The following is a 57671-nucleotide window of genomic DNA, read 5'->3' on the forward strand; positions in this document are numbered from 1 at the left end:
CACGTAGGCCACGAGCCAGGCCTGGTCGTCGGCCGAGAGTAGGCGCGCAGGCCCCCCGCTAGCGGGTTTAGGAGCCAGCGAGCCGGTTTCCCGCTCACGTCGTAACAGGTCGCGCACGAACGAGCGGCTCACGCCGAAGCGTTGGGCGACCTGCGTCTGGCGAGCTTTCGGTTCGCGGCAGGCGGCGGCCACCCGGGTGCGTAAATCAAGCGAGTAAGGTTGCATAATAGGGCATACGGCTAGATACCCAGAAAGGCCTAACCGTTCACGAATCCGCTATATATAACCAATATTCTACAAAAGACTAACGCAAACACTGTTTGATCAAAGTTTATTTCCCTGGAATCTTCACCCCGCGCTCCTGAGCTACTTGCTGGGCCAGTTCGTAGCCGGCGTCGGCGTGGCGAAAGATACCCATACCGGGGTCGGTGGTGAGCACCCGTTTCAATCTTTCGGCTTTTTCTGGGGTGCCGGTGGCTACGATGACCATGCCCGAGTGGGTGGAGTTGCCAATGCCCACGCCGCCGCCGTTGTGCAGGCTCACCCAGTCGGCGCCCGAGGCGCAGTTGGCCAGCGCGTTGAGCAGGGGCCAGTCGGCCACGGCGTCGGAGCCGTCCTTCATGCCTTCGGTTTCGCGGTTGGGCGAGGCCACGGAGCCGCAGTCGAGGTGGTCGCGGCCGATAACGATGGGCGCCGACACTTCGCCCCGGGCCACGAGGTCGTTGATGACCAGGCCGAACTTTTCCCGCTCGCCGTAGCCCAGCCAGCACACGCGGGCCGGCAGCCCGATAAACGGCACCTTGGCCTGGGCTTTCGCTATCCAGCGGGCCAGCAGCTTGTCATCGGGGAAGGTTTCGAGCAGGGCGCGGTCGATGCGCAGAATGTCCTGGGGGTCGCCCGAAAGGGCCGCCCAGCGAAAGGGGCCTTTGCCCTCGCAGAACAGCGGCCGGATGTAGGCGGGCACGAACCCAGGGTACAGGAACTGGCCCTGCTCGTCGCGCACCTTCAGGCCGCCTTTTTCGGCCTGGCCGCGCAGGTTGTTGCCGTAGTCGAGGGCCACGGCGCCGGCCGTTTGCAGATCAATAATGGCCTGGCAGTGCTTCATGATGGAGGCCAGCGCCTGCCGCCGGAACTCCGCGGGGTCGTCTTTGCGCAGCTGCAGCACCACCTCAATGTCGCCTTCGGGAATGTAGTCGAGCAGGTCGTGGGCCGAGGTCTGGTCGGTGACGATATCGGCTTTGTAGCCGCGCTCCAGCAACTCGGGCAGCACCGTGGCGGCGTTGCCGGTCAGGCCGATGCTCCAGCCCTGGCGCTGCTGGCGGTACTGCTCGCACAGCTCCAGGGCGTGGTCGAGGTTGCGGGCCTGCTCGTCGAGGTAGCCTTCGCGCACCTTCTGCTTCACCCGCTCGTCAATGGGCTCGATTACCAGGCACACGCCGTCGTTCATGGTTACGGCCAGCGGCTGCGCGCCGCTCATGCCGCCCAGGCCGGCCGTTACGGTGACGGTGCCGGCCAGCGTGCCGCCGAAGTGGCGGTCGGCTACGGCGGCGAAGGTTTCGTAGGTGCCCTGCAGAATCCCCTGGGTGGCAATGTAAATCCAGGAGCCGGCCGTCATCTGCCCGTACATCATCAGGCCCAGCTTATCCAGCTCATCAAAGTACTCCTGGGTGCTCCAGGCGGGCACGAGGTTGGAGTTGGCGATGAGCACGCGCGGGGCGTGGGCCCAGGTTTTGAGCACGCCCACGGCCTTGCCGCTCTGCACCAGCATGGTTTCATCGGGCGCCAGGTTTTTGAGCGTGCGCACGATGGTCTGGTACTCCTTCCAGTTGCGGGCGGCGCGGCCGGCCCCGCCGTACACAATCAACTCGTCGTACACCAGGCTCACGGCCGGGTCAAGGTTGTTTTCCAGCATCCGCAGCGCGGCCTCGGCCTCCCAGGTTTTACAGCGCAGCTCGGAGCCGTGCCGGGCCCGCACCGTTTCCTCGGGCTGGTATTCGTAGTACATGGGCCGGCCCGGCTGGCTGCCGGTTTCGGCCGATTTAGAGGTGGCTTCGAGGTTGAGTTCGGGAGTCTGGAGGGCCGAATGGGGCATAGCGGAAGGGCGGCCGGGGAAAGGCAAGCCGCACCGGCAAGATATTATTTTTACCCCGGCTCTGCCCCTATCCGGCCCGGCACCACCCTGGAGGCCGCCGGCCCGCTACAGGCCGGCGGGCGGCGGGGTGCCATCCAGACGGCTTTGCAGCTGCGCCAGCTGCTGTTCGAGCGAGGCCACGCGCTCTTCGAGCAGGGCCGGGCGGCGCAGGTAGGTGCTGAAGCTGCCGTGGACTTCCCAGATTTCGAGGGCGTCGGGCAAGTGGAAATCCTGGGACGGGTAGTCGGGGTTGTCGGCGCGCAGGCGCAGCAGCTGGCCGGGCAGCTGCTCGTGCAGGCGGCGCACCAGCAGCCGGCTCGGCGTGAGCAGGGCGTACACGCGGCCGCTGTGCAGGCGGGGCAGCGCCTTATCGACGCGGCAGCAGAGCAGCACATCCTGGTGGCGCAGGGTGGGCGCCATATCGGGGCCGTTGAGGTCGAAGGCGCGGGTGGCGGGGCCCAGCTGGTGCGGAAACGTGAGCGGCGGCAGCGCATCGACAAAGGCCGTGTCGTGGTGGCGCACGATGTATTCGAGCAGCCGGGCCTGGGGCACGTAGGGCGTCAGCTGGGGCCGCTGGTCGGCCAGCGCCGTGGGGGCGGGCGCTTCGGCCGGGCTCGGGGCTGCTTGCTGGGGCTTGAAAATATCGAAGCGGTAGAGCTCGTTTATGGTCAGCTCTTTCGTTAGTAGCAGGTCCACTGACAGGCCAAAATGCTGAGCAATCTGCAGCAGGGTTTCCATCTTGGGCTCCGACCGTCCTTCCTCGTAAGCGCCCACACTGGGCCGGGCGAGGCCAAAAAGCTCGGCAAAAGCGGCCTGACTGAGCTTTTTGACGGTTCTTATCTTGCGGATGTTCTTGCCAACGTACGACATACTGGAAAAATATTTTCAGCTCAAACTTTGAGCATTCAGAAAACTTTGTTTACAATTGCATCGTAAAGCTACCACAATCCCGCCAGCCATTCAACCCCGCTGCTACTATTTTGAGCCGCAACTTATGCTTAGGCCTGCCGGGCCGGTTATCCGCCCGATTTGCCTAAGTTGTCCTCTTCATCCTCTCAGCCCTCCGCCTCTGCTATGACCTCTCCTCACTTTACCCTGTTGCGCACCTATCTGCTGGAGCTGGGCTTCGACATCCATCATCAGGACGAGGCCGCCGACCTGCTGGTGGTCAGCCGGCCCGAGCTGGGCATCCACAACCTGGTGCTGGGCTGCGGCGAGCCGCTGCTGATTATGGAGCAGTACCTGCTGGAGCTGCCCGCCCCCAACTGCGCCGTTTACCAGCGCCTGCTCCAGAAAAACCGCGACATCATCCACGGCGCCTTCGTGCTCGACGAGTCGGGCCTGAGGGTGATTTACCGCGACACGCTCCAGCTCGATTTCCTCGACCGCGCCGCCCTCGAAGCCGTGCTCAACTCGCTGGCCCTGGTGCTCAGCGAGTTTGGCGATGAGCTGATTGAGTTCTCCAAAGCAGGCGCTTAGTAGCCCCCCCGTCATCCTGAGCGTAGCGAAGGACCTATACAGAGGCTACTATTAATTGCTACCTTCTATATAGGTCCTTCGCTGCGCTCAGGATGACAGCAGTGTAATTCCCATCATCCCCTCCAAACCCCAACCGCCATGAATATCTTCAACCGCATCTTCAAAATCGGGCAGGCCGAAGCCCATTCGGCCGTCAATCAGCTCGAAGACCCCATCAAAATGACCGAGCAGGGCCTGCGCGACCTGCGCGAGGATCTCGACAAGGCTCTGCACGCGCTGGCCGAAGTGAAGGCGCTGGCCATCCGCAGCCGCAACGACGCCGAAACGGCCCGCAGCAAAGCCCTCGACTACGAGAACAAAGCCGTGCTGCTGCTGCAAAAGGCCCACCGCCAGGAGCTGGAACCCGCCGAGGCCGACCGCCTGGCCACCGAGTCGCTGACCCGGAAAACCCAGCACGAAACCCAGGCCACCCGCGCCAGCCAGGATCAGGAAAAGTTCGAGGCCTCGGCCAACACGCTCAACCAGAACGTGCAGCAGCTCAAGCAAACCATTTCGCAGTGGGACAACGAGCTGCGGACGCTGAAAGCCCGCGTGACGGTGAGCACGGCCACCAAAACCATCAACCAGCAAATGGCCCAGCTCGATTCGTCGGGCACGGTGAGTTTGCTGGAGCGCATGAAAGAGAAGATTGCCACCGAGGAGGCGCTGGCCGAATCGTATGGCCAGATTGCCCAGGAAAGCAAGTCGGTGGACCAGGAAATCGACAAAGCCCTGGGCGCCGACGGCAGCAGCCAGGCCTCGGCCGATTTGCTGGCGCTCAAGGCCCGGCTGGGCATGCAGAAGCAGCTGGGCAGTTCCGAATCATAAAGCCCGTTTTCAACAGAGCCATGACGACCCTCGAAAAGTTCTTATTCTACTTTGGTGTTGCGCTCATTCTGGGCTCGGCGTTGGCGCGGGTTTCCCACGTCATCGAGCTGGAACAGGCCTATTTTCTGATGCTGATAGGTGCGGCGCTCGAATTCAACGGCCAGAGCCGCTACAACCGCCGGCTGCGGCAGCGCATCGAGGAGCTGGAGGCCCAGTCGGGCCGCTAGCTGCCGCTACTTCCGCTCCTTGCTTCATCTTTCTTTATGATACGCTCTCCCAATCTATTCTTCGCCTTGGCTACCCTGTTGCTGCTGGCCAGTGCCGGCCTGCGCTTTATGGAGGGAGCAAATATGCGCTGGGCTCCGGCGCTGATGATTTTTGGGTTCTGCTTTCTGGCGGCGGGCTTTGCGCGCTACCGTCGCAACCAGCAGGAAAACGAGCAGAACCAGCCGTAGCTGCCCCGCAAAAATTACCGGCCCCTTTGGCCAGCCTCCCGATTCCCGTACCTTCCCGCCGCTAATGCCCTCCCGATGAAAGAACTGCTCCACGCGGCCGTTGCGCCGGCTAATCTGCTGCCCACGGGCGTGCTGGTATTCGTGCTGCTGTACTGGCTGACGGTAATGCTGGGCTTGCTCGACTTCAAGTCGCTGGACCTGGACGTGCACACCGACGCCGATGTGCATGCTGATGTGCACGCCGACGCCCACGCCGGGGCGCACGGGCACGCGGGCGAATCGGGAACGTCGTTTGTGAACTCGGTGCTGGGCTTTTTCAACCTGGGCCGGGTGCCGCTGATGGTGTTCGTGAGCTTCGTGGTGTTGCCCTGGTGGGTGGGCAGCATTCTGGCCAATTACTACCTGGGCAACGAAAGCCTGCTGGTGGGCGCGGTGCTGCTCGTGCCGCTGCTGCTGGGCAGTCTGCTGGTGGCCAAAGTGCTTACCACGCCTTTCGTGAGCCTGTTTGCGGCCATGGAAGTCGAGTCGGAAGGGGCCAACTCGCCGGTGGGCAAGGTGTGCACGCTGCTGCTGCCCGCCACCCACGAGCAGCTGGGCCAGGCCAGCGTCCGGCTCCGCAAGGGCGCCCCGCTGATGCTCAACGTGCGCGCCGCCTCGGCCAGCGCCGAGCTGCGCAAGGGCGACACGGCCCTCATCATCGACTACGACCAGCTGCACCGCTGCTACCTGGTTGAGCCGTTTGAGATGAACGTCTGACGAAATCGATTATTACTTATTCCCTATAGACCAATTACTACCGCTATGAAACAGGTTTTCCCATCTAAGGTGAGTTGGTGGCTGTTCGGGCCGATCATTGCCCTGTTGATTGGCTCCGGCATCTACGCCGCCCTGGAGCAATCGTGGCTGGAAGTCCTGACGATGATGCTGGTGCTGGGACTGTTTTACTGGCTGCTGCGCCGCACTTATTATGAGATTCAGCCCCAGCAGCAGCAGTTACGCATCGTGTCGGGGCCTTTTCGGTGGCGCGTGCCGGTGCCGGCCATCGTTTCGGTGTTGCCCACGCACAATCCGCTTAGCTCCCCGGCCCTCTCGCTCGACCGGCTCAAGATTCGCTACGGCAAGTACAACTCCATTATGATTTCGCCGGCCGACCGCGCCGGTTTCCTGGCCGCGCTGCTGCAACTAAACCCCGCCATCCGCCATGACTGAGCTGCTTCACTGGTTGCAAAATGCCCTGCGCTGGCTCGGCGACGCCCTGCTCGATGGCCTGCTGGCCGACTTCTTCAACTGGCTGGCCGATTGGCTGCTGTCGTGAGGGGCTGAAGAAAGCCCTGTCATCCTAAGTCCCCAATAATCCCTCCTTCTCCGAAACACTCCTACTTCCTACTTTCATGTTAGACCAACTCTCTTTGGTGGTGCTCGTCATCATCGCCGTTTTCGTGCTGGGCTTTATTGCCATTATCGCCCGCATGTACAAAAAAGCCGTGCAGGGCGAGGCCCTGGTGCGCACCGGCATGGGCGACACCAAGGTGTCGTTCAGCGGCATCATCGTGGTGCCCGTGCTCCACAAGCTGGAGGTGATGGACATCAAGCTCAAAACCATCATCATTCAGCGCGCCGGCTCCGAGGGGCTGGTTTGCAAAGACAACCTGCGGGCCGATGTGAAGGTGAACTTCTTCGTGCGGGTGAATAAAACCCACGACGACGTGATCAACGTGGCCCAGAGCATCGGCGCCCACCGCGCCTCCGACCCGCTGGCCCTGGAAAACCTGTTCGACGCCAAGTTTTCGGAGGCGCTGAAAACCGTGGGCAAGCACTTCGATTTTATTGAGCTCTACAACTCGCGCGAGCAGTTCAAGCAGCAAATCCTGGCCATCATCGGCACCGACCTCAACGGCTACGTGCTCGACGACTGCGCCATCGACTACCTGGAACAGACGCCCCTCACGGCCCTCAACCAGGACAACATCCTCGACGCTGAAGGCATCAAGAAGATTATCGCCCTGACTTCGGAGCAGAAAATCCAGGCCAACTCGATTGAGCGCGAGAAGCAGAAAACCATCAAGAAGCAGGACGTAGAGGCCCAGGAAACCATCCTGGAGCTGGAAAAGCAGCTGGTCGAAAACCAGGAAAAGCAGAAGCGCGAGGTGGCCAACATCCGGGCCCGCGAGAATGCCGAGTCGGCCAAGGTGCAGCAGGAGGAACTGCTGAAATCGGAGAAGGCCCGCATTGCCACCGAGGAGGAAGTGGGCATTGCCCAGCAGAACCGCGACCGGCAGGTGCTGGTGGCCGAGCGCAACAAGGAGCGCACCGACGCCGTGGAAACCGAGCGCGTGGCCCAGGCCAAAGCCCTCGAAATAAACGAGCGGGAGCGGATTGTGGCCCTGGCCCAAATCGAGAAGGAGAAGGCGCTGGAAGAAGAGAAGAAGAACATCCAGACTATTATCCGCGAGCGGATTACGGTAGAAAAAGCCACGGTGGTCGAGGAGGAGAAAATCAAGGATACCCGCGCCCAAGCCCTCTCCGAGCGCGATAAGCTGGTAGCCGTGACGGCCGCCAAGCAGCAGGCCGAAGCCGCCACGGTAAGCATGGTGAGCAGCGCCGATATGGAGAAGCAGGCCGCCGAGTTCCGCGCCAAGCAGGCCCTCATCGACGCCGAGGCCGAGAAGGCCGCCGCCGAGTTCAAGGCCCAGGCCATCCGCACGCTGGCCGAAGCCGAAGCCAGCAAGGAAGCCGCCATCGGTCTGGCCGAGGCCCAGGTGATGCAGGCCAAGGCCACGGCCCGCCAGAAGGAGGGCGAAGCTGAAGCCCAGGTGATGCAGTCGAAAGCGGTGGCCCGCCAGAAGGAAGGCGAGATGGAAGCCCAGGTGATGCAGGCCAAGGCGCAGGCCGAGGCCCAGGGCATTCAGGTGAAAGCCGGCGCCCAGGCCGAAGCCGACGAGAAGTTGGGCTTGGTAGCCGCCCGGGTAAACCGCGAAAAAGGCTTGGCCGACGCCGACATCATCCAGGCCAAGGCTGATGCCGACCAGAAAAAGGGCCTGGCCGAAGCCGCCGTATCGGAGCAGAAATACGCCGTGGAGGCCAAGGGCATCGAGGCCAAGGCCGACGCCATGCGCAAGCTCGACGGCGTAGGCAAAGACCACGAGGAATTCAAGCTGCGCCTCGACAAGGAGAAGTCCATCGAGCTGGCCCAAATCAGCATTCAGAAAGACATTGCCGCCTCCCAGGCCGAGGTTATCGGCGAGGCCCTCAAAGCCGCCAAAATCGACATCGTGGGCGGCGAAACCATGTTCTTCGACCAGATTATCGGCTCGATTACGAAAGGCAAAATGGTCGACCGCGCCGTGCACAATTCCGAAGTGCTGAGCACCGTGCAAAACACCTTCTTCGGCGAGGACGGCGGCGGCGACTTCAAAACCAACCTGCGCCGCTTCATCGACCAGTTCGGCCTGAACTCCGACGACCTAAAGAACCTGAGCGTCTCGGCGCTGCTGCTCAAGCTCATGAGCCAGGCCAACGACGACGCTACGCGAAGCACCATCAAGCAGCTTACCAGCACCGCTAAAGCGTTGGGCATTGGGGAGGCGCCGGTGCGGGGGTTGATGTAGCACCTCACCCCCCGGCCCCCTCTCCTCAGGGAGAGGGGGAGCCTGACGTCAGCACGAAATCCACCCTACTTCTTGTCTTGATACTCATGACAGCCAACGAGAATCTGGAGGACGAAGAACTACCCAAAAAGTCGTTTAACGACAATCGTCAGGCTCCCCCTCTCCCTGAGGAGAGGGGGCCGGGGGGTGAGGTGTCGGAAGTGCACGAGCCCTACCGCATGTACACCACCGACGCTAACCGCTGGAATTTCGCGCTCAAGGAAAACGCCCGCACCAACCGCAAGCAGCCTACCGAAGCCGAAAACCACCTCTGGCAGCAACTACGCAGTAATAAACTGGGCGTCCGGTTTCGTCGCCAACACGCCATTCTCAAGTTCATCGTGGATTTTGTGTGCCTGGAAACCGGGCTGGTAGTCGAAGTAGATGGCAGCGTCCACGCCGAAGCCGGCCAGGCCGAATACGACCGGGGCCGCACCCACGAATTAGAGCAGGCCGGCTACAGGATACTGCGGTTTACCAACGATGAAGTGCTGCACCAGACGGCGCATGTTTTGCAAACTATTTCAGCGCACTTAGCGGCGCGGCCATCTACCTAATCCTCACCCCACCCCCCGGCCCCCTCCCCTCCGGGAGAGGGGGAGCCTGACGCGAGTTCAAAAGGATTCGTTGAACGCACCCCCTCTCCCGGAGGGGAGGGGGCCGGGGGGTGGGGTCCGCCACATGGAACAACTCGAAACCGGCACCTACGAAATCCTGCGCAACCGCCTGCACGCCAGCAGCGACGAGCTGCGCCAGCGCCTGAACGTCCTCAATGCCGAGCGCAAGGAGGTATTTGGGGCCGTCGATACGCGGCTGATTGGCACCGGGCGCATTACCACCGAGTACAACTGCGTGGCCTGGGACCTGGTGCCCATTGGCAAGCAGTTCATTTTCGGCTACAACGTGGTGCTGGGCCTGAAGGCGGAGCCCGATTTAGCCGACGTATTTGGCGTGTACGCGTACCAGGACCACGACTTCCGGCCGCTGGGGCTGGAGCTGCTGGGGCACCCCACGTTTCTGGAGGAGTTCCGCAACCTGTACCGCTACTACAAGAACACCCAGTTCGTGAAGTTCGCCGTGCTGGGGCCGCACCTGTTCATGGTGTTCCGCATCGGCAAGGGCGCCTCGGATGTGAAGACGTTTAAGTGGCTCATGCAGGGCGAGACGCTGACGTATATCGACAACCGCTCCGACCACGAGTACACGTTTCCGCCCCAGCACGAGTTTGCCTGGCAGCGCGCCACCCGCGACATGCAGCGCGGCGGCAAGCACCCGCACATCAGCATCGAGGACAAGGTGTTTGTGGAAACCGTGGGCGGCGACCTCACCATCAAGGTGGAGAACAACACCGCCTCCGGCAAAGGCATCCTCAGCGAGCCGGTGGATGACAAGGACCAGACCCTCGACGACTCGGAAATCTACTACGCGGTGGTGGGCAACCTGGTACTGCTCAAAATCCGGCCCTACCAGGAGCAACAGTACCGCTACTTCATCTTCAACTACAAGCTCAAAAAGGCCCAGCGGCTCGATGCGCTGGCCGATGCCTGCGTGCTGCTGCCCGACGGCCAGGGCCTGATTTTCCCGCACGGCTTCTATTTGCAGACCGGCGACAACAAGCTGTTCGACAACGGCCTGCGCGACATGCTGTTCGAGAAGCGCCTGGCCTCGCCCAACGGGGAGGATTTCCTGTACGTGTTCTATAACAAGGAAAGCGGCCTGTACCTGCTGCTGAGCTACAACCGCATCGCCCAGCGCGTGGATAACCCCATCGTGTGCCACGGCTACGCGGTGTTTGAGAACGGGGAGCTGTGCTACTTCCGCACCGACGAGGAGCCCAAGAAGCACCACGCCGTGCAAATCTGGCAGACGCCCTTCACGGGGCCGGATTTCGAGCTGCCGGTTACCTCCGATTCTTACCTTTACAAGCTGGGCAACAAGGAGATTGTGCGGGCCATGAGCGAGGTGCAGGAGGTGCTGACGCTCACCGGCAAGGACGATTCCTACGCCGGCCTCTACGTCGACCTCATCCGCCAGACTACGGCCCTCACTGACGCCTACCACTGGCTGCGCGAGCCCGCCGCCCAGGACCTGGCCGCGCCGCTGGCCGACATCCGCCAGGCCGCCACGGCCGCCGTCGAGGAGTTCGAGAAGGTGCGCGCCATCCGCAAAAGCACCGCCGAGCAAACCCAGCAGGTGTTGGGCCAGGCCGCCGAGCTCACCGACCGCATCCGCCGCGAAGCCCCCGACGACGTGACGGGCTTCGTGCGGCTGCTGGGCGAGTTGCGGGCCGTGCGCGGGGCCGTGGTGGCGCTCAAGGAGCTGCGCTACGTGGAGCTGCCGGCCGTGGAAGAACAGGCCGCCGCCCTCGAAACGCTCAGCCAGGAAGTGGCCCAGCAGACAGTGGAATTCCTGCTGCGCGACGACGCACTGGCCCCCTACGAGCAGCGCGTGCAGGCTATATCCGATGGCGTGGAGCAGGTGGCCAAAACCGTGGAGGCCGACGAGCGGGAGCGCGAAACCACCGCCCTGGCCCAGGAGCTGGAGCTGCTGATTGAGGTGGTGAGCAACCTGCCCATCCCCGACCCCACCCAGACCACAGCCATCATCGACCGGATTTCGACGGTGTACGCCCGCTTCAACCAGATTCGGGCGGCGCTCAAGCGGCGGCGGCAGGCGCTGGCCGGCACCGAGGCCCAGGCCGAATTCACGGCCCAGCTCAAGCTGCTGGAGCAGGCCCTCACCAACTACCTCGACCTGGCCGACACGCCCGCCAAGTGCGACGAGTACCTCACCAAGCTCATGGTGCAGCTCGAAGAGCTGGAAGGCCGCTTCCCCGACTTCGACCAGTTTATCGAGCAACTCACCACCCGCCGCGAGCAGGTAGTCGAAGCCTTCGAGGCCAAGAAGGTGGCCCTGGTAGCCGCCCGCAACCAGCGCGCCTCGGCCCTGCTGCAAAGCGCCGAGCGCCTGCTGAAGGCCGTGCAGAGCCGCCTGGCCCGCCTCGAATCGGTGGCCGATATCGGGGGCTACTTCGCTTCGGATTTGATGGTGGAAAAGGTGCGCCAGACTGCCCGCGAGCTGCTGGAGCTGGGCGACCCGGTGAAGGCCGACGACGTGCAGAGCCGCCTGAAAACCCTGCGCGAAAACGCCGTGCGCCAGCTCCGCGACCGGGCCGACCTCTACGCCGACGGCGGCCAGACCATCAAGTTTGGCCCCTACGCCTTCACCGTGAACACCCAGCCGCTGGAGCTGACCGTGGTGCAGCGCGACGATGCCCTGTTCTACCACCTTACCGGCACCAATTTCTTCCAGCCCATTGAGGATGAAGCCCTGCTGGCCGCCCGTCCGGTCTGGGACCAGACGGTGGTATCGGAAAGCCCCGACGTGTACCGAGCCGAGTTCCTGGCCTGGCGCATCCTGCAAGCCGCCCACCACCCCACGCCCGCCGACCCCGAAGCCGGCCGTACCGCCGTGCTGAGCGTGCCCGAGCTGGCCCGCCTGAACGAGGCCGAGCTGCTGGCCTACGTGCAGCAGTTTATGGCCCCGCGCTTCGCCGAGGGCTACCTCAAGGGCGTGCACGACCACGACGCGGCCAGGTTGCTGGTGGCCCTGGTGCGCCTCACCCGCACCGCCGACCTGCTGCGCTACCCCGCCGACACGCGCACCGCCGCCGCCCTGTTCTGGCTCCGCTTCTGCGACCCCAAACAGCGCGCCCACTGGCAGCGCCAGCTGCAGGGCATCAGCACGCTGCTCCAGGTCTTCCCCGACTCGCGCCAGTTCGACGCCCTGCAAACCGAGCTGCAAACCGCCGTCGAGCAGTTCGCCCACCAAACCGGCCTTTTCACCCTAGATGAAGTGCAGGAAGCAGGGGAGTTTTTGTTTGCTTCGTTGATTAAAAATGAAGAATTGAACATTAAAAATGGGCTTCCTGCCGAGCTGATTGACCTTCCCGAGCCAGCCAAAGCCAAGAAGAAAGACGCTAAAAACCCACCCGATACCAACAACCAAAAACCAACAACCAAAAACGAATTCCCTATTTCCCAGGAGGCCGCCGACCTGTACCGCCAGTTCCGGCAGCAGCTCCAGGAGCGGCGCGCCGCCGAGCTGTTCGGGCAGTCGGTGGCCGCGCTGGCCGGGCAGCCGGTGGCGCAGTTTGCGCTGGTGCGGCAGTGGGTGCAGGCGGTGCACCTCACCCCCCCGGCCCCCCTCTCCTCGGGGAGAGGGGGGAGCCAGTCGTCAGCCGACGGCTCGGCCTCCGCCTCAAACAACGAAGAGCAAACAACCAAAACTGAAACTCCAAAAGAGTCCGACGATACCAATCGTCAGGCTCCCCCTCTCCCCGAGGAGAGGGGGCCGGGGGGTGAGGTGGCCCTGCTCCTGCTCACCGACGCCTTCGACGCCGCCCGCATCGTGCCCACGCCCACCCGCGAAACCCTCACCGGCTTCCAGGGCTCCCACCCGCGCCTCGACGGCACCAGCTACCACCTCGATTTCCCCGCCTTCCGCCGCCGGCTGCTCCGCTACGACCAGCGCACGGTGCCGCAGTTCGAGGCCTTCCAGGCGCTGAAGAAGCAACGGGTGGCCGAGGCTACGGCGGCCTTGCGGCTGGAGAGCTTCCGGCCCCGGGTGCTCACCTCGTTCGTGCGCAATCAGCTCATCGACCAGGTGTATCTGCCGCTGATTGGGGCCAACCTGGCCAAGCAGATTGGCACGGCCGGCGAGGGCAAACGCACCGACCTGATGGGCCTGCTGCTGCTGATTTCGCCCCCCGGCTACGGCAAAACCACCCTCATGGAGTACGTGGCCAACCGCCTGGGGCTCATCTTTATGAAAATCAACGGCCCGGCCATCGGCCACGCGGTCGTCAGCCTCGACCCGGCCCAGGCCCCCAACGCCGGGGCGCGGCAGGAGCTGGAAAAGCTGAATCTGGCCTTCGAGATGGGCGACAACGTGATGATTTACGTCGACGACATCCAGCACTGCCACCCCGAGTTTTTGCAGAAGTTCATCTCGCTCTGCGACGCCCAGCGCCAGATTGAGGGCGTGTACCGCGGCCGCCCCCGCACCTACGACTTCCGGGGCCGCAAGGTGGCCGTGGTGATGGCCGGCAACCCCTACACCGAAAGCGGCGACGTATTCCAGCTACCCGACATGCTGGCCAACCGCGCCGATATCTACAACCTGGGCGACATCCTCACGGCCGGCTCTGAGGCCGCTTTCCGCCTCTCCTACCTCGAAAACGCCCTCACCAGCCACCCCACCCTCGCCCGCCTGGCTACCCAAAGCCCCCAGGACGTACCCGTGCTGCTGCGCCTGGCCGAAGCCGGCTCGGCCGAGGGCCTCACCTTCGAGGGCAACCACTCGCCCGAAGAGCTGAACGAGTACGTGGCCGTGCTGCGCCAGCTACTGCGCCTGCGCGACGTGGTGGCCCGGGTAAACGCCGCCTACATCGCCAGCGCCGCCCAGGCCGACGCCTACCGCACCGAGCCGCCCTTCAAGCTCCAGGGCTCGTACCGCAACATGAACAAGCTGGCCGAAAAGGTGCGCCCCGTGATGAACGACCAGGAAATAACCGACCTGCTGGCCGCCCACTACGCCAGCGAGGCCCAAACCCTGACCAGCGCCACCGAGGCCAACCTGCTCAAGCTCCGCGAGCTGCTCGGCTGGCTCACCCCCGCCGAAACCGTCCGCTGGCAGGAAATCAAAGCCACCTACCAGGCCAACCTGCGCAACTCCGGCGCCGGCCAGCTCCTGCAGCTACTGGAAAAGCTGGAGGGCATTACGGGCGGTTTGAGTGGGATTCGGGAGGCGTTGCGGGGCGCGTAGTGCGGGGTAGTCGGGGTAAACCGCGTCCTTCCTGGGGTGTTTGGCCTGCTGCCCGGCCTCGGTTCTGGCCTAAAAAAAGCGCCGGCCTGATGGTCGGCGCTTTTTGCCTTTTGGGTAAGCCCGGGCGCCGCCAAAGCAGAACCGGGCAGGCGGTTGCGCTAGGCCTGGGGCCGGTGCTGCGTCAGCCAGGCAATGGCCGCCTGCTGCTGTCCGGTCGAAAAAACGCGGATCTGAAACGTGCCGGCCCAGCCCAGCAAGTGCCGCAACATGCCCATGGTGGCCAGGCGCACCAGCAGATTCTGGCTCGACAGGATGGCAGCGGCGCCAAAATCGAATTGCAGCCGGGCCCTGCTCAGCCAGTCGTACTTAAACCACACTTCCACTTCAACCGAGCTGGAGCTCATAAGCCCCTGATCTACCAGCAAACGGTCGATGCCCAGCTGCTGCCCAAGCTCCAGCAGCCGGTTTAGCACCTCCATAATGTCAGGGTCGGCCCGCTCGCCCGGGTGCCAGACCAGGCGCATGTAGTGGCCATGATTGACAATGTAGCCCGCGCTATTCTCGAAGCAACGCATAGAATTGGGCACAGGTGGGTGGATAAAGCGCTTTCGTTAATGCGTACGCAACAACCGCTTGCCACGGCCCAGCAGGAAGCGCACCACGGCCTGGCAGATGTGCCCCACGGAAGCCGGCACCAGCGTGAGCAACCCATGCCCCTGGCCGAAGGTAGGGTTCAGTTGGGTGAAATACACCGCATGCCGGTTAACAGCAGGGTTCCATAGCATACGCTGGCTGCTTTCGCGCGTTATCCAGCCCACCTGGCGCACCAGGGGCTGGCCGGCCGCCACGGGTGGCAGCTGGAAGCTTTCCGCCAGCTCGTCCAGCAACGCAGCTTTATCGTCGGGCGTGGGGTGCGTGTAGGCCGGCCACACGCGCGGGGCATACTTGGCGGCCAGCGCGTACGACGACGGGTACACCATGCAGGCAAAAAAAAAGCTTTCGTAGCGCAGCCCCGACAGGCTATGCAGCAGCATGCGGCCCATCGCCCGCAGTATCGTCAGGTCTTTGCCGCGGTAGGCCGGCAGCTTGCCGGTTTCCATCCGGAAGATTTGCCGACGCTTCCCGCCAATAACCCGCCGGAAGGTGTGCAGGGCCAGGTAGCCAATCAGCTCCCCCTGCTCGGAGTGCTGCAGGTATAGCCAGGTTCTCCAGGCCGTCGAATCCACCACGTAGTGGCGAAACGTGTGGTAATCGACCCCGGTAAATAGCTGGTCCTGCAGCGGATACAGCTGCTGGCTCAGCGCCTCCCGCTCCGCGGAAGTGAGTTGGTGAACGGCAATTTTTTGTGTGAGCATGAGGATAAAAAAAAGAGCAGGATGCATCACTGCGACCATCGCAGAGCCTGCACACTACTCCTTTTTCATTATCCTTATGGGCGCAACCCACTCCCCCTCGCTCTCCCAGCCCACACCACGCAACCCCGGCGCCGGCCAGCTCCTCCAGCTACTGGAGAAGCTGGCCGGCGCCGGGCGGGTTGAGGGGATTCGGAAGGTGTTGAAGAACAGTTGATGCAGTATGGACTTCGGGTTGCTTTCCGCTCTTGTTAGCGTCGTCTTCATGATTCTGGCTGGCCTCTGGCTATTTCGGGATGGTATGCGGCAGCTTGAGCTTAATCGTTACTTACAGACGCAGGGCGTCCTTATTCCAGCCCTCATCACAGAAGCAGAAATTATTAGAGAAATCAGCTACTTCAAAGTCACCTATCAGGATGAGCAGGAGCGTTCGTACAGCGCCGCTTTCTCTGTCAAGGGTTCTAATGATGAGTGTTTGTATTTAGCCGGTGCTGAAATCCCTGTTTATTATGACCCTCTGCACCCAGAGCGTGTGGTTTTAGCTACAACAGTAAATTCTTCCTGGGGTAATTATGAGAATATGTTGGGCGGAGCCAGCAGCTTTGTATTTGGCCTTTATCTCCTCTGGAAGCTGTGGCCTCAAACTACGTAAATAGTAAGAATCGTGATTTGAGTGGCTGATTCCGCATAAATTACTCAACCCGCAACACCACAAACCCGAACTCCTGCTGCTCCCCCAGAAACTCACGTAGCTGCGGCAGCCGGGCCAACAGGAACTCCGCAAGTCGGGCAACCGGCACCTGGGCATTCTGCACGGCTACCACGCGGGGCGGGAACCCCTCGGCCAGCACCAACCGCAGGAAATCCTCATCCTTGGTCAGCACATCGTAGCCGTGCTGCCGGGCGTAACGCCAGATGCTGGTGTCGGGGCTGCTATCCAGGCCCAGGTCGCGGACATGTACTACGGCCGTGCAATGCGGGCGCAAATAAGCAGCTAGTCGCCAGGAAATATTCTCATCCAGTAGCAGCCGCATGGTTTCAGGCCACCGCGAGCAACACCACGCTTTCCTTGTAGGCCGCATACAGCAGGCAGGCCCGTACCTGCTCCGGCCCGATGGACGGGAAGTCCTCGGCAATATCGGCCGCGCTCATGCCGTTGGCCAGCATCTCCAGCACCTCGGCCACGGTCGTGCGCGTGCCTTTCACAATGGGCTTCCCAAACCGCACCTGCGGGTTCAGCCCGATGTATTCGTTGATGGCGGCAGTATTCATCATGGCAGCTTCATAAGTAAATCAGCGGATAACGAAAGGTAACGAAAAACGCCCCGCCGCAACCGCGACGGGGCGTTCCTATTCCCAAGAAATCGTTAGGCTCCCCCTCTCCCGGAGGAGAGGGGGCCGGGGGGTGAGGTCCTTACGGCGTGCCGTTGCCGCCCATCGCCCCGTACACCTGGCCGGTGGCGTAGCTCGCGCCGGGGTCGGCCAGCTGCACGTAGATGGAGGCCAGCTCGGCCGGCTGGCCGGGGCGGCCCATCGGGGTTTTGGCGCCGAACTTCACCAAATCCTCCTGGGTGGCGCCGCCGCTGGTTTGCAGCGGCGTCCAGATGGGGCCAGGGGCCACGCCGTTGACGCGGATGCCTTTCGGGGCCAGCTGCTTGGCCAGGCTGCGCACATAGTTGGTGGTGGCCGCCTTGGTCTGGGCGTAGTCATAGAGGTTGGGCGAGGGGTCGTTGGCCTGCTCCGAGGTGGTGCCGATGATGCACGAGCCCGGTTGCAGGTGGGGCAGCGCGGCCTTGATAATCCAGAACGGCGCGTAGATGTTGGTCTTCATCGTGGCGTCGAAATCCTCGGTGCTCAGGTCCAGAATCGACTGGCGCTGCTGCTGCCGGCCGGCGTTGCTCACCACGATATCCAGCCCGCCGAGCTGGCGCACGGCTTCGGCCACCAGCTTCTTGCAAAATTCTTCCTCCCGGATGTCGCCCGGAATGGCTACTGCTTTCTGGCCGGCCTTCTTAATCAGCTCAATCACCTGCCGGGCGTCTTCTTCCTCGGCGGGCAGGTAGTTGATGGCCACATCGGCGCCTTCGCGGGCGTAGGCAATGGCGGCGGCGCGGCCCATGCCCGAGTCGCCGCCCGTAATCAGGGCCCGGCGGCCCTTCAGGCGGCCCGAGCCTTTGTAGCTCTTTTCGCCGTGGTCGGGCAGCGGGTCCATTTTGGAAGCCAGCCCCGGCCAGGGCGTTTCCTGCTTCTTGAAGGGCGGGCGCGGATACTTGGTGAGCGGGTTCTGCAGCGGCTCGGCGGCCGGCGTAGCGGCCCCACCACCGCCGGCGGCGGCATCGGCGGCCAGCAGCGGCCCGGCGGCCATGGCCAGGCCGGCGGCGCCCAGGCCGCCCACGGCCCGGCGGCGGCTCAGGTTGGTTTCGTTGTCTAACATGCTAGGTAAAGTTGAAAAGTGAATACCCTGCTTACGCACAAACCGGGGGCCCGCGTTGCGAAGCCCGGCCGTAGCCCCAGCCGCCCAACTCTGCCCGCGAATGCCTAATCTTGCGGCCCCGCTTTCCGGTTTTCCCCTATGATTTACTACCTGCTGATTGACTGCCCCGACGAGCCTGGCCTCGTTTTCCGCACCTCCGAGGTGCTCTTCCGCCACGGCCTCAACATCCTGCGCAACGGCGAGTTCGTCGAGCCCCACGACCGCCACTTCTTCATGCGCACCGAGTTCGACGGCCCCTGCGACCCGGCCGCCCTCACCCGCGACCTGCAGGCCGCCCTCCCGCCCACGGCCACCATCCGCCTGCGCAACGACGAGCCCCGGCCCATCGTGGTGCTGGCCACCCGCGAGCATCACTGCCTTTCCGAGCTGCTGGTGCGCCACTTTTTCGGGCAGCTGCACGCCCGCATCCTGGCCGTCATCAGCAACCACGACAACCTGCGCCCCATCACCGAGCGCCTCGACGTGCCCTACCACCACCTCAGCGCCGAGGGCCTGAGCCGCGAGGCCCACGAGGCCGCCGTCATGGCCCAGATTGACGCCTACCAGCCCGAATTTGTGGTGCTGGCCCGCTACATGCGCATTCTCTCGCCCGAGTTCGTGGCCCACTTCCCCGCCCGCCTCATCAACATCCACCACAGCTTCCTGCCGGCCTTCATCGGGGCCAGCCCCTACGCCCAGGCCTACGAGCGGGGCGTCAAAAGCATCGGCGCCACCGCCCATTTCGTCACCGACCAGCTCGACCAGGGCCCCATCATCGCCCAAAGCGTCATCCCCACCGACCACACCCAAAGCGCCCGCGACATGGCCCAGGCCGGCCGCGACGGCGAAAAGCTGACCCTGGCCCGCGCCCTCACCCTGGTCTGCCGCGAGCAAGTCTGCATCCACCGCAACAAAACCATCGTGTTCGAATAGAATAACCCACGACTGGCAACTAGCGGCAGGTTCGATGAGCAGGTAAAAGGCGGGTTCCCCTCCTCGGACAAGGAAGGGAACCCGCCTTTTACCTGCTCATCACAAAGAGCAACAGCCCGCCTTACAGCCGCGAATAATGCTCATCGATGGCCTTATCCATCGCGGCCTTAAACGAGCGCAGCAGCTTTTCGCGCTCCACTTCCGGCAGCTGCTGCAGGGCCCGCTCGAAGGTCATGCGGTACACGTGGGTCATGAAATCGGCCCCGTACATGGTAAAAAAACCGTCGTGGATTTTGTCGAAGGCCAGCTTTTCGGCCGACGAGATGGAGAGCGAAAGTGCCAGCCATTCTTTGGCGTTGTTGGCTAAGCTGAGTTGCAGGTCCTGGTCCATTGATGATGCGAGGGTTGAGGGATAAAAGTAAAAGCGGCCGGGCTACTCCAGCCGGCGGAAGGGCCGAAACAGGTGGGGCACCAGCGGCGGCACCACGGCGCCTTTGCCGCCGTGCGCCGCGTAAAACGAGGCTACGGCGGCTTCCAGCGCGGGCCGGTCGTCCAGCGCCACGCTGGCCCACACGTCGGCGGCGGCCAGTGGGGCCGCCAGCGCGCTCAGGCGGCAGGCGGCAATGCCCAGCGGATGCTCGGCGTAGAGCCGGGCCCCATCAAGGGCCTGGTTTTCGTGCTGGTAGCGCCAGTTCTGCTCGAAGGGCGGATGGCTGCCTTGGGTTTCGTCGGTGCTGGCAAAGCCCAGGTTGCGCAGGTAGGAATCGGTCATTTTATGGGGGATTAGGGATTAGGGATTAGGGAGCTACGAAGCCGCCTGTCATCCTGAGCATTCCGCGCATCAAGCGGCGACGAAGGACCTGCTTCCGCCAGTATAAACCGTTGGGACAGATGTGCTACCGTAGGAAGGTCCTTCGTCGCCGCTTGATGCGCGGAATGCTCAGGATGACAGGTGGGTAGGTGCTTTTCAGCCCGCCACCTCGGCGGGCCAGTTCACCTGCCGCAGCAGCACCCGCAGCTCGGACTCAGAAGCCACGCGGCCCTGGAAGCAGTAGAGCAGCTGCCCGTTCACGGCTTCGAGCAGCGTCATTTCGCCGTCGGCATACAGCACCACGGTCTCCTGGCCCACCTCGCTGGGGCGGCTGTAGCGCACCTGACCGGCCGGGGAAACGTGGCTGCGGAAGCCAAACCGGGCCAGCAGCTCAGCCGGGGGTTGATAAGAAGAGTCCATGAGGAAAGAGCCCAGAAAACGGGACGCGGGGCCGGGGGGCCGGGCGCTAAGCCACTACCGCAGTGCGCGGGGAGCCTACACAACTGCGCCCGGTTCACCAAAGTCCCGGAAGGTCGTCATTTTCCAGCCAACTTCGGCCGACTCTGCTTCTAACGGGCTTCAGCAGAACGCTGAGCGCCGGGTGCGGGCCGCCGGCTGCAAGGGCTTTACCGCCATAACTACCGGGTTTCGGCAAAGCCACCGGGGGCGCAGTATTGGGACCTTTCGCTTACTTGCGGCAAAGTTTGAACCGGCAATCCGCGGGACCACCCCGCTAACACTCTGGCTGCCAGCCTGCCCTTTCCCATTTATGCATCTATTCTTACCCATTATCCGCCCGCTGCTAGGCTTGGCGCTGCTTTTACCATTCTTAGCACTCCGCCCGGCCGCGGCCCAAACACTGCCCCGGCAATGGAACCGGACGCTGGGTAACACCGGAATAAATGCGCTGGACCGGTTCCGGCCGACTACCGACGGGGGCTATATCGTAGGAGCCCACCTGGACCCCAGTCCAGGCCCGGAGGTCAGCCAGCCCCACCACGGCGTTATCGACTTCTGGGTAGTAAAGCTGGACCCTCAGGGAAACCGGCAGTGGGACCGGGTGCTGGGTGGCAGCGATGATGAATACATCGCTGAAATCAGGCAAACCACCGACGGCGGCTACATCGTGGGGGGCTGGTCGCGCTCCGGAGCCTCGGGCGACAAAACCGAGCCCAGTCAGGGTGGATCGGATTATTGGGTGGTTAAGCTGGATGCCCAGGGCCGCACGCAGTGGAATAGAACGCTGGGGGGCAGCAGCAACGACGAGCTGACGACCCTACACCAGACTCCTGACGGGGGCTACCTGCTCGGTGGCAATTCCTCCTCCCCTGTTTCGGGCGACAAAACGGCTCCTACTGTCGGAACCGGCAGTGCTCCCTGGCTGATAAAGCTCGACGCGGCAGGCCGTACCCAATGGGACCTTACGCTGCCCGGCGCTAAAGTGGGTTCGTTGCAGGCGCTGTTACTCACACCCGATGGCGGCTACCTGCTCAGCGGCAACATATCGGTGCCGGACCCCGTCCGGCCCGGCGCCGCCAATTTCTGGGCCATCAAGCTGAACGCCGCCGGCCAGCCCGAGTGGGAGCGGTCGGTAGGCGGATCCGAGTCGGAGGCGCTCCGGGCTGCCTGCACCACGCCCGACGGCGGCTACCTGCTCGGCGGTATTTCGTACTCCGGCGCTTCGGGCGACAAGTCGCAAGGCCACCGGGGTGGGGGCGACTATTGGGTGGTGAAGCTCAGCGCAGCTGGCCAGCTGCAATGGGAGCACACGTACGGTGGCAGCGGCAGGGATGAACTGACTTCCCTTGCGCCTACTGCCGATGGCAGCTACCTGTTAGGTGGCCATTCCGATTCGGAGGTTTCCGGTGAGCAAACCCAAGCGCCGCTGGGGCAGGCCGATTTCTGGCTGGTGCAGATAGACGGCGCGGGCAAGCCCCGCTGGGACCAGCGCTTCGGCGGTTCCGATATCGAGGTACTCACCGACGCCTTCCCAACCAAAGACGGCGGTTACGCGCTGGGGGGCATGTCGTTTTCAGGAATTTCGGGCGACAAAACGCAGCCCAACATTGGCACTATGAACACGCCCAACATCTGGCTGCTTAAGCTCGGGGTGGGCCCGCCCGAAGTCAGCCTGCCGGCTGTGGAGGCTGTATGTGCGGGCCGGGAGGTCACGCTCGTTCCGCGTATCAACTCCATCACGGCGCCGCTGGCCTACCGCTGGAACACGGGCGCCACCACGCCCACGCTCTCGGTAGCCCAGCCCGGCACGTACACCGTCACGGTCACTTTTCCGGGCCAACTCAGCGCCACGGCCCAGCGGCAGGTGTTGCCCTTCACCCCCAACCTGCGCATCAGCGGCGACTCGGTGCTGTGCGGCGGCGCTCCCCTGACTCTACAGGCCCAGGACGCCGCCGCTCTGGCCTTCCGCTGGAGCACGGGGGCCACCACCGGCACGCTGGCCGTTACCCAGCCGGGCACGTATTCGGTTACGGCCACGTACGCGGGCGGCTGCACTGCTACCGTTACCCAAACCGTGCGCGCGGTGGCGCCGCTGCCCCCTTTCACACCGGACTCCGATACAACCATCTGCCAGGGCCAAACCCTGCGGCTGCAGGCCCCACCCGTAGCCGGAGCGGCCACCTACCGCTGGTCCGACGGCTCGGCGGGTCCTACCCTGCTCGTGCAGCAACCCGGCGACTACTCGGTGCAGATAACTACGGCCTGCGAATCGGTTAGCGCCCGCCACCGCGTAAGCGCAGCCCCCTGCCTGACCATCCCCAACATCATCACCCCCAACGGCGACCGGCAAAACCAATATTTCGTCATCCAGGGCCTGAGTGGCAACAACTGGGAGCTGGTTATTTATTCGCGCTGGGGAAAGCAGGTGTACGCCACCAAATCCTATCGGCACGAATGGGGTCCAGAGGCGGCTCCGGGCACATATTTCTACACATTGAGGCAGGCGGCCAGCGGCCTCAGCTACAAAGGCTGGCTTCAGGTAGTGCGGTAAGTTGCGGGTGTCTACCGCTCCCTGAACCGCCGCAGGTACGGCGCCGTTTTGCTGGCTTTCGACTTTGCTACCAAGTGCGGTGGCCCTTCGGCTACCACCTGGCCGCCCTCGTCACCGGCGCCGGGGCCCATATCGATTACCCAGTCGGAGGCGGCTACTACGCGCATGTCGTGCTCGACTACCACTACCGTGTTGCCGGCCGAAACCAAGGCCTGGAGCTGCACCAGCAGGCGCTCCACGTCGGCGGGGTGCAGGCCGGTGGTGGGCTCGTCGAGCACGTAGAGGGTGTGGCCGCGGGCGGGGCGCTGCAGCTCGGTGGCCAGCTTGATGCGCTGGGCCTCGCCGCCGCTCAGCTCGGTTGCCGGCTGGCCCAGGCGCAGGTAGCCCAGGCCCACTTCGCGCAGCACCGTCAGGGCCCGGTGCACCGGCGGCTCGGCGGCGAAAAACTCCCAGGCCGCGTCCACCGTCAGGCCCAGCACTTCGGCAATGTTTTTCCCCTGGTATTGAATTTCGAGGGTTTTGTCGTTGTAGCGGGTGCCGTGGCACACGGGGCAGGGCGCGTACACGCTGGGCAGAAACAGCAGTTCCACCATCACGAAGCCTTCGCCCTGGCAATTGGGGCAGCGGCCTTTCTTCACGTTGAAGGAAAACTGCCCGGCATCGTAGCGGCGCTTCCGCGCCTCGGGTGTGGCCGCGAACAGCCGCCGCACATGGTCGAACAGGCCGGTGTAGGTGGCCATATTGGAGCGCGGCGTGCGGCCGATGGGCTTCTGGTCGACCTGCACCAGCCGGGTAAGCGGCACGGCGTCGGGCGAGAAGCTGAACGTCAGGGGCGCGCCGGTTTCCTCGTACTGGTCGTCACGGTCCAGGGCCAGCCGTTCGTCGTCGGTTTCCGCCTCCTCTTCCACCGGGGCCTGCTCGCGTGCACCCTTCACTTCCAGCTTCAGCAGCTGGCTCACCAAACTCGATTTGCCCGAACCCGACACGCCCGTGATGGTCGTGAGCACGCCCAGCGGGAAGCGCACCGAAAGGTCGTGCAGGTTGTGGCGGGTGATGCCCGAAAGCTCCAGCCAGCCGGCCGGCGCGCGGGTTTCGGCCTGGGCGGTTGACTGGCCTTCTTCGGGAAACAGAAAACGGCGGGTGTGAGAGGCCTTCACTTGCTTCAATCCATCGGGCGGGCCACTGTACAGAATTTCGCCGCCCTGCTCGCCAGCCTCGGGGCCCACGTCCACGAGCCAGTCGGCGCGGCGCACCACATCGAGGTTGTGCTCAACCACAAACAGCGAGTTGCCCGCACTGCGCAGGCTGGCCAGGGCCGCCAGCAGCGCCTCGGTATCGGCCGGGTGCAAGCCCGCCGAGGGCTCATCGAGCACGTATACTACCCCAAACAGGTTGGAGTAGAGCTGGGTGGCCAGCCGCAGCCGTTGCAGCTCGCCGGGCGAAAGGCTGGGCGTGCTGCGTTCCAGGGAGAGGTAGCCAAGGCCCAAGTCGAGCAGCACCGCCAGGCGGGCGCGTAGGTCTTCGGCGATGCGGCGGGCCGCCTCTACCTGGGCCGGGTCGTGGGCAGCGTGGCGGGCGTGGCCGGTTTCGGTGCCAGCCTCGTAGGGTTTGAGCAGGGCGGCTACCTGCTTGAGCGGCAGGGCCGAGAAGTCGGCAATATCGAGGCCGGCAAACGTCACGCTCAGCGACTCGCGGCGCAGGCGCTTGCCGTGGCAGGTGGGGCACACGGTGCTGAGCATGTATTGCTGCACCCGCTTCTTCATGCTCGCGCTCTGGGTGTTGCCGAACGTGTAGAGCACGTGCCGCCGGGCGCTGCTGAAGGTGCCCATGTAGTTGGGCTCCGCCTTGCGCTGCACAGCCCGCCGGGTTTGCTCGGGCGAGAGGCCGGGGTACACCGGCACCACCGGCTGCTCATCAGTGAACAGAATCCAGTCGCGGTCTTTCTGCGGCAGGTCCTGCCAGGGCGTGTCCACGTCGTAGCCCAACGTTACCAGAATATCGCGCTGGTTCTGGCCGCCCCAGGCCTGGGGCCAGGCCGCAATGGCCCGCTCGCGGATGGTAAGCGTGGGGTCGGGCACCATGCTGGCTTCGGTTACCTCGTAGATGCGGCCCAGCCCGTGGCAGGTGGGGCAAGCGCCTTCGGGCGTGTTAGCCGAAAATGCTTCGGCATAAATGATGCCCTGCCCCTTGGGATAGTCGCCGGCCCGCGAGTACAGCATGCGCACGAGATTGGAAAGCGTGGTAACGGAGCCCACCGACGAGCGCGTAGTGGGCGTGCCGCGCTGCTGCTGCAGGGCCACGGCCGGCGGCAGGCCCTCAATGGTATCCACTTCGGGCACCGCCATCTGATGAAACAGCCGCCGCGCATAGGGCGACACCGACTCCAGGTAGCGCCGCTGGGCCTCGGCGTACAGGGTGCCGAATGCCAGGCTGCTCTTGCCCGAGCCCGACACGCCCGTAAACACCACCAGCGCATCGCGCGGCACATCGACATCAATGTTCTTCAGATTATGCTCGCGAGCCCCGCGCACTTGCACGAAGCCGGAGAAATTGGTGGTTGACGAAGAAGAATCAGGCATATAGATCAATAGAGGAAAGCGTCCCGGTATACGGCAGCAATGAGCAAGCATCCGAAACCAAGAGGGGCTTTTCTTCCAGCCAACTCAGACTCTTGGCGTTACTTCCCGCTTTTTTGCTGCTCCTGAGCACGCTCCTATCCTCACTGCCGGTCTAAAATGGTTACGACCCGCCTCCTGCTATTAGTACTGCATCGGACTTCATCAGCACCACTATAACCAGTTCGCTTCCAAGGCATGAGGTGACAAACGGCTTGTTAAAGCAGCTATATTCTATATATTTATGAACAGTTTTGCCAATTCATTATCAACTCCTTAGCTTAAGTCATCCATGCGCTCAATTCTACTTTCTGCTGGCACTCTTTTCCTGCTGAGCAACTGCCAAAAAGAACCACAACCGATACAGCAGCTCCAGCGAACTCACTGGATGCTTTCTCAGGTCGAGGATTTCCCAATTACTCTTTCTAGCTATTCTGCCTCCTATCGCACGTCTGTGCAATTCGCCCCTGATAACACCACCACCGGCTTGGCCCCCTGCAATTCATTTACGGGTACTTACAACTCAGACAGTTCAACGGGAAAAATTTCCATCAGTCAGCAGGCGGCAACTAAGATCAGCTGCCCCGTTCAGACGCTGGAAAGCAAGTATTTGGATGCTTTCCCTCGCACAGTTCGCTATGAGGTAGTAGGACAAGAGCTCAGACTTTACGAAACCGGTGCTACAAAACCACACTTAATTTTCACAGCCGCCCAATAGCCCCCGAAGACCTATAGCAACTCCCGCGAAAAACTGTTTTTCGCGGGAGTTGCTGCTTTATAGATTTTGATTTAGTAGCCCGCCTTCTTTCAACCAGCAGTACCACCGAAGGTGGTCCACCTACCAGTTACGGCATCGGCAGTAGGTGGAGACAACCCTAAAAACCTCACATCGGCACCTTAATCCAGCACCAGGCTCGCCGAGTTGAGGCAGAAGCGCAACCCGGCCGGCGCCGGCCCATCGGCCGAAACGTGGCCCAGGTGCCCGGCGCACACGTTGCAACGCACCTCCACGCGGTGCATGTGGTGGCTGTCGTCGAAGTGAAATTGCAGAGCGTTTCGAGCAGCGGGTTGGGTGAAGCTGGGCCAGCCGGAAATGGCGTGGTACTTCGTAGCCGAATCGAACAGCCGCTGCCCGCAGCCGGTGCAGCCGTAGCGGCCCGGCGCGTAGCTGCGGCAGAACTCGTTGCGGTAAGCCGGCTCGGTTGCGGCTTCGCGTAGCACCCGAAACTGCAGCGGCGTGAGCCGAACGGCCCATTCGGCTTCCGATAGTTCGAGGCAGCGCGGGGGCTCGGGGTTGCCATAGCGGGCAAACGTGAGCACGTCGCGCCAGCGCAGTAGCGGGGACGAATCCGGCGCGGGCGGCCCGGCGCCGGGCGGCGTCAGGAGCTGCACGAGAGGGTGGCGCTGCCGGGTTTGGTGGCGGCCCATGCGGGGCGGCGGGCGGCCAGGGCCTCGTGTTCGGGCTGCTCGTCGAAGGGTCGTTTCAGCACCTCGTGCAGGGTATGCAGCGGGGCCAGGTCGCCGGCTTCGGCGGCTTCGATAGCCTGCTGAGCGAGGTAGTTGCGCAGCACGTACTTGGGGTTCACGGTCAGCATCCCGTCCCGGATGGCTTCGGGCGTGGCCGGCTCCTGCCGCAGCCGGGCGGCGTACTGCTCCAGCCACGCCCGCAGCGGCGCGGCACCTTCGGCCTCGGGCGCGGCGTACGAAGCAGCGCGCAGCAGCTCCGTATCTGATTCTTCGGCCAACTCGCCAGCCAGTAGTCGGGGCGCGAGGTGGGACAAGTGGCGGTAGAACAGCGTCATATCCACCTGGGCCGCTTCCATAGCCGGCAGCAGGCTGCCTACCAGCTGCTTGTCGGCTTCCTCGTTGTTGGAAGCCGTGAGGCCCAGCTTGGCCAGCAGGCGCACGTGGTGGCTGCGGTTGAAGGTGGCCACGTATTGGTTGAGGGCGGGGCGCAGCAGCTCGGGGTCGGGTACCAGGGGCGTGAGGGCCTGGGCCAGCTGCGTGAGGTTCCAGAGACAGACCTGGGGCTGCTGGCCGAAGGCATAGCGGTAGTTGGTGAAGTCGGTGGTGTTAGGTGTCCAGCCGGGTTCATAAGGTTCCAGCCAGCCGTAGGGGCCGTAGTCGATGGTCAGGCCCAGGATGCTCATGTTGTCGGTGTTGAGCACGCCGTGCACGAAGCCCACCGTTTGCCAATGCGCCACCATCTCGGCCGTGCGGCGCGCTATTTCCGTCAGCCAGGCCACGTACACTTCCGGCGAATCGGGGGCGCCCAGCTCGGGGAAGTGGTGGCGGATTACGTAGTCGGCCAGCGCCCGCAGGTTGTCGGTTTCGTCGTGAGCCAGCAGGATTTGAAAGTTGCCGAAGCGCACGAACGAGGGCGCCACCCGGGCCACGATGGCGCCCGGCTCGGGACGGGCGTTGCCGTCGTAAAACATGTCGCGCAGCACCTCATCACCGGTGCTCACCAAACTCAGGGCCCGGGTGGTGAACACCCCGAGGTGGTGCATGGCCTCGGAGCACAAAAACTCGCGCACCGAGGAGCGCAGCACAGCGCGGCCATCGGCCCGGCGCGAGTAGGGCGTAGGCCCGGCCCCTTTCAGCTGAATTTCCCAGCGTCGCCCGTCCTGGCCGGCTAGCTCGCCCAGTGAAATAGCCCGCCCGTCGCCCAACTGGCCGGCCCAGTTGCCGAACTGGTGGCCGCCATAACGGGCGGCATAAGGGCGCATCGAGTCGGCCACGCGGTTGCCCGCCAGCAGCTCCACGGCGGCGCCCTGCTCCGACGGCCGCACCAGCCCCAGCTCCGTTCCCATTTCCTGAGACCATTCCAGCAGCCGCGGCGCCGCTACCGGCGTGGGTGCTACGGGCGAGTAGTGGTAGCCCGGCACCTGCCGCGGCGCATTCTCCCGCGAAGGGTCGCCGGCCAGCTCATCGACGAAAGAATTGGTGAACGTGGCGTTTTCAAGTGGCTGAGGCATGATTTGGTGCTTAGTGCTTAGTGCTTAGTGCTTAGTGCTTAGTGCTTAGTGCTTGAAACGAAATCCTGGCTGAAGCGCTACGTAGCCTGGGTTTTATCCTGAGTTATCTGAGACGCCAGATTCTGCCCGGCCAGTACCTGCGCGGCCGCCCGGGCCCCGGCTTCCACGGCCCCGTCGAGGCGGCCCCATTCGCCGCTGGCGGTTTCGGCCCCGGCCCAGATGAGGCGGCCCTGCCAGAGCGGGGTGCGCAGCTCGGGCGGCCCCTGCAACGGCACGGATAACGGTGCGGCTTCGTCGGCGGGGGTGCTGGTATAAGGCTCGCGGGTCCAGTCGAGTTCCTGGTAGGCCAGCGGGTGGACAGCCGCCGGCCCGAATATCCGCACCAGCTGCGCCACTACGGCCGCCTCGCGGGCGGCGGGCGCAGCATTGCGCAGCGGGTGAGGCGCAGCAAAGAAGCCGAACAGCACCCCCGGCCGGCCTTCGGGCGGACTGGCATCGTGGATTTCCGTCAGGGGCCCGTTTTGGCTCACCGCGAAACCCGACCAGCCCTGGCTGCGCCAGAACGGCGTTTCGTAGGTTACCAGGCTTTTCATGGAGTGGCTCATCCAGGTGGGCATCTGCTGCTGGGCGGCCTGCACGGCGGCGGGCAGCGCGGGCTTAAACTGCAGGCTGTGGGCGGCCAGGCGCGGCGGCAGCGCCACTACCACGGCGTCGGCCCGGTACGTGCGGAGCCGGCCGTTTTCCGCCACCGTCACCTCTACCCCATCGGGCAACTGCCGCAGGGCGGTGGCGCGGGCGTTCAACTGCACGGTGCCGGCCGGCAAAGCCGCGGCGGCTGCCTGCGCCAGCGCCGCCGCGCCGCCCGTAAACCGCAGGTAGCCCGCCGAGCCCGACGGATGCGGCAGCCGGTGCACCGTACCGCCGGTTTCGTAGGCCGTGGCGCCCGTGCTGAACTGCTCGAAGGGCGCGAGACCCAGTTCGCGCGCCAAACCCAGCAGCTGCGGCTGGTGGCTCCAGCCCCAGGTGGCGCCCAGGTCGGTGGGGGCCGCACCGGGGAGGGCGGGCACGGCGTGGGTGCGGCCGCCCACCCGGTCGCGGGCCTCCAGCACCCGCACGGTGCGGCCGGCCGCTACCAGCCGCCGCGCCGCCATCAGGCCCGAAAGTCCGGCCCCTAGTATTAGCACGGAAGAAGTGGAATCGGTTGTCATAGGCTCCCTAACAGACGGCGGGCCCCAAAGTAACGGGCAATGCGGCCGTTTAGTCGGTTTTTGGCGGATTCAGACCTACTAACGGCGAGGTTTGCAGGTGGTCAGGGCTTGCAAATACACCGCTTTGTCTATATATTAAGGTTGTATCCTGCTGCTGGTTAGCGGCAGATTTTGCTCACCTTCTGCCGCCGTACCATGAAAAACATCCTGGTTCCCACCGATTTCTCCCCCGAATCCCGGTATGCTTTCGAGGCGGCGCTGCAGCTGGCCCGGCGCAATGGCGGGCAACTGCTGCTGCTGCACTGTTTCACGCCTCCCACCGAATCGCACATTTCCACTACCGGCGGGCTGGTTGGCGGGCACGGGCTCACCGATGTGTACGTGCTCAAAAGCCTGCAGGCCATCAAGCGTCGCCTGCACGCGCTGATGGCCCAGGCCCACGAGCTGGCGCCCGGCGTGCCGCTGCACGAGTTGCTGCTCACGTCCGAACCCGAAACCGCTATTCCCGAAACCATCCGGGAGCGGAGCATCGGCTTGGTGGTGTTGGGAGCCCACCAAAACACCTCCTGGACGCGCTTCTTCCTCAGCTCGCACGCCGAGCAGATTGTGCGTAGCGCCCCCTGCCCGGTACTCACCGTGAAACATCCGGTCGATGATTTTGAAGTGCGCCACCTGGTGTTTGCCTCCGACTTCTCGGCCGAGGCTGATCAGGCCGCGCCTGTACTGCAGCAGCTGCTGGCCCTGTTTCCGACGGCCACGCTGCACCTGCTCGATGTAGTAACCGCCAACGGCAACCACGCCCAGGCGCTGGAGGGCATTTGTGCATTTGCCGCGCGCCACCAGTTCAGCCACTACGAGCCCGACGTATTCGACGCCCCCCGGGCCAGCACCGGCATCCCGCGCTTCGCCGAGCAGGCTCACGCCGACCTGGTGGTGATGCTCACCCACGGCCGCTCCGCGCTCAGCCACCTGCTGCAGGGCAGCATCTCCGAATCGGTGGCCCTGCACGCCGCCCCGCCCGTGCTCACGGTGCATGTATAGGGCACAGCGGTGTGGGAAGTGCGCTACTGGCTGGCCAGCAGGCTTCCGGGCAGCTACTTTTTCAGCGGATCGTGGCCCCAGTTCATGAGCGAGTAGCGCCAGGGCGAGGTTTCGGTTTCAGACTTATCGTCGGGGCCGCCCTGGGCCAGGTGGCGGCTGATGTAGCTGTGCACCTTGTGCATGTGGGCGCGGTCATCGTCGGTGAGGTCGGCCTTTTTCTTGTGCAGGATTTTCACGATCCGCTCGCCCGAGTGGTGGCCAATGCTGCTGCCGTCGCCGCTGTCCTGGCCCACCGATTTCGACTCATCAGTTTTGAGCCATTTTTCCAGTTCAGCAGCCGTCATGTTCACATCGTTCTTGAATTCGGTGTAGATGTCGTCGTCGTGGTTCTGAGTTGCCATAATGAAGAGAAGCTAGATGGAAGAAGTCAGATGAAAAAGGAAAAGCCGGCCCAGGGGGCCGGCTTTTCTCAACGTACTTCCACGGGCTGCTGTTACGGCCCGCGCTACCACGGCCGCATCTACAGCAGCGCCACGCCCATATCGGCCATTTCCCGGCGCACCTGCTCGGGCCAGATGCTTACCTGCACCTCCCCGATGTGCCCCTTGCGCAGCAGAAACATGCACAGCCGGCTTTGCCCGATGCCGCCGCCAATGCTTTGGGGCAGTTCGCCGCGCAGCAGCCGGGCATGGAAATCCAGTGCCTGCCGCTGCTCGCAGCCGCGCACCGCCAGCTGCCGCCGCATCGCCTGCTCATCTACCCGAATGCCCATCGACGATAGTTCGAGGGCCGTTTGCAGCCCCGGATGCCACACCAGCAGGTCGCCGTTGAGGCCCTGGTAGCCGGGCGCGGTTTCGGTGCTCCAGTCGTCGTAGTCGGGGGCGCGGCCATCGTGGGCCTCGCCGTGGCTGAGCGCGCCGCCAATGCCCAGCAGAAACACCGCGCCGTATTGGCGGGCAGCCTCGTGCTCGCGCTGTTTGGGCGTGAGGTCGGGGTACTGGCGCAGCAAATCTTCGGCGTGCAGGAAAGTGAGGTGGCTGGGCAGCACTGGCAGAATGGCGGGATATTGCGCGCACACTTCGGCCTCAGTGGCCAGCAACGCCTCATAAATCTGGTCGACGGTGGCGCGCAGGAATGCGGGAGTGCGCTGCCCGGCCTCGATGTGCTGCTCCCAGTCCCACTGATCGACGTAGATGGAGTGAATGGGCGAGTAATCCTCGTCGGGGCGCAGGGCGCGCATGTCAGTCAGCAGGCCGCGGCCGGCCGGAATGCCCAGCTCGCGCAGCCGCAGCCGCTTCCACTTGGCCAGCGAGTGCACCACCACGGCCCGGCGCTCGGCCAGCGCCTTGATGGGGAAAGCCACCGCCCGCTCAACCCCGTTCAAATCGTCGTTGATGCCCGTGCCGTCGAGCACGGCAATGGGCGCAGACACGCAGCTCAGGCGCAGGCGCCGGGCCAGCTCGCGGGCAAATACGGTTTTCACCAGGCAAATGGCTTCCTCAGTTTCGAGCAGGTCGGCAGGGGCAATTTCTACGGTGTTCATGGCGCGTTTTTTTTTATGGATGAGAAACAAATTTTGCTTTGCAAAGGGCACACAAATCCCCCCGCTCCGATTGGAGCATTTTTTTTATTTTTTGAGCTGGTAAATAAATTGCGACCTCACCCTTGAAGTGGCCCTGAGTGGGCTAGCCAAGTGGCAAAGGCACAAAAAAAGCCTTCCGGAGAGGAAGGCTTGGAAAAAATCAAGTATTGATTTTATGTTTTTCCAGGGGTACAATAGCCTTCCAGTACCGAATAAAATTATTATTCGAGTTATTATTCTGGCGGTTATTGCGGAACTGGCGCATCACAGGAACTCCGTTGTTTTTCAGGAGCTCACAAGTATAGTCAGCTTCCAGAATATTTGCAACAATTTATTCATTTATTTTTATTTGACCTTGAAATAGTGCCGTCAGAGGCGTTATTCGTCGAGGCCGCCGCTCAGGGCGTGGCGCACTTCGCGCACGGCCGGCAGCACCGACAGCGGCACGGGGGCCTCGGGGTGCAGCAGGTGCAGCAGGCGCAGGTACTTGGCGCGGCCTTCCGAGCGCATCAGCGGCGGCACGGCGTACACGAACACCTTGAAGGGCTCCACTTTCTGCACGCCCACCAGCAAAAACCGGTCAGCCTGCAGCGCATCGGCATAAAACGCGGCCTGCCGGTCGTAATCGTAGTAGGTGCACTGCTCCACAAAGTGGTTGTGGTCGCGGGCCATCGTGGTTTTAAAATCGACTACGGTGTAGGGGTGGCCGGGATGGTCAACTACGAGGTCGGCGCGCAGCTTGCAGAGGGTGCCGGTGGTGGGCTCGGTGAAAATGCAGCTGGGTTCGGGCGTACCCACATCGAGCAGAGCCTTCACCTCGGGGTTGAGCTGCACGCCCTCCACCATCCACCAGATGAGCGTGTCGTTGATGCCGGGCTGGCCGGGCTCGTAAAGGTCGGGTTCGAGCAGGGCCGTGTGGAAGGCCGTGCCCAGGCCCAGCGCCCCGCTGCCCACGCTGGTGTGGGGCCGCGGCGGCCGGCCGTTCAGCGCATCGCGCAGCCGCGAAAGGTCGGAGTTGGCAATGGCCGGCAGGGCCCGGTAATCGTCGTAGGGAATACGCAGCAGATCGGGCCGGCCCGCAGCAGGAGTAGCAGTAGTGTCAGTCACGGAAAGAGAACAGCGAAATCGGGCGGATAGTTGGCTTTTGGATGGGGCAATGGGATGAAAAGGCGATGGAGAAGAGAAAGGCTGTCATTCTGAGCAGCGCGAAGAATCTCGCGGGCAGTGGTAGCCCTGTCGTTAGGAATTACTTTGGCACGCGAGATTCTTCGCGCTGCTCAGAATGACAATTTTCCTCTCACCTCCTCACCCCATCACCCCTTCTTCCCCTCCCCTTTCACCATTTTCGGCATTTCGTATTCGCCCACGCGGCCGAAGCGCCGTTCGTGCTTGAGGCCCTCGTCTTCGCCGTAGGGGTGGCCGCCGAAGCCGTGGCGCATCATGGCAATGGCCTTGGCCCAGGTGGGGTCCTGGTCACGGGAGGTGAAGAGCTGCATGATGGACTGGGAAATGACTGGAATGGGCACTTCCATGCGCAGGGCGTCGGCTACCAGCCAGTTCACCTCGCCGGTATCCTCAATGTAGCTGGGCACGTCGAAGCTCTGGCCCTCTTGGTCGTACATCTGTTTCATGAGCTGCACGAGCCACGAACGAATCACCGAGCCGTTGTTCCAGAGGCCCAGAATGGCGCTGATATCGAGCTTGTCGCGGAAGTGGGTGAGCATGCCCATGCCCTCGCCGATGGCCTGCAGCATCCCAAACTCGATGCCGTTGTGCACCAGCTTCACGTAGTGGCCCGTGCCGGCCGGACCGGTGTGCAGAAAGCCCTCGGGCACGGCGGTTTCCACAAAGAAATCTTTGAGCTGACTTACAGCCGCGTCTTCGCCGCCCACCATGTAGCAGGCACCGTTGCGGGCGCCGGTGGGGCCGCCGCTGGTGCCGCAGTCGATGAAGTAGATGCCTTTGCGCTTGAGCCGGTCGGCGCGGCGGATGGAGTCGCCCCAGTAGGAGTTGCCGCCATCCACGATAATGTCGCCCTCTTCGAAATGGGGCTCCAGCTGGTCAATCAGGCCATCGACGGCCGCGCCGGCCGGAATGTAGAGGAACACTTTGCGCGGGCGCTCCAGCTGCTGGGCCAGCTCGGCCACGGTGGTTACCACGCGCAGGTTGTTGGTTTCGAGGTCGGGCCGGGGCCGGATGTCCATGCCCACTACGGGGTAGCCCTTTTCGGCCGCCTGCTGGGCCAGGCCCGCGCCCATTTTACCGAGGCCGATTACGCCCATTTGCGTCTTTTTCATGTGTCAGGATTGAAGAGAATGAGAGGATAGATGACTGGTAATTGGGGTAAGAATATGCGTTTTCGGAAAGGGCACTACCGCTGCCTTTATAGCTTACGGGCCAGCACACGGGCCGGAGCGCCGTCGGTGCCTTTAATCTTCAGGGGCAGGCACAGCAGCTCGTACTCGCCGGGTTCGGCGTGCTGCAACGCCAGGCCTTCAATCACGCTGATGCCCGAGCCCAGCAGCGTATGGTGCGTGTCGGCATCGCCCACCGAGAGGTAATCGACGCCCACGCACACCACGCCCTGCTGCTGCAGCCAAACGGCGGCATCGGCCCCCACGCGCACGAAATCGGGGTTGAAGGGTTCCGTCGACCACTCGCGGTCGGAGTTGCGGGTTCGGAACAGCACGCGGCTGCCGGGCTTCAGCTCCAGATGCTCGATATCGGCTTGGGAGATAAATTTCTCGGAATCGACGGCCACTACCAACGCCGGGCCCATCAGCTTGCTTAAATCGAGGTGGGCGGCGTCGGTGCCGTCGGCCAGAAAGTGCAGCGGCGCATCGACGTGGGTGCCGGTGTGCACGCTCATGCTGATTTCCGACACGTTGGCTGCCGCCCCGTCGGCCATGCTCAGGGTGCGCTTGATGTGCACGGGCGCGTTGTCGGGCCAGTAGGCCATGCCGTCGGTGATGGTGGTAGTGAAGTCGAGCCAGTCCATATAATCAGGAATTTGAAGGTTGGGAAGCGCCTTTTTCGGGCACTTTCTTGTAGATGCCCGGCACTTCCTCGGCGCGGGGCTGGATGAGCTTGGCCACGAGGCCGGTCCAGCCGGTTTGGTGGGTGGCGCCCAGGCCCATGCCGGTGTCGCCGTTGAAATACTCGTGAAACAGCAGGTGGTCGCGGAAGTACGGATCGGTCTGCATCTGCTGGTTCGAGCCGAAGCAGGCTCGCTGGCCGTTCTCATCGCGCAAAAACAGCTTCACCAGCCGCTCAGATAAAGCCTGCGAGATTTCGAGGATGGTGCAGTACTTGCCCGAGCCGGTGGGGTATTCGACCTTGAACTCGGGGCCGTAGTAGTAGTAAAACCGCTGCAACGACTCGACAATCATGAAGTTGGTGGGCATCCAGACGGGGCCGCGCCAGTTGCTGTTGCCCCCGAACAACGAGGTGGTCGATTCGGCCGGCTCGTAGTTGACTTCGGCATTCGCGCCGCCTTCGTGCTCGAATACAAACGGGTGCAGCAGATGGTAGCGCGACAGGCTGCGGATGCCGTGCTCGGAGAGGAACTCGGCCTCGTCGAGCATGCGGCGCAGCAGCAGCTTCATGCGGTGGCCGCGCAGCAGGCTCAGCAGGTGGCGCTGGCCGCGGCCCGGCTCCTGCCAGCGGCTCACGAGGGCCGCCAGCTCGGGCCGGTGGGCCAGAAACCAGTTCAGCCGGCTCACAAACCGGGGCACGTCCTGCAGGGTGTCGAGGTCGAGCACTTCCACGGCAAACAGCGGAATCAGGCCCACCATGGAGCGCACCCGCAGCGGAAAGCGGCCGTGCTCGGGCGTATTGAGCACGTCGTAGTAGAAGCCGTCCTCGTCGTCCCACATGTCAATCTGCTGGTCGCCCACGTTGGTCATGGCGTAGGCGATGTAGAGGAAGTGCTCGAAGAACTTGCTCGCCAAATCCTGGTACACGGGGTTAGTGCGCGACAGCTCCAGGGCAATGCGCATCATGTTGAGCGCGAACATGGCCATCCAGGCCGTGCCGTCGGCCTGCTCGATGTAGCCGCCGGTGGGCAGCGGCGCCGAGCGGTCGAACACGCCGATGTTGTCGAGGCCCAGAAAGCCGCCCTCGAACACGTTGCGGTTGTTGCGGTCTTTGCGGTTCACCCACCACGTAAAGTTCAGCAGCAGCCGGTGGAAAATGCTTTCCAGGAAGGCCGTGTCGCCGTGGCCACCGCGCTGCTTCTGGTCGATTTTGTAGATGCGCCAGGTGGCGTAGGCGTGCACCGGCGGGTTCACGTCGCCAAACTTCCACTCGTAGGCCGGCAGCTGGCCGTTGGGCGCCATATACCAGTCGCGGCACAGCAGCCGGAGCTGGTTTTTGGCGAAGTCAGCATCGACCATGGCCAGCGGCAGGCAGTGAAACGCCAAATCCCAGGCCGCATACCACGGATACTCCCACTTGTCGGGCATCGAGATGATGTCGGCGTTGTTGAGATGCCCCCAATTACAGTTGCGGCCGTGCAGGCGGCTGGCAGGCGGAGGGGGCAGGGCCGGGTCGCCATGCAGCCACTGGTTTACGTCGTAGTAATAGAATTGCTTGCTCCAGAGCATGCCGGCCAGCGCCTGGCGCTGCACGTTGCGGGCGTCGGCGCTTTCCACGCCCTGCTGCAGGTCGTGGTAGTAGGCGTCGGCCTCCTGCTGGCGCTGCTCCAGAATCTGCGCAAAATCGGCGAAGGGCTGCTCCAGACCGCAGGCCGCGAGCCGCAGCCGCACGGTGCGGCTGCCCTGCGCGGGTACCTGCAGCTGGTAGTGCACGGCGGCCTTGGTGCCGCGCCGGGCCGGATTCACGGCCTTCGTTTTCCCATGCACCAGGTAGTCCTCAATGCCGTCTTTGCAGTAGGCCGTGGGGTTTTTCGAGTGGAACAGCCGCCGGGCGTTGGTTTCGTTGTCGCAGAACAGCAGCTCGGCCGGCTGGTCGTCGGGCTGCTCGTAGTAGAGCTCCAGCGGCGGCAGGCTGGCGTGGTCGATGGCAATGGAGCCCAACTCGGGGGCCCGCAGCTCGGGCTTGTACTGCTCGTAGCCCCAGGCCCAGGTGTTGCGCAGCCACAGCTGGGGCAGCACGTGCAGCGGGGCGGGCTGGTCGCCGCGGTTGTGCACCGTAATCTGCAGCAGCAGGTCGTCGGGGCCGGCTTTGGCGTACTCCAGGAAGATGTCGAAGTAGCGGTTGTCCCGGAAAATGAGCGTATCAATCAGGTCGAACTCCGGCTTGTCGCGGCCGCGGCGGGCGTTTTCGGTCACCAGCCAATCGTACGGAAACGCGTGCTGCGGATACTTATACAGCATCCGCATGTAGGAGTGCGTGGGCGTATTGTCGAGGTAGTAATACAGCTCCTTCACGTCCTCGCCGTGGTTGCCCTCGGGGCCCGCCAGGCCAAACAGCCGCTCCTTCAGAATGGCATCCTGCCCGTTCCAAAAGGCGGGGGCCAGACACAGAAACTGCTTATCGTCGCTGATGCCGCCGATGGCCTCCTCGCCCCAGCGGTAGGCGTACGAGCGGGCCATGTCGTGGGTGGTATAGGTCCAGGGCTGGCCGTCGGCCGAGTAGTCTTCGCGCACGGTGCCCCACTGCCGGTCCGATACGTACGGTCCGAAGCGGTGCCAGTCGGCCTTGCCGTCGCGCAACTCCTGCTGCCGTTGCTGCTCTTGGTTCATATTTTAGTGCTTGGGAATTTGTGCTTAGTGCTTAGTTTGTGCGTTTGCGTTGGCGGCCAGAAGGTTTGCAGGGGCATCGGGTATAACATAGCGTCACAGTTTTGCATTTGCTTCTCGCAAAACCAGCTACCTATGCACCAAGCGCTATCAACTAAGCACTAAAACCTCACCCGTTATCGGCGAAACCGGGGTAGAGCGTCATGCCGCCGTCGGCGAAGATGCTGGTGCCGGTTACGTAGTCGGCCTCGTCGGAAGCCAGCCAGACGGCCACCTTGCCAATGTCGGCCGGCTCGCCGATGCGGCCGTAGGGGATGAGCGTGAGCAGCGACTTCTCCTCCTCGGGCGTGTCGCGGGCGCTGAGGTTGATGGGCGTGGCAATGGCGCCGGGCGCGATGCTGTTGATGCGGATTTTGTGCGGCGCCAGCTCCTGGGCCATGCTTTTCATCAGCAGCATAATGCCGCCCTTACTGGTGGCGTAGTTTACGTGGCCGGCCCACGGAATCACCTCGTGCACCGAGCTCATGCAGATAATCTTGCCCAGCGCGCTCGAAACCTCCGGCTGCGGACCGCGGCGCAGAAACTCGCGGGCCGCCTCGCGGGCGCACAGAAACTGGCCCGTCAGGTTCACGTCAATCACCTTCTGCCACTGCGCCAGCGTCATGTCCACAAACCTGGCATCCACCTGAATGCCGGAGTTGTTGACCAGGATGTGCAGCGTGCCGAACTTCTCACGGATGAAATCGAACATGCGCAGCACGTCCTCTTCCTTGCTCACATCGGCCTGAAACGGCACGGCCTGGCCGCCGGCAGCGGTAATTTCCTGCACCACGGCCGCCGCTTCGTCGGCGCTGTGGGCGTAGTTAACCACGACAGTGGCGCCCTCGGCGGCCATGCACCGGGCCACGCCCGCCCCAATGCCGGAGCTGCCGCCCGTAATCAGGGCAATCTGGTTTTGAAGTCGGTTGGCGGAAGCGGTAGCGGGCATAGGTGAAAAGCAAGAAAAGATGGAAAGGGAATAAGGCCGGAGCTAAAGGCTAGACTCCCTTTAAATGGCTTAGGTTACATGAACCGCAGATGAAGCCCTGGCTAACAGAAGTTTACCGGCTAAATAAATTCCCGGCGCGTCTTTTTTTGGCCCGGCGCCTCCCTCCTGCCCCCGGCGCCCGTACAGGAATTGCACCGTTTCAGCCCCGCCTTTATGTGGATAGTTTTTTCGTTGATGGCCGCGCTGTCGGCCGCCATTGTCGTCACCCTTTCCAAGGTCGGCGTCAAGAATATCGAGTCGAGCGTGGCCTTCGCCATTCAGTCGGTGCTGATTGTGGGCGTGGCCTGGGGCGTGGTAGCCTGGCAGGGCCATCTGGGGCAGGTGCAGGAAATCGACCGGCGCACCTGGCTGTTTCTGATTGCCGCCGGCGTGATTACGTGCCTCTCGTCGCTGTTCTCGTTTCAGGCCCTCAAGCTGGGCCTGGCCTCCCGCACCTCGTCGTTCGATAAAATCTCGCTCGTCTTCTCCATCCTGCTGGCCGTGTTTTTCCTCAAGGAGAAAGTCACCTGGCAGCTCGTGGCCGGCGCCGTGCTCATGGCCGGCGGGGCCGTGCTCATCGCCTTCTCAGCAGGCAAAGAGTGACGTGGTGATTTGGTGAAGGAGGTGCTGTCATCCTGAGCCTGCAAAGGACCTATCCAGAAGCTATTATCAAGCATTACCTTCTGGATAGGTCCTTCGCAGGCTCAGGATGACAGGGCGTCAACCCAGTTCCTCAGTCCTCCACCGTCAGCACTATTTTTCCGTTCGATTCGCCTTGCTCGTTGTAGCGGTGGGCGGCGGCGGTTTCGCTTAGCGGGAAGGTTTTATCGACGATGACGCGCAGGGTGCCGGCTTGCAGCCAGGCCGATAGTACGGCCAAGTCGGGGCCGCTGGGGTTGGCCAGAAACACGTGGGCCGATTTGGTGGACAGCAGCGCCGCCAGCTTGTCGGTTACCACGGTTACGGGCTGCGGGTCGGTGCTTACGTAGCGGCCGTTGCGCCGCAATGCCGCCTGGCTGGCCGCGAAGCTCGATTTGCCGGCCGCGTCGAAAATCAGGTCGTAGCGGCTCAAATCCTTCGTGAAATCGTGGGCTTTATAGTCGAGGGCGCGGTCGGCGCCGAGGCTGCGCACCAGCTCCAGGTTGTCGGCGCTGGCCGTGCCCGTTACCTCGCCCGCACCCAGCGCCCTGGCCAGCTGCACGGCCATCGAGCCCACGCCCCCCGAAGCCCCGTTAATCAGTACCCGGTCGCCGGAGAGCAGCCGGCCCTGGTCGCGCAGGGCCTGCAGGGCCGTGAGGGCGGCCAGCGGCACGGCGCCGGCTTCTTCAAAACTTAGCTTTTCGGGGATGAACGCGGCCGACGGTTCGGCCAGCAGGGCGTACTCGGCGTTGGCGCCGCCGGTGCTGCCGTCGGCCATGCCGTACACCCGGTCGCCCACCGCAAAGCGCACTACCTGGCTACCCACGGCGGCCACCTCGCCGGCCACGTCGCGCCCCGGAATCATCGGAAAGTCGAAGCCGGTCAGCAGCTTGATGTCGCCGCGGCGCACTTTCCAGTCGATGGGGTTGATGCTGCTGGCCCGCACGCGTACCAGAATCTGGTTGGCCTTGGGCGTGGGAGTGGGTTGCTCGCCGTAGTGCAGCACGTCGGCGGGGCCGTATTGATTGAAATAAATGGCGTTCATTTTTCTGCTGTCTATTGGAAAGGATGGAGAATTGCGGGGAGAACGGGCGGAACAGGCTCGGTACCGCTGCCCTGCCGCCTCGCCGTCGCTCCACCGTGCTTACGGCTGCGGCCCCGCCGGGCGTTGCCAAAACATTCGGGCCGGCCAGGCAATTGGGCACAAAAAAACCGCCGCATCCAACGGATACAACGGTTTTGCTCATCGAAAGTGCATTCCCCTCAGACTGCACCCGATGCTGGCCGCCAGGTCAGGCGCGGCCGTTTAGTGCGCTTTCTGCAGCGTAGCCGGGGCGGCCGAAGTTGCCGGAGCGGGGGCACCGGCCGGCCCGGGCGACGGGCTGGCGGCGGGTGGCGCCGGCTCGGCGGCCATGGTGGCGTAGATGTGGTCGAGGTCTGAGAGGCCGTCGTTTTCCACCTGCAAATCCATCAGCAGGCCTTCCCTGATGTCGTAGACGAGGCCGTGCAGCTTGGGCGGGTTGGGCCGGCGCAGGGCGTTCTGGATGATGCTGGTTTTGGTGAGGTTGCGCACCTGCTCAATCACGTTCAGCTCCACGAGGCGGCGCAGGCGCGCCTGCTCGTCGTTGATACGCAGCAGCTCGGTTTCGTGCACCCGGATAACGTCGCGGATGCCGGTCAGCCAGCCATCGAGCAGACCGTACTGCTTGCTGCTGGCCGCCGCCGCCACGCCGCCGCAACCGTAGTGCCCGCACACGATAATCACCTTCACTTCGAGCACCTCCACGGCGTATTGCAGCACCGAAAGCAGGTTGAAATCGGTGGGCACCACCAGGTTGGCAATGTTGCGGTGCACGAACATTTCGCCCGCCCCGGTGCCGGTGATACCGGAGGCCGGCACCCGCGAATCGGAGCAGCCGATGAACAGGTATTTGGGTTGCTGGCCCTGGGCCAGGCGCTCGAAAAAGTCGGGGTCGGCGGCCCGCTGCTCGGCTACCCAGCGGCGGTTATTTTCCAGAATGCGTTTCAAAAGGGAGTTGCTGAAATAGTGAGATGGGAAGTGCTGTTCGGAGGGGCAGGAAGGCGACCAGGCAAGGCGGGCAACGAGCAGCGCGCTAGCTTACCAGCTCTGCCGCGCGCCATTTCACCTCCAGGCTGATGCCGCGCTCGGGCGCCGACTGGCGAAAGTTTTCGATGGCTTCGAGCACGTCGTAATCGACAAACAGCGAGTCGGAGCCGTCGATGACCACCCGGGCGTTGTGCGGCACCTCCTCCAGCGCTTTGATAATGCTGGCCTTGTTGAGAAACGACACCTGCTCGGCCAGCCGCAGAATAATGGGGCCGCCGCCGAGGCGCGTGGGCCCGCTGCGGAAATACGCCGCATCGTAGTTGGCCTTGAGAATGTAGAACACGCCCACTACCAGGCCCAGCACCACGCCCTTGAGCAAATCGGTGAACAGAATGGCCACGATGGTGATGATGAAAGGCAGAAACTGCTGCCAGCCCAGCTGCCACTGGCTCCGGTACAGCGCGGGGTTGGTGAGCTTGTAGCCAATCACGAGCAGGATGGCCGCCAGCGCCGACAGCGGAATCCGGTTGAGCAGCGGCCCGAGAAACAGCAGACTCACGAGCAGCAGCAGGCCGTGCGTGAAGGCTGCCATCCGGGTCTGGCCGCCGGCGTTGATGTTGGCCGAGCTGCGCACGATAACGGCCGTCAGGGGCAGGCCCCCGAGCAGGCCACTAACCATGTTGCCCGCGCCCTGGGCCAGCATTTCGCGGTTGGTGGGCGTAGTGCGCTTATGCGGGTCGAGCTTATCGACGGCCTCCACGCTGAGCAGGGTTTCGAGCGAGGCTACAATGGCCAGGGTGAAGGCCACGGTGTAGGTTTCGGGCCGGCGGAAAGCCGTCCAGTCGGGCGTGGTAATCAGGCCGGCCGCATCCTGCCACGAGTTGATGGCAGGCAGGCTGACCAGGTGTTCGGGGCCGATACTCAGGGCCGGGGCCAGCGCCCGGAACGTTTCGTTGAGGGCAATAGCGGCCAGCACCACTATCAGCGCGCCCGGCACCAGCCGGGCCACGTTCAGGCGCTTGCTCAGCACTTTATCCCAGAGCAGCAGCAGGCCCAGGCACCCCACCCCCACCAGGGCCGGACCGGGCTGCAGGTTTTCGAGGGCGTTGCCGAGGGCGCTGAATGTATTGCGGCCATCGGCCTGCCAGAAACTCAGGTCTTCGAAATAATCGGCGTCGATGCCCAGAAAATGCGGAATCTGCTTGAGAATCAGAATCAGGCCAATGGCCGCCAGCATGCCGCGGATAACGGAGGTTGGGAAGTACAGCCCGATAATGCCCGCCCGCGCCACGCCCAGCCCGATTTGCAGCGCGCCGGCCAGCACGGTAGCCGCCAGCACGGCCTCGAACGAGCCCAGCGTGGCAATGGCGGCCACGATAATGGCCGTCAGGCCGGCGGCCGGGCCGCTCACGCTCAGGGCCGAGCCGCTCAGCCAGGCCACCACCACGCCGCCCACAATGCCGGTAATCACGCCCGAAAGCAGCGGCGCGCCGGAGGCCAGCGAAATGCCCAGGCACAGCGGCAGCGCCACCAGAAATACCACCAGTCCGGCCGGTAAATCCTGCCCGAGCGAGCCAAAGGCAGAAGGAAACCGGTTTGGGCTGACCGGAGCAGCCGGCCGCTCCGAAACCGAAGAATTTTTCAACATAACAGCAGCGGTAAGCCAGAAATAGTCAGGCCCGCCAGCCACTCTTGCAGGAGCGCCTGGCAGGTTGATACAAGCTTACGACTGCGCCGTTAACCTCTGGTTAAAAGCATGTTAAAGCGCAATTAAAGCAGCCTAATCCGCTAAAAGGCAGCTCTTTAAATTAAGCGCAAGGGGCTGTTTTTTTTGCTGCTTGGGCCTGCCCCACGCCTGCTTGCCCGGCGCCCGGCCGCACCCACTGCTTTCCGGCGGCCACCCGGAATGCCCTGGCCGCTAACCGGCCGCCGGGAAGTCGAGCAGCACCCGCGTACCCTGCTCCAGGATGCTGGCTACGGCAATGCGGCCGCCGTGCAGCTCCATAATCTTGGCCGTGAGCGGCAGCCCGATGCCGTGGCCGGGCACGGTGCGCACAGCTTCGGCCCGGAAAAAAGGCACGAACACCTGCCGCCGGTCGGCCTCACTCATGCCCGGCCCCTGATCGACTACTTCCAGCTGCACCCGGCCGCCGCCGCTGGTAAGCGTGGCCACAATGGGCGCGGCCGGCTTGGCCGCCGTGAACTTGCAGGCGTTTTCGAGAATGTTGAGGAAGGCCACCAGCACCAGCGCCTCGTTGCCGAGCACGCCAAACGGGGCAGGGCCGGCCGTACCGGGCGCTTCGCGGAAGTCGAGGTCGATGCGGCGGGTGGGGTGGCGGCGGTGCAGCTCCTCGTGGGCCAGCAGCAGCAGCTCGTCGAGGCGCAGGCGGGTGCGCGGCACCTGGCTGGGGTCGTCGGAGGCGCGGGCAATCTGCAGCAGCCCATTGGTGAGGTCTTTGAGCAGCCGGGCGGCATCGAGGGTACCGCGCAGCACCTGGCGGTACTCTTCGGGGGTGCGCTGCTGCTGGAGCAGCGCCACTTCGAGCTGCCCGATGATGGCCGTCAGGGGCGTGCGCAGCTCGTGCGAGGCGTCGCGCACAAAGGTGCGCTGGCCCACAAAAGCCGTTTCGAGCCGGTCGAGCAGGCTGTTGAAGCGCTGGGCCAGCAACGATACTTCGTCGCGGCCCTGGCCGGGGCTCAGGCGCTGGTGCAGGTCGGAGGCCGTAATGCTGTCGACCTCGCGGATGATGCGCTTGATGGGCTGCAGCGCCTGGCCGGCGAATATCAGCCCGCCAATGCCCACCACCACAAACGAGCCCAGCAGCCCGAACCCGAGCACCGTCAGCAGGTTATCGAGCTTCTCGCGGCTGTCGTCGTCAACGGAGGAGGCCACCACCACGAAGTCGCCCCGGCCGGGCTCCTGGTACAGCAGGCCAACCGTTTGGCGGTAGCGGCCCTCGAAGCGCACTTCGCGGCCCGTCCGGCGCACCTGCTGCCGCAGCGCCAGGGGCACAATCCGCTCCGACGGCCCTTCCCGAAACACCACCCGGCCCCGGGCGTCGAATACGTACACCTCCTCGGCGGGCAGCGTGCGGTAGAACTGCCGCAGGTAGCGCCGGTACGAGGCCCGGCTGCGCTCGTCGCCGCGGCGGGTGCCATCGAGGTACACGTGCGCCACCACCCGCGCCCGCGCAAACAGGCTCTCGGTAAAGGCCTCGCGCCGCGACTGGTAGGTGAAAAAGTAGATCATCGCCGCAAACAGCAGCAGCGTAACCACCAGAATGGCCGCAAACTGCACCGTAAGCCGCGCGCGAATCGTCATTGGTTAGGGATTAGGGATTAGGGATTAGGGATTAGGGATTAGGGAGGAACGTCATTCAGAGCGCAGCGAAGAATCTTGCTCGTAATCATTGTACAAACGTCACTACACCATCAGCACGCGAGATTCTTCGCTGCGCTCTGAATGACGCTCTCCACTAACCACTACAACCCTACTCCTCCTTCATCACATAGCCCATGCCGATGAGGGTGTGGATGAGTTTGGGGCTGAAATCCTTGTCGAGCTTTTTACGCAGGAAGTTGATGTACACGTCGATAACGTTGGAGCCGGTATCGAAGCTCGTGTTCCAGACCTGTTCGAGTATATCCACCCGCGACACCACGCGGCTCTGGTTGCGCAGCAGGTATTCGAGCAGGGCAAACTCGCGGGCCGTGAGCTGAACGGGCTGGCCGGCGCGGTGCACCATTTTGCTGGCCGGGTCGAGGGTGAGGTCGGCCAGCCGGAGCACGCCGCCGGCCGGGGGCACGTCGTGGCGGCGGCGCGTGAGGGCCCGGATGCGGGCCAGCAGCTCCTGAAACGCGAAGGGTTTCACCAGATAATCGTCGGCGCCGGCGTCGAGGCCCCGGATTTTGTCGTCGGTTTCGCCCAGGGCCGTGAGCATCAGAATGGGCACGCTGGTGTTCTGGGTGCGCACCTGCCGGCACATTTCCAGGCCGCTCAGGCCCGGCAGCAGCGTATCGAGGATGAGCAGGTCGTAGTCGCCCTGCCGGGCCAGGCGCAGGCCCAGCAGGCCGTCGGCGGCCAAATCCACCTGGTGGTGTTGCTCACTCAGGCCCTGGTGCAGAAACGCGGCAACCTTGGGCTCGTCTTCAACCAGCAGAATTTTCATGCCCGCAAGATACGCGGCCGGCAACGCGCGGGCCCACACAAACAAAAACCCCTCACTACGCGGCGTAGTGAGGGGTTTTGGTGATCCCGCTGGGATTCGAACCCAGGACCCATACATTAAAAGTGTATTGCTCTACCAGCTGAGCTACAGAATCAGACCGCTACCGCCGGGCCAAAGCCTTTTCGGAAGGGAGTGCAAAAGTAGGCGGCTTATTGCTACGATGCAAACAAGCCGCCTGCTTTTCTGGCCGCCGCTGACGCTTTACCGCTCAACAACCTGAATTTCAACCGAATTATTTATCGCCGGAAATCTAATCTTTGCCGGCCAGCCGCTACAACCTGGCCATTTCGTCCTGCACGAAGTCGGCCAGGGTGCGCAGGTATTCGGTGCTGAAATCGAAACGGATGCCGGCCGCCGCGTAAATGTCGCCGATGGGCGCGGTGTAGCCCAGGGCCAGGGCGCGCTGGTAGCCCTGCAGGGCCGCCTGCGGGTTCTGGCGGTAGTTGCGCCACACGGCAATGGCGCCGAGCTGGGCCATAGCGTACTCGATGTAGTAAAACGGCACTTCGTAGAGGTGCAGCTGCTTCTGCCACAGGTAGGGCTTGATGTGCTCCAGGCCCTGCCAGCTCACGGTGCGCTGGTTAAACTCGTCGAACAGCTCGACCCAGCGGGCGTGGCGCTGCTGCTCGCTGTGGGTGGGGTGCTCGTACACCCAGTGCTGAAACTTGTCGATGGTGGCCACCCAGGGGAAGGTTTCGAGCACGCTTTCGAGGTGCGTGCGCTTGGCTCGCCGCAGCTCGTCGGGGTCGGAGAAAAACACGTCCCAGTGGTCGAGGCTTAGTAGCTCCATGCTCATCGAGGCCAGTTCGGCTACTTCGGAAGGCGGGTGCTTGTCGGCGCCCAGCGGCAGGCGGCGCGTGAGGAAGCTGTGCACCGCGTGGCCGCCCTCGTGCAGCATGGTTACCACGTCGCGCAGGCTGCTGGTGGCATTCATGAAGATGAAGGGCACGCCCGTTTCGTCGAGCGGGTAGTTGTAGCCGCCGGGGGCCTTGCCCTTGCGGCTTTCCAGGTCGAGGTTGCCCATCTGGCCCATCGTGCGCAGGCACTGGCCCAGAAACGGGTCGAGCCGGTCGAAGACAACCGTGGTTTTTTCCAGCAGTTCCGCCCCCGTTTCAAACGGCCGCAGCGGCGCCTGGCCCGACACGTCCACGTCGAGGTCCCAGGGGCGCAGCTCGGGCAGGTTCAGGTCCTGGCGGCGTTCCAGGTCGAGGTTGTCGATGAGTGGCACCACGGTTTCGCGGATGGCGCGGTGGAAGTTGAGCGTGTCCTGAGGCGTGTAGTCGAAGCGACCCAGGGCGGCAAACATATAGTCGCGGAAGTTGGCAAAACCTGCGTTCAGCGCCACCTGGTGGCGCAGACCGATGAGGCGCGTGAACAGCTCGTCGAGCGGCTTGGCGTCCTGCAGGCGGCGCTCCTGCACGGCGCGCCAGGCCGTTTCGCGCACCTGCCGGTCGGGGCTTTTGAGGCGGTCGGCGGCGCGGGGCAGCGTCAATTCCTCGCCGTCGAGCGTGACGGTCATGGCCCCGGCCAGGGCGGCGTACTGCTGCTGCTGGGTGCTGATTTCGGTTTTGAGAGCAATGTTTTCGGGCCGGTAGATTTCCAGCGCCTGCCGCACCGAGCGGATGAACACCCGGTAGCGGGCTTCATCCAGCTCCGACAGAAACTCCGAGGCCAGCATCTTCTCGTTCAGGGCGTGGTCGTAGGGCGCCACGTGGGGCTCAATCTCGTTCACAAAAAACTGAAATGCCTCGGTGCGCGCCGCATCCTGGGTGTCGCAGGTCATGCGGATGTAGCGCCAGGCCAGGTCTTCGCTCAGCGCCGCTTCCAGCTCCGAGCGGTTCAGCAGCCAGCGCTCCAGCTCGGCGGCCGACGTTATTTCCCGGTCGCGCAACTCCGTGAAGTAGGGCTCGATGGCCGCCCAGTCGGTAACCGCGAAGGTTTCGGGCAGGTACTGGCGGGGCGGGCGCTGGGTGTCGGTGGCGAGGTCGGCGGCGGGCGATGAAAGCATTGTTTTGGAAGCTAAAAGTTTGATGCCAGGAGCTATACGATAGAAGCCAGGAGTTAGAAGCCAGGAGCTAGCATGGAACGTCATTCAGAGCGAAGCGAAGAATCTCGCGTGACGTAGTTCAACGGCCGTTTCAACGACTTCTTGCGAGATTCTTCGCTTCGCTCTGAATGACGTTCCATGCTAGCTCCTGGCTTCTAACTTTTCAACCCTACCCAATCTCAATCACCACGTCGCTCGTGAGCGGGTGGCCGACGCAGGTAAGCACGTAGCCCTGGTTCATTTCGGAATCGGAGAGGCCCTCGCGCTCGTCGAGGTGGACTTTGCCCGACAGGCACTTGCCGCGGCAGGCGGTGCACAGGCCCGCCTGGCAGCTGTAGGGCAGGTCAATGTCGAGGTCGAGGGCGGCTTCGAGGATGGTCTGCTCGGGGCTCACCTCAAACTGGTACTCCGAGCCTTCGTACTGGATGGTAACGGTGCGGGTGCCATTCTGGTCGTCATCGGCAGCCGTCGAAACGTCGCCGTGGCCGTTGGGCTGGGCCGCGGCGGCCTCGGCCGTGTCGGCGGCGGCCACGAAACTCTCGCGGCGCACGCGGCTGGCGGGCACGCCCAGCAGTTCCAGGGCAGCCTGCACTTCCTGCATCATGCCATCGGGGCCGCAGAGGAAATACTCGGCCTGAGCGGCCGGAAACTGGTGGCGCTGCTCCAGAATGCGCAGCAGCGTGGTGCGGTTGAGGCGGCCGGTGTGCTTGTGCTCGGCCGAGGGCCGCAGCGGCTGGCTGAACACGTGCTCGACCTGGAAACGGCCGGCGTACTGCTGCTCCAGCGCCCGGAGCTGGTCGGCAAAAATTACGGCGTCCTCGTTGCGGTTGCCATACACGAGCAGCACGTGGCTCTTGGGCTCTTCGCGCAGAATAGCCTTGAGCATGCTCATGAGCGGGGTGATGCCCGAGCCGGCGCCCACCAGCACAATCGAGCGGGCGGCCTGGGGCTGGGGCGCCAGCACGAAGTTGCCCAGCGGCGCCATCACCTCCAGTTGCTGGCCCACCTGCACCGTATCGAGCAGATAGTTACTCACCAAGCCGCCCGAAACGCGCTTCACCGTAACGGCCAGGCGCGGGGCCTCGCCGGGGGTGCTGCTGAGCGAGTAGGCCCGGCGCTCCTTTTTGCCGCCCGGTCCGCAGGGCAGAATCAGGGTCAGGAACTGGCCGGGCTGGCAGGCCACGGGCTGGCGGTCGGCCCGCTCGAAGTGGATGGTAACGGCGTCGGGGGTTTCCTGGGTCAGCTCAACAACATTCAGCGTCAGGTAGGGGCTACTCATAAGGGCAAGCGGGTAGATTGGGTGGGTTTGAACACAAAGTTCGTTATTTCGATTTTTGTTTCTCGTACGGAATATGGGGCGGCGCTGATTGGTACGTTGTCATGCCAAGCGAAGCCGAAGCATCGCTACCGCCAAAGTAATCCTGCCGTTTGGTTAGCATTGCAGCAGAGATGCTTCGGCTTCGCTCCGCATGCCAACGTTCTTTTAACCCCACTCAATGCTTTCCGACCTCCTGCTTCGCCACCAAACCGATTTCGGGCCCGTGCTGCCCGTCGACCTCAGCTCGCCCGAGGTGGCCCGCCTCGATTTCACGGCCGCCAACCCGCTGCTTACGGCCGCCAATCTGCACGACACGGCCGCCTTCGACCAGCTGGTGGCCCGGCTGCTGGCCGACAAAAACGCGCTGATTGGCGTGGGCGGCTACCTCGAAGACCGCGTCATCTACCGCCGCAGCCCCGGCCTGTTCGACGCCGACCCCGCGGCCCCCGCCCGCTCGCTGCACCTGGGCGTGGATGTGTGGCTGCGAGCCGGCACGCCGGTGCTGGCCCCGCTGCCGGCCATCGTGCACAGCCTCGCCGACAACGAAGGCCACGGCAACTACGGCCCCACCGTCATTCTGCAGCACGAGCTGGAAGGCACCGTTTTCTACACGCTCTACGGCCACCTCACGCGCCGCGAAACGGCCCTGCTGCGCCCCGGCCTGGTGGTAGATAAGGGCGACACCTTCGCCGAAGTAGGCCCCGCCCCCGAAAACGGCGACTGGCCGCCGCACCTGCACTTCCAGCTCATCGCCGACCTGCAGGGCCGCGTGGGCGACTTCCCCGGCGTGGGCCTAGTGTCGGAGCGCGAAACCTGGGCCGCCCTGTGCCCCGACCCAAACTTAATCTTACAGAGTAAGTGGTTGTAGCGGACCAGACCACGGATTAGCTCGGATTTAAATGGATTTCACGGATTTCGTGGACGATTGAAAAGGGCCGCCCTGCGTAGGGCGGCCCTTTTCTATTCAACGGGAAGCAACTGTAACTTGATAGTTGACCGCGCCGACTACAAAATCCGTGAAATCCGTTTAAATCCGGGCTAATCCGTGGTCAGTCGAACTTGATGGCCGCTACGGGCTTGATGCGGGCAATCAGGTAGGTTGGAATGAGCACGGCCAGCAGCGAGGTGAGGAAGGTGGCCACGTTCAGCAGCAGGATGATGGTCCAGTCCCAGTGGATGGGCACGCGGTCCATGTAGTAGTTCTCGGGGTCGAGCGGAATGAGGTGGAAAAAGTACTGCACCGCGCAGAAGCCCAGCCCGATCAGGTTGCCCCAGAAAATGCCGCGCACCGTCAGGCTCAGACCGCGGAAAAAGAACATACTCCGGATCTGGTTGTCGGTGGCCCCGATGGCCTTGAGCACGCCAATCATGTTGGTGCGCTCCAGAATCATGATGAAAATGGTGGCCACCATGTTGAAGGTCGCCACGAAGATAATGAGCACCAGGAAGATAACCACGTTGCGGTTAAGCAGCTTCAGCCACTCGAACAGCTGCACGTACTGCTCGGTAATCTTGTCGAGCTTGAGGTCGTAGCGCAGGCTTTCGTAGAGGTTGTCGGCTACCGGGTCGAGGCGGTTGAAGTTTTTGAGCGTGACTTCGAGGCCGCCCACCAGCGTATCGGACCAGGCGTTCAGGTCGCGGATCTGGCGGATGTCGCCAATCACGAAGGCCTCGTCGAATTCGTCGAGGCCGGTCTGGTAGATGCCGCTGACCACGAACTGGCGCACCCGCGGCGGGTTCTGGATAAAGTAGAATAGGGCCTTGTCGCCGACGTTGAGCCGCAGCTTGTCGGCCACTTTGCGCGAGATGAGCACGTCGTTGCTGGCCGAGGAGTCGGGGAAGGCGATGAACTTGCCGGCGGCCAGGTTCTGGCGCATCGAGGAAGGGCTGGTTTTCTCGTCAATGCCCTTAATCACCACGCCCAGCACCTCATCCTTGGTTTTGATGATGGCCGTTTTGCGGGCGAAAGGCTGGATGGTGGCCACCTGCGGGTTGGCCTGCAGCTCGCGCAGCAGCTGGGGCTGGCCGATGGGCTCGGCTTCGAGTGAGTTGTTGGTGTCGTACTTGCTGATTTGCAGGTGCGAGCCGAAGGAGAAGATTTTGTTCTGGATTTCGTTGCGGAAACCCTCCAGAATGGCAAACGACACCACCATCACGGCCAGGCCCATGGCAATGCTGATGATGGCTATCTTTGTCACCGACGAGGTAAACGACCCCGCGTCGGCTCCGTCAATCTTCGTAGATATGTACTTCGAAACGTTCACTGGCGTAAAGCTAGATGAATCCGGCTAGTTTTCCACCCGCCCCATGCCTTCTTTCCTGCCCCAGGCCCTGCTGAGCTTCACGCTGCTGCTCACCGACTGCACCGCCCGCCCGCCCCAGACCGGGGCCGCTTCGGCCCCGGCCAGCCCCCCGCCCCAGTCGCAGGCCGTGGCCGCGCCGCCCCAGGTGGTGCTGGAGCAGCCGGCCGCCGCGCCCCTGCAGGTGGGCGCCGCCCGGTTCGAGGAGTATCTGCCGCTGCTGAAGGGCAAGCGCGTGGGCCTGGTGGTGAACCAGACGGCCCGCGTGGGCCAGGCCTTTCTGGTGGATACGCTGCTGAGCAAGGGCGTGAACGTGAAGGTCATTTTCGGGCCGGAGCACGGCTTTCGGGGCGAGGCGGCCGACGGGGCCACCATCAAAGACGGCAAGGACGCCCGCAGCGGCCTGCCGGCGCTGAGCTTATACGGGGCCACCAAAAAACCAACGCCCGACATGCTGCGCGACATTGATGTGCTGGTGTTCGACATCCAGGACGTGGGCGCGCGCTTCTACACCTTCATCAGCACGATGCACTACGTGATGGAAGCCGCCGCCGAGCAGAACAAGGAGGTCATCATCCTCGACCGGCCCAACCCCAACGGCTGGTACGTAGACGGCCCTGTGCTGGAGCCCAAGTACAAAACCTTCGTGGGCATGCACCCGATTCCGGTGGTGCACGGCCTCACGGTAGGCGAGCTGGCCCAGATGATCAACGGCGAAAAGTGGCTGGCCGGTGGCAAGCAGTGCCGCCTGACGGTGGTGCCGGTGGCGGGCTACACCCACGCCACGCGCTACGCGCTGCCGGTGCGCCCCTCCCCCAACCTGCCCACCGCCCACTCGGTAGACCTCTACCCCAGCCTGTGCCTGTTCGAGGGCACCGACGTGAGCGTAGGCCGCGGCACCGATCGGCCCTTCGAGGTGATTGGGGCGCCCACCCAGCCCACCAGCCGCCCGTTCAGCTTCGTGCCCACGCCCAACCCCGGCTCCACCTCGCCGCCCCAGAACGGCAAGCGCTGCTACGGCCAGGATTTGAAAGGCATCGGCGAAATCGGCTTCACGCTTTCTTATCTGATTGATTATTACAACCAGAGCACGGCCAAAGACAGGTTCTTCACCAGCGGCTTCGAGCGCCTGATAGGTACGGCCGATACCCGCCAGCAAATCATAGCCGGCAAGTCGGAAGCCGAAATCCGGGCCTCGTGGGAGCCGAAGCTGGGCCAGTATAAGGTGCTGCGGAAGAAGTACCTGCTTTACCCGGATTTTGAGTAGTTCTGTCATCATTTCCCGCAGAGGACGCAGTGTTTTCGCAGAAGGCGCAGTGTCGTTCTATTGAACTGCACTGCGCCTTCTGCGAAAACACTGCGTCCTCTGCGGGCTAAAAACTCCCGAACTACCATGCTAAACATCATCTTCATGGGCACGCCCGAATTTGCGGTGCCCACGCTCGAAGCCCTGCTAAGCTGGGAAGGCTGCCAGGTGGTGGCCGTGGTAACGGCGCCCGACAAGCCCGCCGGACGGGGCCGGCAACTGCAGGGCTCGGCCGTGAAGGCGGCGGCCGAAGCGCACGGTCTGCCGGTGCTCCAGCCCACCAACCTCAAAGCACCCGAATTTCAGGCCGAGCTGAAGGGCTACGGGGCCGATTTGCAGGTGGTGGTGGCCTTCCGGATGCTGCCCGAGGCCGTCTGGAACATGCCACCGCGGGGCTCCATCAACGTCCACGCCTCGCTGCTGCCGCAGTACCGGGGCGCGGCGCCCATCAACTGGGCCCTCATCCACGGCGACACTCAGACGGGCGTGACCAGCTTTTTCCTGCGCCACGAAATCGACACCGGCAACCTGATTTACCAGGATGCCGTGGACATTGCGCCGGAGGACGACTTCGGCTCACTCTATGAAAAGCTGAAGGCCGCCGGGGCCCGGCTGGCGCTTCGCTCGGTGCAGGCCATTGCCGCCGGGCAGGCGCCCAGCATTCCGCAGCCCGAACTGCCGGAGCTGCGGCCCGCGCCCAAGCTCACGAAGGAAACCGGGCGCCTCGACCCCACGCAGCACTCGGCCCCGGCGCTGGCCAACCTTGTGCGCGGCCTCTCCCCCATTCCCACGGCCTTCCTTCAGCTGCCCGACGGCCGCACGCTCAAGGTGTTCCGCGCTCAGCCCTTCAGCGACGAGGAAGCCAGCGGCCCCGATATGGGCGGCGCCGGCCAGTGGCACACCGACGGCCGCCACTACCTGCGCCTGCAAACCGCCGACGGCCTGCTCGACCTGCTTGATGTGCAGCTCGAAGGCAAGAAGCGCCTGCCCATCCAGGACTTTTTGCGTGGCTTCGACGTAAAGCTGCTGGGCTGATTCAGTTGCCAGTTACCAATACAGGGTATGTCATGCTGAGCAGCGCGAAGCATCTTGCGGGCAATGGTAATCGTTTTGCCCGCTGAACGGCAACTCACCATTTCACTATCTCACCATCTCACCTCATGACCGCACTCGTTGTAGCCGTGGCCGATAACGGCGTTATCGGGGGCGAAAACCGCCTGCTCTGGCACCTGCCGCTGGATTTAAAGCACTTCAAGCAGCTCACGCTCAATCATCCCATCATCATGGGCCGGCGCACCTACGACAGCATCGGGCGGGCGCTGCCCAAGCGGCGCAACATCGTCGTCACGCGCCAGGCCGACTGGCAGGCAGAAGGCTGCGAAGTGGCGGCCTCGGTGCTGCAGGCCCTGGAAATGGCCCGCACCACCGACGAGGACATCTTCGTCATCGGGGGCGGCGAAATCTACCAGCAGGCCCTGCCCGCCGCCGATACCGTGTACCTGACCGAAGTTCACCACGATTTCGAGGGCGACATCACCTTCCCCGACCTTCTGCCCGGCGAATGGCGCGAGGAAACCCGCGAGCGGCACGAACCCGACGAACAACATGCCTACGCATTCAGCTTCGTCACGCTGCGGCGGCGGTAGAAAGTGATTTGGTGCTTCTGCGGTGATTTGGTGAAGGAAGTGCTGTCATCCTGAGCGCAGCGAAGGACCTATACAGAGGCTAATCAACCGATATAGCTTCTGTATAGGTCCTTCGCTGCGCTCAGGATGACAGCACTTCCTTCACCAAATCACCGCAGAAGCACCAGCTTGCCCCAGTCCTTTTTGAAGGCCTTGTCGGCGGTGGTGGCGCGGTGATTGAACTCGCCGGTGGGGTCGTCGAGCACCACGCGGTAGAGGTAAGTGCCGTTGGCCAGCCGGTCGCCGTAGGTATCGGTGCCGTCCCAGTACTGCTCGGTGATGTTGTTACCGATGCGTAGCGGGCCCATTTCCTCCATCATGATTTCCTTGACTACCCGGCCCGTCAGGCTCACAATCTGGATTTTCATGTTGCGCGGCGGCGTGGCCCCGGTCAGGGTGAAAACGAAGCGGGTTTTGCTGGTTACCGGATTCGGATACGGGAAAACGTTGGTGATACCGGCACTGGAAACTACCTCGAACGTGATGCGGTAGGGCTCGGTGCCGGCCAGGTTGCCCGAGCCGTCGCGGCCCTGCACTTCCAGCGTGTACACGCCATCGGCCAGCGGCTGGGCCTTGCCGGGCTGGTACTCCAGCCGCGCTGTGCCCTTGGCTGAGTCGGCCACGAACGTAACGCCGGCCGCATTCAAGTCAACCGACTGGCCGGTGCCCCCCGGACGGGTGAGAACCAGCAGGAAGTTGTTGCGGTCCTGAATCGGGCGCAGCTTGTCCAAATCGCGCAGCTGCACGCTGATAACGGGCCTTGAAGACACGATTTCACCATTAAGCAGGTGCCGGCCATCAAAGGCCACATCGAGCACCGGCGGCGTATCGTTGTTGATTGCCTCGAAGGGCGGCAGCTCCAGCTCATTGTTGAAGTAGTTCTGCTCGGGCTGGCGGCGCGGGTTGAGCACCACCTGCCCCGAAAGCGTACCGTAGAGGCTGCGGGCATCGAGGGTTACGTTGTACGTCTGCTGGGTGTGGGCCAGCAGCGCCGGCCCCTGTAGCGCGTAGTATCGTTCGCGTGGGGCGCCGGCCGTGCCCGAACGCAGCACGATGTAGCCCACCAGCGGCGCGCTAAAGTCGAAATCCGAAACGTTCTGGAAAGCCACTGGCACCGTAACCGAACCGGTTTTCTGGATTTGGTCCGTGAGCTGGGCGGCCGTAAGTGGAGTAACGCTGGGGCGCACCACGCCTTCGGGTACGCCCTGGTAGGTTACCAGCCACTGCTCCAGCTGCGGAGTCTGGCCCGAGGAGCCGTCGGTTGTAAGCGTGGCCTGCAGCTGCAGGTAGCGGTAGAGCTTGGCCGACACGGTGTTCAGCGCCAGTTCGCGGCTCGTAACGTTGGGGTTAAGCACGGTGGTGTTGCCCAGGCTGTCGATGCCCAGCAGCTTGAGCGTGTAGTCCGTTCCTGATGGGGTGCGGATGGTGTGGTAAAGCGTTTCCCACTGCCGGGCCGGGCCGATGCGCGTGGAGGTAATAGTCGCCTGTCGGGTGTCGGCATTGAAGCTCCACTGGCCGCCGGGCACGGCCACCTCCACGCCGTTACGCTCGTCGCGGCGGAACTGGCCGGGGTGGCTCTGCGACCAACCGCCCTGCGTGCGGCCCTTGATTACGCGGAACGAGCTAACGGCCCAGTCGGGGCTTTCGTCGCCCTGCGGCGTGTGCAGGCGCACCCGCCAGTACCACACCACGCTGTCGGGCTGGCCGGCCAGGGTAGGCAGTTCGGGCGTCCACTCGGGCACCATCACGGCCGTCAGTCGCGCCTGACGCAGCGGATTAGCAAAGGTCTGAGTCGTGTCCAGCTCCAGGTCGTACTCGCGGCTGATGGTGGTGGGTACATTGCTTTGCGCCACCAGCCGCACCTCGTTGGAACCCACAATAGCGAATTCGGGCGGGCTGAGCGTAGTTACGCCGCCCGTCAGGAAGGTGTAAGTGAGCGTGGCGCGGTTGTTCGTTTCGTCGAGTTCGGGAATGACATTTTCGGGGTCGATATCTACCTGGAACGTATTCTGACCGGCCACACTGCCAATGGCCGGGTTGGTCAGGGCCAGCGTGTACGTGGTATCCTGGCGGGCCTGGGGCACCACAAAATCGAAGGTGCTGATTTTGCTGCCCACCGAGCGCGTTACCCGAATCGGTAGCGGGCCGCGGGTGTACTTGGCGGGGTTGCTCACGCCCAGGCGCAACTCAAACGGCGCGTTGGGCGTGGCCGGCACCACCGATGGCGCGAGCTGCAGGCGGTTGTCGGCCGTCTGGAAATCGGGCCGCTCGGGCGAGAACAGCCGCAGCGCCGGGTCGCCCTGCCAGATGGTGCTCATGATGGAAGGCACGGCAAACTGGTTGTAGCCCCCGGCCAGCAGCTTGGACTGCAGGCGCCGGAACGCCTCGGCCTGCACCTCTACCACCGGCCGGCCGTACCATTGTGGGTCGGTGAGCAGCAGCGTGTAGGTTAGCTTATCTACCTGATCGATGTTGGCGGCAATATCGAGCGACGAGTTGCTCATGAAGCCGATGCAGCCCTTATCGGCCACCAGCATCCAGTCTTCGCCTGTCGAACCTCCGCCGGTAAAGGCATTGCCGGCCACGCAGCCACTAAAGAACATCACCGGGTAACGCCCTTTGTTGGCGTAGCCGCTTGCCGGGGCCAGAATATTGGTCGGGTTCAGATCGATATAGCGCAAGCCCCCGTGGCCGAAATAGCTGATAAGGGATACGCCCTCGTTTACCTGCGGCGTAATATCGACGGTGATGGGCTCGTAGCCCAGCCGGCCAATCCGGTCGAGGAAACGGACGATGCGCGCGCCGAAGAAGGGCTTCTGCATAATGCGGCCGTACTCTTCCACGTAACCCTTAAACTCTTCCGGCTCGCCCTCATCTTCGCCACCCGACATCAGCAGCACGTTGCGCCGCCAGGGCTCCAGGCCCAGGGCTTCGTGCTCGCG

Annotated in this window: 50 protein-coding genes and 1 tRNA gene (1 of these 51 running past the window's edge); 19 read left to right on the forward strand and 32 right to left on the reverse strand. The window is 63.5% G+C overall.

Annotated features, from left to right (window positions below; translation table 11 throughout):
- From H145_RS0111450 to H145_RS24635, 3 genes are all read right to left on the reverse strand, one after another.
- Positions 1–225 (reverse strand): helix-turn-helix domain-containing protein (locus H145_RS0111450; RefSeq protein WP_019948289.1); only part of this gene is annotated, 225 nt, incomplete at its 3' end.
- A gap of 106 nt (positions 226–331) precedes the next feature.
- Complete coding sequence (hutU, locus tag H145_RS0111455; RefSeq protein WP_019948290.1) at positions 332–2092, reverse strand: urocanate hydratase; 1761 nt, start codon at positions 2090–2092, stop codon at positions 332–334.
- 105 nt (positions 2093–2197) lie between these two features.
- Positions 2198–3001 carry an XRE family transcriptional regulator gene (locus H145_RS24635; protein ID WP_019948291.1) on the reverse strand — a complete coding sequence of 268 codons (804 nt, stop codon included), beginning with the start codon at positions 2999–3001 and terminating at the stop codon, positions 2198–2200.
- 204 nt (positions 3002–3205) lie between these two features.
- On the opposite strand from H145_RS24635, the gene H145_RS0111465 reads away from it, so the two are divergent.
- From H145_RS0111465 to H145_RS21025, 9 genes are all read left to right on the forward strand, one after another.
- Positions 3206–3610 (forward strand): YbjN domain-containing protein, encoded by a 405-nt coding sequence (locus tag H145_RS0111465; protein WP_026351448.1) that lies wholly within the window; start codon positions 3206–3208, stop codon positions 3608–3610.
- A 138-nt stretch (positions 3611–3748) separates the two neighbouring features.
- The gene (locus H145_RS0111470; protein WP_019948293.1) at positions 3749–4477 is read left to right on the forward strand and encodes a PspA/IM30 family protein; all 729 of its coding nucleotides are present in this window, start codon (positions 3749–3751) and stop codon (positions 4475–4477) included.
- A gap of 20 nt (positions 4478–4497) precedes the next feature.
- Positions 4498–4704 carry a hypothetical protein gene (locus H145_RS0111475; protein WP_019948294.1) on the forward strand — a complete coding sequence of 69 codons (207 nt, stop codon included), beginning with the start codon at positions 4498–4500 and terminating at the stop codon, positions 4702–4704.
- Positions 4705–4740: 36 nt separating this feature from the next.
- Positions 4741–4932 (forward strand): hypothetical protein, encoded by a 192-nt coding sequence (locus H145_RS24165; RefSeq protein ID WP_157541481.1) that lies wholly within the window; start codon positions 4741–4743, stop codon positions 4930–4932.
- Between the two features lie 75 nt (positions 4933–5007).
- Complete coding sequence (locus H145_RS0111485) at positions 5008–5688, forward strand: OB-fold-containig protein (protein ID WP_019948296.1); 681 nt, start codon at positions 5008–5010, stop codon at positions 5686–5688.
- Positions 5689–5733: 45 nt separating this feature from the next.
- The gene (locus H145_RS0111490; protein WP_019948297.1) at positions 5734–6141 is read left to right on the forward strand and encodes a PH domain-containing protein; all 408 of its coding nucleotides are present in this window, start codon (positions 5734–5736) and stop codon (positions 6139–6141) included.
- Positions 6142–6323: 182 nt separating this feature from the next.
- Entirely contained in the window at positions 6324–8540 is a 2217-nt protein-coding gene (locus H145_RS0111500; protein WP_026351450.1) for a flotillin family protein, read from the forward strand.
- Between the two features lie 86 nt (positions 8541–8626).
- Complete coding sequence (locus H145_RS0111505; RefSeq protein WP_157541483.1) at positions 8627–9136, forward strand: endonuclease domain-containing protein; 510 nt, start codon at positions 8627–8629, stop codon at positions 9134–9136.
- 124 nt (positions 9137–9260) lie between these two features.
- Positions 9261–14405, forward strand: a complete 5145-nt coding sequence (locus H145_RS21025) for a DNA repair ATPase (protein WP_019948301.1) — start codon at positions 9261–9263, stop codon at positions 14403–14405.
- A 158-nt stretch (positions 14406–14563) separates the two neighbouring features.
- Here H145_RS21025 and H145_RS0111515 read toward each other — a convergent pair whose 3' ends face one another.
- Together H145_RS0111515 and H145_RS0111520 are read right to left on the reverse strand one after the other, a co-directional pair.
- Entirely contained in the window at positions 14564–14992 is a 429-nt protein-coding gene (locus tag H145_RS0111515; protein ID WP_157541485.1) for a SpoIIAA family protein, read from the reverse strand.
- A gap of 24 nt (positions 14993–15016) precedes the next feature.
- On the reverse strand, positions 15017–15760 hold the full coding sequence (locus H145_RS0111520; RefSeq protein ID WP_019948303.1) for a hypothetical protein: 744 nt from the start codon (positions 15758–15760) through the stop codon (positions 15017–15019).
- Positions 15761–15980: 220 nt separating this feature from the next.
- Here H145_RS0111520 and H145_RS0111530 point away from each other — a divergent pair, with 220 nt between their 5' ends.
- A complete protein-coding gene (locus H145_RS0111530; protein ID WP_019948305.1) occupies positions 15981–16409 on the forward strand; it encodes a DUF3592 domain-containing protein in 429 nt (142 codons plus the stop codon).
- Positions 16410–16449: 40 nt separating this feature from the next.
- Here H145_RS0111530 and H145_RS0111535 read toward each other — a convergent pair whose 3' ends face one another.
- The 3 genes from H145_RS0111535 to H145_RS0111545 form a co-directional block, all read right to left on the reverse strand.
- Complete coding sequence (locus H145_RS0111535) at positions 16450–16791, reverse strand: DUF5615 family PIN-like protein (protein ID WP_026351451.1); 342 nt, start codon at positions 16789–16791, stop codon at positions 16450–16452.
- A gap of 4 nt (positions 16792–16795) precedes the next feature.
- The gene (locus H145_RS0111540; protein WP_019948307.1) at positions 16796–17032 is read right to left on the reverse strand and encodes a DUF433 domain-containing protein; all 237 of its coding nucleotides are present in this window, start codon (positions 17030–17032) and stop codon (positions 16796–16798) included.
- 139 nt (positions 17033–17171) lie between these two features.
- On the reverse strand, positions 17172–18191 hold the full coding sequence (locus H145_RS0111545; RefSeq protein WP_019948308.1) for an SDR family oxidoreductase: 1020 nt from the start codon (positions 18189–18191) through the stop codon (positions 17172–17174).
- Between the two features lie 138 nt (positions 18192–18329).
- Here H145_RS0111545 and purU point away from each other — a divergent pair, with 138 nt between their 5' ends.
- Positions 18330–19163 (forward strand): formyltetrahydrofolate deformylase, encoded by an 834-nt coding sequence (purU, locus tag H145_RS0111550; RefSeq protein ID WP_019948309.1) that lies wholly within the window; start codon positions 18330–18332, stop codon positions 19161–19163.
- Positions 19164–19284: 121 nt separating this feature from the next.
- On the opposite strand, the gene H145_RS0111555 is transcribed toward purU, so the two are convergent.
- From H145_RS0111555 to H145_RS0111565, 3 genes are all read right to left on the reverse strand, one after another.
- Positions 19285–19554: a hypothetical protein gene (locus H145_RS0111555; protein ID WP_019948310.1), complete on the reverse strand. Its 270-nt coding sequence runs from the start codon at positions 19552–19554 to the stop codon at positions 19285–19287.
- 42 nt (positions 19555–19596) lie between these two features.
- The gene (locus tag H145_RS0111560) at positions 19597–19935 is read right to left on the reverse strand and encodes a hypothetical protein (RefSeq protein WP_019948311.1); all 339 of its coding nucleotides are present in this window, start codon (positions 19933–19935) and stop codon (positions 19597–19599) included.
- A 195-nt stretch (positions 19936–20130) separates the two neighbouring features.
- Positions 20131–20394: a hypothetical protein gene (locus H145_RS0111565; protein WP_019948312.1), complete on the reverse strand. Its 264-nt coding sequence runs from the start codon at positions 20392–20394 to the stop codon at positions 20131–20133.
- A gap of 349 nt (positions 20395–20743) precedes the next feature.
- Between H145_RS0111565 and H145_RS0111570 the strand changes: the two genes are divergently transcribed.
- Positions 20744–22984, forward strand: coding sequence for a T9SS type B sorting domain-containing protein (locus H145_RS0111570; protein WP_169513185.1), 2241 nt, complete (start codon positions 20744–20746; stop codon positions 22982–22984).
- Positions 22985–22995: 11 nt separating this feature from the next.
- Here the strand turns inward: H145_RS0111570 and H145_RS0111575 are convergent, their stop codons facing one another.
- Positions 22996–25563, reverse strand: coding sequence for an excinuclease ABC subunit UvrA (locus tag H145_RS0111575; RefSeq protein WP_019948314.1), 2568 nt, complete (start codon positions 25561–25563; stop codon positions 22996–22998).
- A 328-nt stretch (positions 25564–25891) separates the two neighbouring features.
- On the opposite strand from H145_RS0111575, the gene H145_RS23335 reads away from it, so the two are divergent.
- Positions 25892–26317 carry an META domain-containing protein gene (locus tag H145_RS23335; RefSeq protein WP_071595171.1) on the forward strand — a complete coding sequence of 142 codons (426 nt, stop codon included), beginning with the start codon at positions 25892–25894 and terminating at the stop codon, positions 26315–26317.
- A gap of 179 nt (positions 26318–26496) precedes the next feature.
- Here H145_RS23335 and msrB read toward each other — a convergent pair whose 3' ends face one another.
- From msrB to H145_RS21030, 3 genes are all read right to left on the reverse strand, one after another.
- A complete protein-coding gene (gene msrB, locus H145_RS0111580) occupies positions 26497–27027 on the reverse strand; it encodes a peptide-methionine (R)-S-oxide reductase MsrB (protein ID WP_019948315.1) in 531 nt (176 codons plus the stop codon).
- Positions 26979–28577: a protein adenylyltransferase SelO gene (locus H145_RS0111585; protein WP_019948316.1), complete on the reverse strand. Its 1599-nt coding sequence runs from the start codon at positions 28575–28577 to the stop codon at positions 26979–26981. Before H145_RS0111585 ends, msrB begins: the two co-directional genes overlap by 49 nt.
- Positions 28578–28654: 77 nt before the next feature.
- A complete protein-coding gene (locus H145_RS21030; protein WP_071595172.1) occupies positions 28655–29785 on the reverse strand; it encodes a flavin monoamine oxidase family protein in 1131 nt (376 codons plus the stop codon).
- 195 nt (positions 29786–29980) lie between these two features.
- On the opposite strand from H145_RS21030, the gene H145_RS21035 reads away from it, so the two are divergent.
- Positions 29981–30826 carry a universal stress protein gene (locus tag H145_RS21035; protein ID WP_019948318.1) on the forward strand — a complete coding sequence of 282 codons (846 nt, stop codon included), beginning with the start codon at positions 29981–29983 and terminating at the stop codon, positions 30824–30826.
- 53 nt (positions 30827–30879) lie between these two features.
- Here H145_RS21035 and H145_RS0111600 read toward each other — a convergent pair whose 3' ends face one another.
- From H145_RS0111600 to H145_RS0111635, 7 genes are all read right to left on the reverse strand, one after another.
- On the reverse strand, positions 30880–31227 hold the full coding sequence (locus tag H145_RS0111600) for a DUF3140 domain-containing protein (protein WP_019948319.1): 348 nt from the start codon (positions 31225–31227) through the stop codon (positions 30880–30882).
- A gap of 119 nt (positions 31228–31346) precedes the next feature.
- Positions 31347–32369: an aspartate--ammonia ligase gene (gene asnA / locus H145_RS0111605; protein WP_019948320.1), complete on the reverse strand. Its 1023-nt coding sequence runs from the start codon at positions 32367–32369 to the stop codon at positions 31347–31349.
- Between the two features lie 417 nt (positions 32370–32786).
- The gene (locus H145_RS22810) at positions 32787–33515 is read right to left on the reverse strand and encodes a PD-(D/E)XK nuclease-like domain-containing protein (protein WP_019948322.1); all 729 of its coding nucleotides are present in this window, start codon (positions 33513–33515) and stop codon (positions 32787–32789) included.
- Positions 33516–33721: 206 nt separating this feature from the next.
- Positions 33722–34705, reverse strand: a complete 984-nt coding sequence (locus H145_RS0111620) for an NADP-dependent phosphogluconate dehydrogenase (RefSeq protein WP_019948323.1) — start codon at positions 34703–34705, stop codon at positions 33722–33724.
- 86 nt (positions 34706–34791) lie between these two features.
- A complete protein-coding gene (locus H145_RS0111625; protein ID WP_019948324.1) occupies positions 34792–35406 on the reverse strand; it encodes a cyclase family protein in 615 nt (204 codons plus the stop codon).
- A 4-nt stretch (positions 35407–35410) separates the two neighbouring features.
- Positions 35411–38113 carry an MGH1-like glycoside hydrolase domain-containing protein gene (locus H145_RS0111630; RefSeq protein ID WP_019948325.1) on the reverse strand — a complete coding sequence of 901 codons (2703 nt, stop codon included), beginning with the start codon at positions 38111–38113 and terminating at the stop codon, positions 35411–35413.
- Positions 38114–38279: 166 nt separating this feature from the next.
- Positions 38280–39098 carry an SDR family oxidoreductase gene (locus H145_RS0111635; RefSeq protein WP_019948326.1) on the reverse strand — a complete coding sequence of 273 codons (819 nt, stop codon included), beginning with the start codon at positions 39096–39098 and terminating at the stop codon, positions 38280–38282.
- Between the two features lie 213 nt (positions 39099–39311).
- On the opposite strand from H145_RS0111635, the gene H145_RS0111640 reads away from it, so the two are divergent.
- Positions 39312–39740, forward strand: coding sequence for an EamA family transporter (locus tag H145_RS0111640; RefSeq protein WP_026351454.1), 429 nt, complete (start codon positions 39312–39314; stop codon positions 39738–39740).
- A 130-nt stretch (positions 39741–39870) separates the two neighbouring features.
- Here H145_RS0111640 and H145_RS0111645 read toward each other — a convergent pair whose 3' ends face one another.
- The 8 genes from H145_RS0111645 to H145_RS0111680 form a co-directional block, all read right to left on the reverse strand.
- Entirely contained in the window at positions 39871–40821 is a 951-nt protein-coding gene (locus tag H145_RS0111645) for an NAD(P)-dependent alcohol dehydrogenase (RefSeq protein WP_019948328.1), read from the reverse strand.
- A gap of 261 nt (positions 40822–41082) precedes the next feature.
- Positions 41083–41805 carry a carbonic anhydrase gene (locus H145_RS0111650; protein ID WP_019948329.1) on the reverse strand — a complete coding sequence of 241 codons (723 nt, stop codon included), beginning with the start codon at positions 41803–41805 and terminating at the stop codon, positions 41083–41085.
- Between the two features lie 85 nt (positions 41806–41890).
- The gene (locus tag H145_RS0111655) at positions 41891–43492 is read right to left on the reverse strand and encodes a SulP family inorganic anion transporter (RefSeq protein ID WP_019948330.1); all 1602 of its coding nucleotides are present in this window, start codon (positions 43490–43492) and stop codon (positions 41891–41893) included.
- Between the two features lie 270 nt (positions 43493–43762).
- The gene (locus H145_RS0111660) at positions 43763–45166 is read right to left on the reverse strand and encodes a sensor histidine kinase (RefSeq protein WP_019948331.1); all 1404 of its coding nucleotides are present in this window, start codon (positions 45164–45166) and stop codon (positions 43763–43765) included.
- Positions 45167–45335: 169 nt separating this feature from the next.
- Complete coding sequence (locus tag H145_RS0111665) at positions 45336–46013, reverse strand: response regulator (protein ID WP_019948332.1); 678 nt, start codon at positions 46011–46013, stop codon at positions 45336–45338.
- A 78-nt stretch (positions 46014–46091) separates the two neighbouring features.
- A tRNA-Lys gene (locus H145_RS0111670) sits at positions 46092–46167 on the reverse strand.
- Between the two features lie 177 nt (positions 46168–46344).
- On the reverse strand, positions 46345–48081 hold the full coding sequence (locus H145_RS0111675; RefSeq protein WP_019948333.1) for a M3 family oligoendopeptidase: 1737 nt from the start codon (positions 48079–48081) through the stop codon (positions 46345–46347).
- 208 nt (positions 48082–48289) lie between these two features.
- On the reverse strand, positions 48290–49399 hold the full coding sequence (locus H145_RS0111680) for a ferredoxin--NADP reductase (protein ID WP_019948334.1): 1110 nt from the start codon (positions 49397–49399) through the stop codon (positions 48290–48292).
- A 217-nt stretch (positions 49400–49616) separates the two neighbouring features.
- On the opposite strand from H145_RS0111680, the gene H145_RS0111685 reads away from it, so the two are divergent.
- A complete protein-coding gene (locus H145_RS0111685) occupies positions 49617–50306 on the forward strand; it encodes a peptidoglycan DD-metalloendopeptidase family protein (protein ID WP_019948335.1) in 690 nt (229 codons plus the stop codon).
- 181 nt (positions 50307–50487) lie between these two features.
- Here the strand turns inward: H145_RS0111685 and H145_RS0111690 are convergent, their stop codons facing one another.
- Entirely contained in the window at positions 50488–51636 is a 1149-nt protein-coding gene (locus H145_RS0111690) for an ABC transporter permease (protein ID WP_240471699.1), read from the reverse strand.
- Positions 51637–51745: 109 nt separating this feature from the next.
- Here H145_RS0111690 and H145_RS0111695 point away from each other — a divergent pair, with 109 nt between their 5' ends.
- The 3 genes from H145_RS0111695 to H145_RS0111705 all read left to right on the forward strand — a co-directional run bounded on the left by H145_RS0111695 (position 51746) and on the right by H145_RS0111705 (position 54690).
- Entirely contained in the window at positions 51746–53005 is a 1260-nt protein-coding gene (locus H145_RS0111695; protein ID WP_019948338.1) for an exo-beta-N-acetylmuramidase NamZ family protein, read from the forward strand.
- 126 nt (positions 53006–53131) lie between these two features.
- On the forward strand, positions 53132–54079 hold the full coding sequence (gene fmt, locus H145_RS0111700; RefSeq protein ID WP_019948339.1) for a methionyl-tRNA formyltransferase: 948 nt from the start codon (positions 53132–53134) through the stop codon (positions 54077–54079).
- A 125-nt stretch (positions 54080–54204) separates the two neighbouring features.
- Positions 54205–54690: a dihydrofolate reductase gene (locus tag H145_RS0111705; protein WP_019948340.1), complete on the forward strand. Its 486-nt coding sequence runs from the start codon at positions 54205–54207 to the stop codon at positions 54688–54690.
- 149 nt (positions 54691–54839) lie between these two features.
- Here H145_RS0111705 and porU2 read toward each other — a convergent pair whose 3' ends face one another.
- Positions 54840–57671, reverse strand: partial view of a putative type IX secretion system sortase PorU2 gene (gene porU2, locus H145_RS0111710; RefSeq protein ID WP_019948341.1) — the 3' portion only. It continues 1701 nt past the right edge of the window; only the last 2832 of its 4533 coding nucleotides appear in the window; its start codon lies off the right edge, out of view; its stop codon occupies positions 54840–54842.

The sequence above is a fragment of the Hymenobacter aerophilus DSM 13606 genome (assembly GCF_000382225.1).
Classification (GTDB): domain Bacteria; phylum Bacteroidota; class Bacteroidia; order Cytophagales; family Hymenobacteraceae; genus Hymenobacter; species Hymenobacter aerophilus.

Coding starts and splice junctions, on each gene's coding strand:
- hutU (WP_019948290.1), bottom strand. CDS start 2,092: ATGCCCCATTCGGCCCTCCAGACTCCCGAACTCAACCTCGAAGCCACC.
- H145_RS24635 (WP_019948291.1), bottom strand. CDS start 3,001: ATGTCGTACGTTGGCAAGAACATCCGCAAGATAAGAACCGTCAAAAAG.
- H145_RS0111465 (WP_026351448.1), top strand. CDS start 3,206: ATGACCTCTCCTCACTTTACCCTGTTGCGCACCTATCTGCTGGAGCTG.
- H145_RS0111470 (WP_019948293.1), top strand. CDS start 3,749: ATGAATATCTTCAACCGCATCTTCAAAATCGGGCAGGCCGAAGCCCAT.
- H145_RS0111475 (WP_019948294.1), top strand. CDS start 4,498: ATGACGACCCTCGAAAAGTTCTTATTCTACTTTGGTGTTGCGCTCATT.
- H145_RS24165 (WP_157541481.1), top strand. CDS start 4,741: ATGATACGCTCTCCCAATCTATTCTTCGCCTTGGCTACCCTGTTGCTG.
- H145_RS0111485 (WP_019948296.1), top strand. CDS start 5,008: ATGAAAGAACTGCTCCACGCGGCCGTTGCGCCGGCTAATCTGCTGCCC.
- H145_RS0111490 (WP_019948297.1), top strand. CDS start 5,734: ATGAAACAGGTTTTCCCATCTAAGGTGAGTTGGTGGCTGTTCGGGCCG.
- H145_RS0111500 (WP_026351450.1), top strand. CDS start 6,324: ATGTTAGACCAACTCTCTTTGGTGGTGCTCGTCATCATCGCCGTTTTC.
- H145_RS0111505 (WP_157541483.1), top strand. CDS start 8,627: ATGACAGCCAACGAGAATCTGGAGGACGAAGAACTACCCAAAAAGTCG.
- H145_RS21025 (WP_019948301.1), top strand. CDS start 9,261: ATGGAACAACTCGAAACCGGCACCTACGAAATCCTGCGCAACCGCCTG.
- H145_RS0111520 (WP_019948303.1), bottom strand. CDS start 15,760: ATGCTCACACAAAAAATTGCCGTTCACCAACTCACTTCCGCGGAGCGG.
- H145_RS0111530 (WP_019948305.1), top strand. CDS start 15,981: ATGGACTTCGGGTTGCTTTCCGCTCTTGTTAGCGTCGTCTTCATGATT.
- H145_RS0111535 (WP_026351451.1), bottom strand. CDS start 16,791: ATGCGGCTGCTACTGGATGAGAATATTTCCTGGCGACTAGCTGCTTAT.
- H145_RS0111540 (WP_019948307.1), bottom strand. CDS start 17,032: ATGATGAATACTGCCGCCATCAACGAATACATCGGGCTGAACCCGCAG.
- H145_RS0111545 (WP_019948308.1), bottom strand. CDS start 18,191: ATGTTAGACAACGAAACCAACCTGAGCCGCCGCCGGGCCGTGGGCGGC.
- purU (WP_019948309.1), top strand. CDS start 18,330: ATGATTTACTACCTGCTGATTGACTGCCCCGACGAGCCTGGCCTCGTT.
- H145_RS0111555 (WP_019948310.1), bottom strand. CDS start 19,554: ATGGACCAGGACCTGCAACTCAGCTTAGCCAACAACGCCAAAGAATGG.
- H145_RS0111560 (WP_019948311.1), bottom strand. CDS start 19,935: ATGACCGATTCCTACCTGCGCAACCTGGGCTTTGCCAGCACCGACGAA.
- H145_RS0111565 (WP_019948312.1), bottom strand. CDS start 20,394: ATGGACTCTTCTTATCAACCCCCGGCTGAGCTGCTGGCCCGGTTTGGC.
- H145_RS0111570 (WP_169513185.1), top strand. CDS start 20,744: ATGCATCTATTCTTACCCATTATCCGCCCGCTGCTAGGCTTGGCGCTG.
- H145_RS0111575 (WP_019948314.1), bottom strand. CDS start 25,563: ATGCCTGATTCTTCTTCGTCAACCACCAATTTCTCCGGCTTCGTGCAA.
- H145_RS23335 (WP_071595171.1), top strand. CDS start 25,892: ATGCGCTCAATTCTACTTTCTGCTGGCACTCTTTTCCTGCTGAGCAAC.
- msrB (WP_019948315.1), bottom strand. CDS start 27,027: ATGGGCCGCCACCAAACCCGGCAGCGCCACCCTCTCGTGCAGCTCCTG.
- H145_RS0111585 (WP_019948316.1), bottom strand. CDS start 28,577: ATGCCTCAGCCACTTGAAAACGCCACGTTCACCAATTCTTTCGTCGAT.
- H145_RS21030 (WP_071595172.1), bottom strand. CDS start 29,785: ATGACAACCGATTCCACTTCTTCCGTGCTAATACTAGGGGCCGGACTT.
- H145_RS21035 (WP_019948318.1), top strand. CDS start 29,981: ATGAAAAACATCCTGGTTCCCACCGATTTCTCCCCCGAATCCCGGTAT.
- H145_RS0111600 (WP_019948319.1), bottom strand. CDS start 31,227: ATGGCAACTCAGAACCACGACGACGACATCTACACCGAATTCAAGAAC.
- asnA (WP_019948320.1), bottom strand. CDS start 32,369: ATGAACACCGTAGAAATTGCCCCTGCCGACCTGCTCGAAACTGAGGAA.
- H145_RS0111620 (WP_019948323.1), bottom strand. CDS start 34,705: ATGAAAAAGACGCAAATGGGCGTAATCGGCCTCGGTAAAATGGGCGCG.
- H145_RS0111625 (WP_019948324.1), bottom strand. CDS start 35,406: ATGGACTGGCTCGACTTCACTACCACCATCACCGACGGCATGGCCTAC.
- H145_RS0111630 (WP_019948325.1), bottom strand. CDS start 38,113: ATGAACCAAGAGCAGCAACGGCAGCAGGAGTTGCGCGACGGCAAGGCC.
- H145_RS0111635 (WP_019948326.1), bottom strand. CDS start 39,098: ATGCCCGCTACCGCTTCCGCCAACCGACTTCAAAACCAGATTGCCCTG.
- H145_RS0111640 (WP_026351454.1), top strand. CDS start 39,312: ATGTGGATAGTTTTTTCGTTGATGGCCGCGCTGTCGGCCGCCATTGTC.
- H145_RS0111645 (WP_019948328.1), bottom strand. CDS start 40,821: ATGAACGCCATTTATTTCAATCAATACGGCCCCGCCGACGTGCTGCAC.
- H145_RS0111655 (WP_019948330.1), bottom strand. CDS start 43,492: ATGTTGAAAAATTCTTCGGTTTCGGAGCGGCCGGCTGCTCCGGTCAGC.
- H145_RS0111660 (WP_019948331.1), bottom strand. CDS start 45,166: ATGACGATTCGCGCGCGGCTTACGGTGCAGTTTGCGGCCATTCTGGTG.
- H145_RS0111665 (WP_019948332.1), bottom strand. CDS start 46,013: ATGAAAATTCTGCTGGTTGAAGACGAGCCCAAGGTTGCCGCGTTTCTG.
- H145_RS0111675 (WP_019948333.1), bottom strand. CDS start 48,081: ATGCTTTCATCGCCCGCCGCCGACCTCGCCACCGACACCCAGCGCCCG.
- H145_RS0111680 (WP_019948334.1), bottom strand. CDS start 49,399: ATGAGTAGCCCCTACCTGACGCTGAATGTTGTTGAGCTGACCCAGGAA.
- H145_RS0111685 (WP_019948335.1), top strand. CDS start 49,617: ATGCTTTCCGACCTCCTGCTTCGCCACCAAACCGATTTCGGGCCCGTG.
- H145_RS0111695 (WP_019948338.1), top strand. CDS start 51,746: ATGCCTTCTTTCCTGCCCCAGGCCCTGCTGAGCTTCACGCTGCTGCTC.
- fmt (WP_019948339.1), top strand. CDS start 53,132: ATGCTAAACATCATCTTCATGGGCACGCCCGAATTTGCGGTGCCCACG.
- H145_RS0111705 (WP_019948340.1), top strand. CDS start 54,205: ATGACCGCACTCGTTGTAGCCGTGGCCGATAACGGCGTTATCGGGGGC.